General features: G+C 41.2%; 55 protein-coding genes, 2 pseudogenes and 1 riboswitch (1 of these 58 only partly in view). Of the genes and pseudogenes, 29 read left to right on the plus strand and 28 right to left on the minus strand.

Annotated features, from left to right (window positions below; translation table 11 throughout):
* Window positions 1–402 precede the first annotated feature (402 nt).
* Together P20439_RS17285 and P20439_RS17290 are read left to right on the plus strand one after the other, a co-directional pair.
* The gene (locus P20439_RS17285) at window positions 403–1017 is read left to right on the plus strand and encodes a trimeric intracellular cation channel family protein (protein ID WP_036934648.1); all 615 of its coding nucleotides are present in this window, start codon (window positions 403–405) and stop codon (window positions 1015–1017) included.
* Window positions 1018–1315: 298 nt separating this feature from the next.
* Window positions 1316–2827, plus strand: a complete 1512-nt coding sequence (locus P20439_RS17290) for a YifB family Mg chelatase-like AAA ATPase (protein ID WP_008468718.1) — start codon at window positions 1316–1318, stop codon at window positions 2825–2827.
* Between the two features lie 4 nt (window positions 2828–2831).
* Here P20439_RS17290 and P20439_RS17295 read toward each other — a convergent pair whose 3' ends face one another.
* Together P20439_RS17295 and P20439_RS17300 are read right to left on the minus strand one after the other, a co-directional pair.
* Entirely contained in the window at window positions 2832–3536 is a 705-nt protein-coding gene (locus P20439_RS17295) for a response regulator transcription factor (RefSeq protein WP_008108280.1), read from the minus strand.
* Window positions 3537–3701: 165 nt separating this feature from the next.
* Window positions 3702–6194: a S9 family peptidase gene (locus P20439_RS17300; RefSeq protein WP_008468720.1), complete on the minus strand. Its 2493-nt coding sequence runs from the start codon at window positions 6192–6194 to the stop codon at window positions 3702–3704.
* A gap of 84 nt (window positions 6195–6278) precedes the next feature.
* On the opposite strand from P20439_RS17300, the gene P20439_RS17305 reads away from it, so the two are divergent.
* Window positions 6279–7346, plus strand: coding sequence for a hemolysin family protein (locus P20439_RS17305; RefSeq protein WP_008468722.1), 1068 nt, complete (start codon window positions 6279–6281; stop codon window positions 7344–7346).
* Between the two features lie 38 nt (window positions 7347–7384).
* Here the strand turns inward: P20439_RS17305 and P20439_RS17310 are convergent, their stop codons facing one another.
* On the minus strand, window positions 7385–8599 hold the full coding sequence (locus P20439_RS17310; RefSeq protein WP_008468724.1) for an EAL domain-containing protein: 1215 nt from the start codon (window positions 8597–8599) through the stop codon (window positions 7385–7387).
* A 179-nt stretch (window positions 8600–8778) separates the two neighbouring features.
* Between P20439_RS17310 and P20439_RS17315 the strand changes: the two genes are divergently transcribed.
* The gene (locus P20439_RS17315; protein WP_008468726.1) at window positions 8779–9795 is read left to right on the plus strand and encodes a metalloprotease; all 1017 of its coding nucleotides are present in this window, start codon (window positions 8779–8781) and stop codon (window positions 9793–9795) included.
* 39 nt (window positions 9796–9834) lie between these two features.
* On the opposite strand, the gene P20439_RS17320 is transcribed toward P20439_RS17315, so the two are convergent.
* Window positions 9835–11145, minus strand: coding sequence for a short-chain fatty acid transporter (locus P20439_RS17320; RefSeq protein WP_008468727.1), 1311 nt, complete (start codon window positions 11143–11145; stop codon window positions 9835–9837).
* A gap of 178 nt (window positions 11146–11323) precedes the next feature.
* Entirely contained in the window at window positions 11324–12271 is a 948-nt protein-coding gene (locus tag P20439_RS17325) for a chemotaxis protein CheV (protein WP_008468729.1), read from the minus strand.
* 165 nt (window positions 12272–12436) lie between these two features.
* On the opposite strand from P20439_RS17325, the gene P20439_RS17330 reads away from it, so the two are divergent.
* Together P20439_RS17330 and P20439_RS17335 are read left to right on the plus strand one after the other, a co-directional pair.
* Window positions 12437–13504 (plus strand): potassium channel family protein, encoded by a 1068-nt coding sequence (locus P20439_RS17330; RefSeq protein WP_008468731.1) that lies wholly within the window; start codon window positions 12437–12439, stop codon window positions 13502–13504.
* On the plus strand, window positions 13504–13695 hold the full coding sequence (locus P20439_RS17335) for a hypothetical protein (RefSeq protein WP_008108297.1): 192 nt from the start codon (window positions 13504–13506) through the stop codon (window positions 13693–13695). The genes P20439_RS17330 and P20439_RS17335 overlap by 1 nt, the downstream gene beginning before the upstream one ends.
* 30 nt (window positions 13696–13725) lie before the next feature.
* On the opposite strand, the gene P20439_RS17340 is transcribed toward P20439_RS17335, so the two are convergent.
* On the minus strand, window positions 13726–14757 hold the full coding sequence (locus tag P20439_RS17340) for a hypothetical protein (RefSeq protein WP_008468732.1): 1032 nt from the start codon (window positions 14755–14757) through the stop codon (window positions 13726–13728).
* Between the two features lie 100 nt (window positions 14758–14857).
* Complete coding sequence (locus tag P20439_RS17345; RefSeq protein ID WP_008468734.1) at window positions 14858–15316, minus strand: EVE domain-containing protein; 459 nt, start codon at window positions 15314–15316, stop codon at window positions 14858–14860.
* 83 nt (window positions 15317–15399) lie between these two features.
* Between P20439_RS17345 and tesB the strand changes: the two genes are divergently transcribed.
* Window positions 15400–16257, plus strand: coding sequence for an acyl-CoA thioesterase II (gene tesB / locus P20439_RS17350; RefSeq protein WP_008108303.1), 858 nt, complete (start codon window positions 15400–15402; stop codon window positions 16255–16257).
* A 55-nt stretch (window positions 16258–16312) separates the two neighbouring features.
* On the opposite strand, the gene plsB is transcribed toward tesB, so the two are convergent.
* Window positions 16313–18751 (minus strand): glycerol-3-phosphate 1-O-acyltransferase PlsB, encoded by a 2439-nt coding sequence (plsB, locus tag P20439_RS17355; RefSeq protein ID WP_008468736.1) that lies wholly within the window; start codon window positions 18749–18751, stop codon window positions 16313–16315.
* 427 nt (window positions 18752–19178) lie between these two features.
* On the opposite strand from plsB, the gene rpsJ reads away from it, so the two are divergent.
* Genes rpsJ through rpsQ form a run of 11 tightly spaced genes read left to right on the plus strand, consistent with a single transcriptional unit; the run spans window position 19179 to window position 24145 of the window.
* The gene (gene rpsJ / locus P20439_RS17360) at window positions 19179–19490 is read left to right on the plus strand and encodes a 30S ribosomal protein S10 (RefSeq protein ID WP_002957900.1); all 312 of its coding nucleotides are present in this window, start codon (window positions 19179–19181) and stop codon (window positions 19488–19490) included.
* A 27-nt stretch (window positions 19491–19517) separates the two neighbouring features.
* Window positions 19518–20153, plus strand: coding sequence for a 50S ribosomal protein L3 (gene rplC / locus P20439_RS17365; RefSeq protein WP_008108338.1), 636 nt, complete (start codon window positions 19518–19520; stop codon window positions 20151–20153).
* A 17-nt stretch (window positions 20154–20170) separates the two neighbouring features.
* Window positions 20171–20776 carry a 50S ribosomal protein L4 gene (rplD, locus tag P20439_RS17370; protein ID WP_008108340.1) on the plus strand — a complete coding sequence of 202 codons (606 nt, stop codon included), beginning with the start codon at window positions 20171–20173 and terminating at the stop codon, window positions 20774–20776.
* Window positions 20773–21075 (plus strand): 50S ribosomal protein L23, encoded by a 303-nt coding sequence (rplW, locus tag P20439_RS17375; protein ID WP_008108343.1) that lies wholly within the window; start codon window positions 20773–20775, stop codon window positions 21073–21075. The genes rplD and rplW overlap by 4 nt, the downstream gene beginning before the upstream one ends.
* A gap of 17 nt (window positions 21076–21092) precedes the next feature.
* Entirely contained in the window at window positions 21093–21917 is an 825-nt protein-coding gene (gene rplB / locus P20439_RS17380; RefSeq protein ID WP_008108345.1) for a 50S ribosomal protein L2, read from the plus strand.
* Window positions 21918–21932: 15 nt separating this feature from the next.
* Window positions 21933–22211: a 30S ribosomal protein S19 gene (gene rpsS, locus P20439_RS17385; protein ID WP_004588689.1), complete on the plus strand. Its 279-nt coding sequence runs from the start codon at window positions 21933–21935 to the stop codon at window positions 22209–22211.
* A 13-nt stretch (window positions 22212–22224) separates the two neighbouring features.
* Window positions 22225–22557, plus strand: coding sequence for a 50S ribosomal protein L22 (rplV, locus tag P20439_RS17390; RefSeq protein ID WP_004588690.1), 333 nt, complete (start codon window positions 22225–22227; stop codon window positions 22555–22557).
* 12 nt (window positions 22558–22569) lie between these two features.
* Window positions 22570–23271, plus strand: coding sequence for a 30S ribosomal protein S3 (gene rpsC, locus P20439_RS17395; protein ID WP_008108350.1), 702 nt, complete (start codon window positions 22570–22572; stop codon window positions 23269–23271).
* 12 nt (window positions 23272–23283) lie between these two features.
* Complete coding sequence (rplP, locus tag P20439_RS17400) at window positions 23284–23697, plus strand: 50S ribosomal protein L16 (protein ID WP_008108352.1); 414 nt, start codon at window positions 23284–23286, stop codon at window positions 23695–23697.
* Complete coding sequence (gene rpmC / locus P20439_RS17405) at window positions 23697–23888, plus strand: 50S ribosomal protein L29 (RefSeq protein WP_008108355.1); 192 nt, start codon at window positions 23697–23699, stop codon at window positions 23886–23888. Before rplP ends, rpmC begins: the two co-directional genes overlap by 1 nt.
* Window positions 23888–24145 carry a 30S ribosomal protein S17 gene (rpsQ, locus tag P20439_RS17410; RefSeq protein WP_008108356.1) on the plus strand — a complete coding sequence of 86 codons (258 nt, stop codon included), beginning with the start codon at window positions 23888–23890 and terminating at the stop codon, window positions 24143–24145. Before rpmC ends, rpsQ begins: the two co-directional genes overlap by 1 nt.
* A 323-nt stretch (window positions 24146–24468) precedes the next feature.
* Here the strand turns inward: rpsQ and P20439_RS17415 are convergent, their stop codons facing one another.
* Entirely contained in the window at window positions 24469–26079 is a 1611-nt protein-coding gene (locus P20439_RS17415) for an endonuclease (RefSeq protein WP_008468738.1), read from the minus strand.
* A 299-nt stretch (window positions 26080–26378) separates the two neighbouring features.
* On the opposite strand from P20439_RS17415, the gene P20439_RS17420 reads away from it, so the two are divergent.
* The 4 genes from P20439_RS17420 (at window position 26379) to P20439_RS17435 (ending at window position 31406) form a co-directional block, all read left to right on the plus strand.
* Window positions 26379–28193, plus strand: coding sequence for an assimilatory sulfite reductase (NADPH) flavoprotein subunit (locus tag P20439_RS17420; protein WP_008468740.1), 1815 nt, complete (start codon window positions 26379–26381; stop codon window positions 28191–28193).
* 68 nt (window positions 28194–28261) lie between these two features.
* Complete coding sequence (gene cysI, locus P20439_RS17425) at window positions 28262–29959, plus strand: assimilatory sulfite reductase (NADPH) hemoprotein subunit (protein WP_008108365.1); 1698 nt, start codon at window positions 28262–28264, stop codon at window positions 29957–29959.
* Between the two features lie 42 nt (window positions 29960–30001).
* Window positions 30002–30742, plus strand: a complete 741-nt coding sequence (locus P20439_RS17430) for a phosphoadenylyl-sulfate reductase (RefSeq protein WP_008108367.1) — start codon at window positions 30002–30004, stop codon at window positions 30740–30742.
* A gap of 271 nt (window positions 30743–31013) precedes the next feature.
* Complete coding sequence (locus P20439_RS17435; protein WP_008468745.1) at window positions 31014–31406, plus strand: DUF4124 domain-containing protein; 393 nt, start codon at window positions 31014–31016, stop codon at window positions 31404–31406.
* Here the strand turns inward: P20439_RS17435 and P20439_RS17440 are convergent.
* The 4 genes from P20439_RS17440 to P20439_RS17455 all read right to left on the minus strand — a co-directional run bounded on the left by P20439_RS17440 (window position 31393) and on the right by P20439_RS17455 (window position 35645).
* Entirely contained in the window at window positions 31393–31656 is a 264-nt protein-coding gene (locus P20439_RS17440) for a hypothetical protein (RefSeq protein ID WP_036934627.1), read from the minus strand. The genes P20439_RS17435 and P20439_RS17440 overlap by 14 nt on opposite strands.
* A gap of 135 nt (window positions 31657–31791) precedes the next feature.
* Window positions 31792–34536 carry an aconitate hydratase AcnA gene (acnA, locus tag P20439_RS17445; RefSeq protein ID WP_008468747.1) on the minus strand — a complete coding sequence of 915 codons (2745 nt, stop codon included), beginning with the start codon at window positions 34534–34536 and terminating at the stop codon, window positions 31792–31794.
* A gap of 200 nt (window positions 34537–34736) precedes the next feature.
* Window positions 34737–35165, minus strand: a complete 429-nt coding sequence (locus P20439_RS17450; protein WP_008468749.1) for a hypothetical protein — start codon at window positions 35163–35165, stop codon at window positions 34737–34739.
* A 96-nt stretch (window positions 35166–35261) separates the two neighbouring features.
* A complete protein-coding gene (locus P20439_RS17455; RefSeq protein ID WP_008108378.1) occupies window positions 35262–35645 on the minus strand; it encodes an RNA-binding S4 domain-containing protein in 384 nt (127 codons plus the stop codon).
* A gap of 244 nt (window positions 35646–35889) precedes the next feature.
* On the opposite strand from P20439_RS17455, the gene P20439_RS17460 reads away from it, so the two are divergent.
* Window positions 35890–36171 (plus strand): hypothetical protein, encoded by a 282-nt coding sequence (locus P20439_RS17460; protein ID WP_008468752.1) that lies wholly within the window; start codon window positions 35890–35892, stop codon window positions 36169–36171.
* Between the two features lie 70 nt (window positions 36172–36241).
* The gene (locus tag P20439_RS17465; RefSeq protein WP_008468754.1) at window positions 36242–36907 is read left to right on the plus strand and encodes a hypothetical protein; all 666 of its coding nucleotides are present in this window, start codon (window positions 36242–36244) and stop codon (window positions 36905–36907) included.
* A gap of 8 nt (window positions 36908–36915) precedes the next feature.
* Here P20439_RS17465 and P20439_RS17470 read toward each other — a convergent pair whose 3' ends face one another.
* The 5 genes and pseudogenes from P20439_RS17470 to glnA form a co-directional block, all read right to left on the minus strand.
* Window positions 36916–37374 carry a Crp/Fnr family transcriptional regulator gene (locus P20439_RS17470; protein ID WP_008108381.1) on the minus strand — a complete coding sequence of 153 codons (459 nt, stop codon included), beginning with the start codon at window positions 37372–37374 and terminating at the stop codon, window positions 36916–36918.
* A 31-nt stretch (window positions 37375–37405) separates the two neighbouring features.
* Window positions 37406–38792 (minus strand): annotated as a pseudogene (gene ntrC / locus P20439_RS17475) (nitrogen regulation protein NR(I)).
* Window positions 38793–38807: 15 nt separating this feature from the next.
* A complete protein-coding gene (gene glnL / locus P20439_RS17480) occupies window positions 38808–39878 on the minus strand; it encodes a nitrogen regulation protein NR(II) (RefSeq protein ID WP_008108383.1) in 1071 nt (356 codons plus the stop codon).
* 81 nt (window positions 39879–39959) lie between these two features.
* Complete coding sequence (locus tag P20439_RS17485; protein WP_008468758.1) at window positions 39960–40481, minus strand: DUF4124 domain-containing protein; 522 nt, start codon at window positions 40479–40481, stop codon at window positions 39960–39962.
* A 114-nt stretch (window positions 40482–40595) separates the two neighbouring features.
* Complete coding sequence (glnA, locus tag P20439_RS17490; protein ID WP_008468760.1) at window positions 40596–42002, minus strand: glutamate--ammonia ligase; 1407 nt, start codon at window positions 42000–42002, stop codon at window positions 40596–40598.
* Between the two features lie 508 nt (window positions 42003–42510).
* Here glnA and typA point away from each other — a divergent pair.
* A complete protein-coding gene (typA, locus tag P20439_RS17495; protein ID WP_008108389.1) occupies window positions 42511–44334 on the plus strand; it encodes a translational GTPase TypA in 1824 nt (607 codons plus the stop codon).
* Window positions 44335–44720: 386 nt separating this feature from the next.
* Here the strand turns inward: typA and P20439_RS17500 are convergent, their stop codons facing one another.
* The 4 genes from P20439_RS17500 to P20439_RS17515 all read right to left on the minus strand — a co-directional run bounded on the left by P20439_RS17500 (window position 44721) and on the right by P20439_RS17515 (window position 47915).
* Entirely contained in the window at window positions 44721–45458 is a 738-nt protein-coding gene (locus P20439_RS17500; protein WP_008468764.1) for a CBM9 family sugar-binding protein, read from the minus strand.
* Window positions 45459–45535: 77 nt separating this feature from the next.
* On the minus strand, window positions 45536–45961 hold the full coding sequence (locus P20439_RS17505; protein ID WP_008108394.1) for a BLUF domain-containing protein: 426 nt from the start codon (window positions 45959–45961) through the stop codon (window positions 45536–45538).
* Window positions 45962–46034: 73 nt separating this feature from the next.
* Window positions 46035–47126, minus strand: a complete 1092-nt coding sequence (locus tag P20439_RS17510) for an MBL fold metallo-hydrolase (protein ID WP_036934631.1) — start codon at window positions 47124–47126, stop codon at window positions 46035–46037.
* Window positions 47127–47261: 135 nt separating this feature from the next.
* Window positions 47262–47915, minus strand: coding sequence for a DUF2959 domain-containing protein (locus P20439_RS17515; RefSeq protein ID WP_008468766.1), 654 nt, complete (start codon window positions 47913–47915; stop codon window positions 47262–47264).
* An 86-nt stretch (window positions 47916–48001) separates the two neighbouring features.
* Here P20439_RS17515 and P20439_RS17520 point away from each other — a divergent pair.
* Together P20439_RS17520 and dtd are read left to right on the plus strand one after the other, a co-directional pair.
* Window positions 48002–48882 (plus strand): annotated as a pseudogene (locus tag P20439_RS17520) (virulence factor BrkB family protein).
* Window positions 48883–49320 (plus strand): D-aminoacyl-tRNA deacylase, encoded by a 438-nt coding sequence (gene dtd / locus P20439_RS17525; RefSeq protein ID WP_008468772.1) that lies wholly within the window; start codon window positions 48883–48885, stop codon window positions 49318–49320.
* Here dtd and P20439_RS17530 read toward each other — a convergent pair.
* The gene (locus tag P20439_RS17530) at window positions 49317–50063 is read right to left on the minus strand and encodes a spermidine synthase (RefSeq protein ID WP_008468774.1); all 747 of its coding nucleotides are present in this window, start codon (window positions 50061–50063) and stop codon (window positions 49317–49319) included. The genes dtd and P20439_RS17530 overlap by 4 nt on opposite strands.
* Window positions 50064–50185: 122 nt before the next feature.
* Between P20439_RS17530 and P20439_RS17535 the strand changes: the two genes are divergently transcribed.
* Window positions 50186–51079, plus strand: coding sequence for a bifunctional GNAT family N-acetyltransferase/hotdog fold thioesterase (locus tag P20439_RS17535; RefSeq protein WP_008468775.1), 894 nt, complete (start codon window positions 50186–50188; stop codon window positions 51077–51079).
* Between the two features lie 53 nt (window positions 51080–51132).
* Here P20439_RS17535 and P20439_RS17540 read toward each other — a convergent pair whose 3' ends face one another.
* The 5 genes from P20439_RS17540 to dapA form a co-directional block, all read right to left on the minus strand.
* Window positions 51133–52164, minus strand: coding sequence for a phospholipase A (locus P20439_RS17540; RefSeq protein WP_008468777.1), 1032 nt, complete (start codon window positions 52162–52164; stop codon window positions 51133–51135).
* A 185-nt stretch (window positions 52165–52349) separates the two neighbouring features.
* Entirely contained in the window at window positions 52350–53471 is a 1122-nt protein-coding gene (locus P20439_RS17545; protein WP_008108408.1) for a succinylglutamate desuccinylase/aspartoacylase family protein, read from the minus strand.
* A gap of 5 nt (window positions 53472–53476) precedes the next feature.
* Window positions 53477–54682 (minus strand): PLP-dependent decarboxylase, encoded by a 1206-nt coding sequence (locus P20439_RS17550; protein WP_008468780.1) that lies wholly within the window; start codon window positions 54680–54682, stop codon window positions 53477–53479.
* Complete coding sequence (locus P20439_RS17555) at window positions 54682–55422, minus strand: 2,3,4,5-tetrahydropyridine-2,6-dicarboxylate N-succinyltransferase (protein ID WP_008468782.1); 741 nt, start codon at window positions 55420–55422, stop codon at window positions 54682–54684. The genes P20439_RS17550 and P20439_RS17555 overlap by 1 nt, the downstream gene beginning before the upstream one ends.
* Before the next feature lie 15 nt (window positions 55423–55437).
* On the minus strand, window positions 55438–56322 hold the full coding sequence (gene dapA / locus P20439_RS17560; protein ID WP_008468784.1) for a 4-hydroxy-tetrahydrodipicolinate synthase: 885 nt from the start codon (window positions 56320–56322) through the stop codon (window positions 55438–55440).
* Window positions 56323–56449: 127 nt separating this feature from the next.
* Window positions 56450–56629, minus strand: a riboswitch (Lysine riboswitch).
* Between the two features lie 187 nt (window positions 56630–56816).
* Between dapA and P20439_RS17565 the strand changes: the two genes are divergently transcribed.
* Window positions 56817–57435, plus strand: the 5' portion of a protein-coding gene (locus P20439_RS17565) for a DNA-3-methyladenine glycosylase I (RefSeq protein WP_008468786.1). 86 nt of this gene lie beyond the right edge of the window; only the first 619 of its 705 coding nucleotides appear in the window; it begins with the start codon at window positions 56817–56819; its stop codon lies off the right edge, out of view.

Below are 57435 nucleotides of genomic sequence, written 5' to 3' on the forward strand. Positions count from 1 at the left end.
AGGTAGCTCGTCGGTCTCAACTCTCCATTAGCCAGCAAAGGTCGTCTATTAAATTCCGGCTCCCGCAACCACTGAAATAAACAGTTATAGTAAAGCAACACGCCTAAAGCGTATTTTTTTATGTCTGAAATTCAGTGAAGTAAATAGCTCGTCGGTCTCAACTTTCCATTAGCCAGCAAAGGTCGTCTATTAAATTCTGGCTCCCGCAACCACTGAAATAAACAGTTATAGTAAAGCAACACGCCTAAAGCGTGTTTTTTTATGCCTGAGTTTAAATTTATTCACTCTATTTTTAGTATTCTTACTTACTGTTATTTTCTAATTATACTTTTTGAAAGTGTTATTGCTGAATATTTAGTATGCTATGCACTAAACTCTTTAAAACATTTTGTAATCAAAATTATGACTGAACTTTATCACTGGTTTGATTTAATTGGTGTGGCGGTATTTGCTATCTCAGGCACCTTAGTGGCCTATGAAAAGAAAATGGACGGCTTTGGTGTAGTTGTACTTGCAACTGTTACGGCTATTGGCGGCGGTACCGTTCGCGATGTAATACTCGACCAGCCCGTATTTTGGTTACACGACCAAAGCTACTTTTATGCTATTTTGGTGGCGGTTCTGGTTACAACGCGACTGATCAATAAGCAAAAATCAATTCCGTACTATGTGTTACAAACCGCAGATGCGTTTGGTTTAGCCTTTTTTGCGGTAATGGGAGCGCAAAAAGCGCAATTGGCTGGTATGCCAGATATGACGGTTGTGATTATGGCTGTAATAACCCCCTGTTTTGGTGGGCTTATTCGCGACGTGCTTGCCCGCGATATTCCAATGCTGCTTAAAGGTGAGCTGTATGCTATTACCTGTATTGTTGGTGGGATCGTGTATACATTAAGTATCAACCTATCGTTAACGGTGGAAGTGGCGATGATTTTGAGTATGCTAATGACCTTATTGCTACGTTTTTCGGCGATTAAATGGAAGATTATATTACATGTTTTTAAATATCCTGACTAAACTGGGTTAATACAGCTGTTATAGGGCCTGTTGACCTTTGCGGATTAAAATTTGTTCAAACTAGGGGCGACTTAATCGCGGCGCGAGGTTTGTAACCTAGTGGACTAAGTGAAAACCGAGCAACAAAGAGTAAATCGCCCCTAGGCAGAACCCTTCGGGCAGCGCCTGTTTGGCATTAATGCTGCGTTATCGCCTATTTATGGGGAATAACCACACGACATAGGCTCTGCCTTGCCTAAATACCAAACAGACTGCTGCAAATTTAACCTTGAAAGGTCAGCAGACCCTAGGATAAGGAATGTCGTTAGCCCGTATATTTTCTCGCGCGCAGGTGGGGATCAACGCCCCTGAGGTGATGGTTGAAGTACATTTAGGCAATGGTTTACCCGCCTTTCATATTGTCGGTTTACCCGAAACCTCGGTTAAAGAGGCCAAGGATAGAGTGCGTAGCGCTCTTGAAAACTCGCAATTTGGATTTCCCGATCAACGTATTACCGTTAATTTAGCGCCTGCCGATCTTCCTAAAGATGGTGGGCGATTTGACCTTGCGATTGCGGTAGGTATTTTGGTCGCATCGGGGCAAATAGTCTGCCCTGATATTCATAAGTATGAATTTTACGGTGAGCTTGCACTTAATGGTGAAATACGGGCGGTAAATGCCATTTTGCCTTCAGTGCTTGGTGCCAAAGAGCAAAATCGTTGCTGTTTTCTGCCTCTTGAAAATGACAGTTTGGCCAGCCTAGTCAGTGGTGTAAAGCGAAAAGCCGTCAGTTCTATACAGGAGGTGTGGGGAGACTTGCTCAATCAACAACCTTTACCACTCAATATTGTCTACCCTGATTGCACCCAAGCGCCAGATTTTTTACTCGATTTAAGTGATGTAAAAGGCCAACCCGGTGCTAAACGTGTATTAGAAATTGCCGCTGCGGGTGGGCATAACTTATTGTTTTTAGGTCCACCAGGCACCGGAAAATCAATGCTTGCGCAACGAATGGCTACCATAATGCCAACCATGTCTGATGATGAAGCCATTGATACAGCGGCCTTATATTCAATTATTGGTCATTCAATTGATTTAACTAATTGGCGTCAGCGACCGTTTCGTAACCCGCACCACACTTGCTCTGCAGTTGCGCTGGTGGGTGGTTCGTCTAACCCTAAGCCCGGTGAAATATCGTTAGCGCATAATGGTGTGTTGTTTTTAGATGAGCTGCCTGAATTCGAGCGTAAAGTGCTGGATTCATTACGAGAGCCTATGGAAACCGGAACTGTGACTATTTCGCGCGCGGCAAGGCAAATGGAGTTTCCGGCGCAGTTTCAGCTAATTGCTGCACTTAATCCTAGCCCAACTGGGTGTCATCATGATAAGCGGGCGACACCCGATCAGGTAATGCGCTATTTATCGCGAGTATCGGGGCCGTTTATTGACAGAATTGATTTGCAAATTGAACTACCAAGGTTGAGCAGCGTGGAGCTACAAAGTACAACTACAGAAGAAACCAGTGCTGAGGTGAGGGCACGAGTAGAAGCAGCTTATGCAGTTCAGCTTAAACGCCAAGGTAAAGTAAATGCGCGGTTAAATAACAAAGAGATGAACTTGCACTGTGAGTTACCACCTGCAGAGCTGCAGTTTTTAGCCAGAGCCAGTGAAAAGCTGGCGCTATCGCCGCGCTCTTATCATAGAGTAATCAAAGTGGCGCGAACTATTAGTGATTTAAAAGGTGCGCCACAAATCAGTTTAAATGAGCTTAAAGAAGCGCTTAATTATCGGGCATTTGAGCGTTTATTATCGCAGTTAACCCAACACTAAGGCTTTAAATTGAAAGCATATAGCCTTTACCGCGAACAGTGACAATACGTTTTTGATCTTTCTCATCATTCAGCTTTTTACGTAAACGACCCACTAACACGTCTACTGTGCGATCGTTGGGGCTCCAATCGGGCTGGCCAATTTCTTCTGATATTTTTTCACGGGAAGTCGCTTTACCAGCATTACCAATCAAACAAATAAGCACTTTGTGTTCTGCTTCAGTCAGTCGTGATTCAATCCCACTGGCTGTAATAAGGGTGCGATTATCTGGATGAAGCTTAAAATCGGCGTATTCAATAAACTCTTCACTGTCATCGTCGCTGTGATTATTGGCAACTCGTTTGTATAGGGCGCGCATTCTTAGCTCAAGCTCAAGTAAATCTACCGGCTTGCAAATATAGTCATCGGCACCTTGAGCAAGGCCTGCAATTCGATCGGCTTGTGAGTCACGACTCGATAATAAGATAACGCCAATATCGGTGAGCGTATTTAGCTCTTTGGCAAGTTGTAAACCGTCGCGTTTTGGTAGCACAATATCAATTATTGCCAAGGAAATAGTATTGCGCTGACTTACGCGGCTTTTAACAACATTTAACGCATCGGCCCCGGTGGGGTCAACGTCAATAGAAAACTCGGTATTTATAAAATGATTTTGGATGCGCTTTACGAGTAGTTCGTCATCTTCAACCAATAAAACATTAATTGCCATAGTCTGTTATTTTTTTAGTTTCAGCTTTGCATATTAGCATCATTGATGGCCTGTATAACACAGAGATCGTTGTTTTTCGGTAACATTATATTACGAATTGGTCTAATAACATTACTTTTGTAATGCGCACTTTTCACTTGAGCGACAAAGTGCGCATTATGGTTACTAATCTTTATACATTGAATCCCACCATTGTGGTTCATTTTTTAAGTTTTTGTCAAAGTAAGCCAACATGGTGTTCCACCAATTAAATCGCTTATCGCGCGCAAATATTTGGTGATCAGCCCCCTTGTACTCTATCATTTCAACGTCTTTATTAAGCAGTTTTAGTGCGGTATACATAGTTAAGCTTTCGCCCACAGGCACATTGGTATCACTGTCACCATGAATAAGCAGTAATGGTGTGGTTACTTTATCGGCATGAAATACAGGGCTATGCTGGCTGTAAAGTTGAGGATTATTCCACGGAAAGCTATTTTTTGAGGCTTCGCCTGAGTATAAATAACCCCACCATCCTTCACCCCAGTATGACGTTAAGTTTGAAATACCGGCATGCGCAATAGATGCGCTAAACATATCGGTTTTGGTGGCAAGCAGCATAGTCATAAAGCCACCATAAGATGCACCAAGATTACCTACTTTACTACTGTCTACAAAACTGTATTTAGCTAAAAATGCCTCTGTGCCTTGGATAATGTCATCGGCGGTATAGTCGCCCCAAGCATTTACATGTTGTGCTGAAAAAGTTTGCCCAAAACCCGTTGCGCCAGTTGGTTGTACAACATAAACCACATATCCGTTTGCTGCCCATAAGTTAAAAGGATAGCGGCCCGTAAACCCGCGTGTTACTGGTGAGGTGCCACCATAATAATAAACAAGAGCAGGGTACTTCTTGGCTTTATCAAAATTGCTTGGCAGATAAACACGGCCAGAGATTTCTACGCCACGCTTATTGGTAAAGTTAAATTCTTCAAGCGCAGGAATAGTCGTATTGGCATATGCAATCGGGTTTGAATCCCAAATGAGCTCTACCTTGTTTTTACTTACGTCTAAGCGCTTGAGTTGTTGAGCGCTCGACGCATTGCTGCCACTAATTAATAACTGGGCATTGCGCGTATTTGAAAAACTAAGTTGCTGCACAATATCAAAGCCCGTATTTAGCTTTTTAAAGCGCTGCTTACTCAGATCAAATAAATACAGTGGTTGTGTGTCTTTCTCTGTCACTTTGATTAGCGCATCACCATTGCTTAGTACTTCTAATGTGCCAACCGCAGGGTCAAACTGTTTGCTTAACGCCGTTACTTTTTTTGCGTTATCAGTTAGTAAGTACAGCTGCCCATCGTAATTATTAGCTAGCATGTTCTTTGGTAATGTTCTGCCTGCACCATTTTTAAAATCAGGGCCTGCAACTACGTAAATGTCGCTTACGGCATATTTTGCTTGATTAAAGGTTTTAAACTTACCTAGTGATTTTAGGCTATTAGATTTTAATGTAAGTTCAACTAGCTCAGTTTCTGGATGTGTTGAAGCTTGCATTGCCATAACAGGGCGACTAATTAATAGTTTTCCACGGCTACTGTTTGCATCTTCAAGGCGGTGGCTTAATACACCTTCAGTTAGGGCTTTGGTTAAACCACTTTTGGTATCGAGTAAGTATAGTTGGCTAACGGTACGAGCATATGACCAACGATCTTGAAGGCCTTTATGGTGTTTGGTTAGGCTATTATTTTTCTCTGGTGATTTTGACCAGCTAAATAAAATACTGCTGTCGTTATAAAAACTGAAGTTACTTGCGCCTTCAAGGCCAGAGGCTAAGGTTTTAATTGTTAAGTTTTTACGGTTTAGTTGCTTTAATTCATTGTTGAGTAAATAAACTAAAAATTGGTTATCAGGGCTCCAAATGAACTGACTTGGCTGGGCTGCTTCAAATCGGTATAGCGTCTGGTTGTTAGTATCTTTTAGCTCAGTAATGGCATGTGCATCATTGCCAGTTTTATCACTATAGCGCTTAGTTGTACTTAAGTAATGCTTAGCATCTGGAGACAAAGAGAGGGCACTAATAGTAGGTGCATCGAATAACTGCTTTGCTGATAAACGTTTGGTTTTATTGGTGGTTAGGGTGACAACATCAGTGTCTGCTTTTGGCACAAACTCTAAGCTAACATCATTCCAATTAGCAACCTGTTGGGCGATGAGAATAACAGTATGTGAGCCGTTATTTAAAGCAAGCGGGTAGCTTTGGCTTTCACCAGTTTGCTTTTCACCGTTAATAAAAACCTGGCCTTGCTCTATTCCTGTAATGTTTAAAGAGCCTTGTGTAAATCGGTTCGTTTCAATATGAAATTTAAGTGCCTGTAAACCGCCTAAGGTAAGCGCGTTAATTTTATCAAGTGGCTGCCATTTGTGTTTTTTTCCAAATACAACAAAACTTTCTGTATTTGATTCAAGTTGTGTCAATAAATTGCTAATAACCACGTCGCCATGGGGTGTCTGAAATGGCTTGGCTTGCATATCTTCTGCAAGAGGACCAATAAATTGGATTTTTGATTGATCGAGTGGGGCGGCTAAGGTCGTTAAACTCAGACTACTTAATGTTAGTAGGGTTGCTAAGTAAGTAAAACGTTTTGCGTAACGATGCCAAGGTGCGCTTAAATTCATTGTTATGCCTATTATTATTGGGTATTTGGCCAAATATAGCATGTATTGTTATGATGCTCATATATCCAATATAGAGGAAAAAAAGTGACACTATTAATCATTTACATGGTTACAGCGATTGTGATTTCGTTTTTGTGTTCAATAATGGAGGCGGTGCTATTAAGCATTTCGCCTAGTTATGTTGCATTGCTGCGCAAAGAGCGTCCAGTGCTGGCGAAGCAGCTTGAAAAGCTAAAAAGTAATATTGATCAGCCATTAGCGGCTATTTTAACGCTTAATACAGTTGCCCATACTGCTGGTGCCGCAGGGGTAGGTGCACAAGCCGCCGTTGTATTCTCAGATGCTGCAGTGGGGATTGCATCTGCAATTATGACTTTATTGGTACTGGTGTTATCTGAGATTATTCCAAAAACCTTGGGTGCCAATTATTGGCGTGCTTTAACACCGAGTGTGACTTATGGTTTACGTATTTTGGTGTTAGTACTTAAGCCGTTTGTATGGGCTGCACAAAAGCTAACCAATTTGATGGGGCAAAAGCATAATGAGGCCTATTATATTCGCCAAGAAATAGAAGCAATGGCCGATATTGGTAGTGAGTCTGGGGCGCTTCATGCTGATGAATCAGAAATCATTCGTAATTTGCTGCACTTTAGGCATGCAAAACTAACCGATTTAATGACACCGCGTACGGTCATTTTTAAAATCCATAAAGACCTTACCGTTAATCAATACTTGAGTGAACACGGTTCGTCGTCATTCTCTCGAGTGCTAATTTATGACAAAGACGCTGACGATATCATAGGCTTTGTACATAAAAACGATATTATGTTGGCATATCATCGGTTAGGCACAGATTACAAAATTAGTAAGTTAGTTAAACCTATCTATACGGTACCGAGCACCCAAAATGTATCGTCCCTATTACAAACATTACTCACTCAACGTACCCACATTTGCTTAGTGATTGACGAATATGGTGATGTGCAAGGAATTGTAACGCTCGAGGATATGATCGAAGCGTTAATGGGTTTAGAAATTGTTGATGAGCGAGATCAATCTACCAACATGCGTGCCGTGGCTAAACAACGTTGGCATCAACGTTTAGCTGATAGTGAACATATCGTCAGCGCCGACGATAACGAACCTCGTTAGGAGGTCTGTAAATATCAACAGACAAAGGTCAGCAGGCCCTAGTTATTATTTGTTTTAGTGGCTGTTTTTATCCAGTGCTGTGCCCATGAGATAAATTCAGCTTTTGCTTTTGGGCAGCTAAACAAAAATCCTTGTATAGTTAAGTCTGTTTGATAGTGCTTTAGGTAGGCAAGTTCTTCTGGGCGCTCAACACCCTCAGCAACAAGTTGTAGCTGCTCTTGGTTAGTCATATTAATTAATGAGCTGACCACCACTTGCGAAAACTTATCGGTTTCAATATGGCTTATAAACGAGCGGTCTATTTTAACTTCAGTGAAAGGAAGCTGTTTAAGTTGGTTAATATTAGTAAAGCCAGTACCAAAATCATCCAACGAAATACCAAAACCAAATATTCTTAATCTATTTAAAGTTTCTAACTGGGTGTAGCTTGCTAGGGCATGTTGCTCGGTTATTTCAACAACCACATCACTGGGAAGCACGCCGTGCTTTTGTAATAACTGTAATAATTTATTAGGGCAGTTCAAATCATTTAACTGGCATGGCGACATATTAAATGACAATTTTAAGCTTTCTCCTAATTGCTCTTTAAGCTGTTTTAAGTCACTGCAGGCTTTTTCAAATAGCGTAAACGTAATGTCATTGATTAAATCACATTGCTCTGCAAGGCTTATAAAGCGGCTTGGTAAAATAACGCGTTCGTTTTTATTTGAAACAATGCGAGCCAATACTTCAACACTTTGTATTTGGTTATTGTTTATATTTATTTTAGGTTGGTAATACGGTGTTATTTCATTATTTTTTAATGCGCTAATAAGTTTTGCTTTAGTAATTGGGCGCTCTTTTACAAGCGTGTGGCTGTTTAATTGCGCTATTTTGGTAAGTAACATATTTACCTGATTCAGCTGCACAGGCTTGGTAAGGTTACCAACTAAATGCACATTATGTTGCTTGGCTAAGTCAGCTGCTAGGCTGATTATTTTAGGGTCCATTTCAGAAATAATAACAATCGCACCGCAATAGCCCATTTCACCTAAATTACGAATTAACTCCATCCCATCCATTTCTGGCATATTCAGATCGGTAAAAATGGCGTCATAGAAATTTATATCAGGTTTTACTTTCTCTAATGCTGTAACTGCGCTTAAGCAAGTAATGACTTCTGGCATTTCGAGCTCATTAAAAATCGCTTTCATAACAATCAAAATGGCTTGTGAGTCATCAACAACAAGTATGTTTGGTAATTTAGTTCGCATTGTTGTCCCTAGTAGTTGTAACTTACTTCCTGTAATACTAAAAATAGTCGCTTGAATTGTTTTTGTCAGTAGTGTTGAGTTTTTTTACCTTAAATTATCGATGCTAAAATTATGCTAGCTCACTCGTGTTTTTGAGGTGGATAGGTATACTAGCGGCATAATTTATAATGGTTAGAATAATGATAAAAATCGATCTTTCTCTGGCAGAGCAACCGTTTACGCTGATGATAGCAGATCAGCAAGTTGTAAAAATATTTCATGATCAGCAAGTGATAGCATTTGAAAACCCACGTGAAAATTATGTCGAGTTTATGCTTGATGAGCAGTTAATTGGTATTGATAGCAGCGAAGTAAGCCAGCAAAGCTTGGCGCTATATGTAAATAATCAGTTTGCAACTCAGTTAGCTTTACCTGCAGCAGCACAAGGCGAACCTAAAAAAGGGTTTTTAGGGCTCGCGGCGCTTGGCTTTAAATTATTTAAAAGTGCTAAAGTTGTTAAAGTGGCGCTTGCCAGTGCATCGGTAGCGGGTTATGCGTGGCTGTTTACCATTGAGTTTGCGTTAATGCTGATTGCCTGCTTGGTGGTGCACGAGTATGGCCATGTACGTGCGATGAAGTATTTTGGTATTAAAACTAAAGGTATTTATTTAATTCCTTTTGTTGGCGGTTTAGCGGTGAGCGACGACAAAATTACCACGCGCTGGCAAGATGTGGTTATATCACTTATGGGCCCTGCCTTTGGTTTGTTTACTTCAGTGTTAGGCGTGGTGCTTTATTACGCTACGGAAATGGAAATATTTGCAGGTGTTGCAGTGCTTAGTGCACTACTTAATTTATTCAATTTACTGCCTATTTTACCGCTTGATGGCGGGCATGTATTAAAAAGCATTAGCTTTTCAATGCGCTCATGGGTTGGTTTAAGTGTGTGCTTACTTGGCGTGTTATTTGGTTTATGGCTAAGTTACACCTTTGGTTTAATGTTATTAGTGTTCTTTTTGTTTGTTGGGGCGCTGGAAATTGTGTTTGAATGGCGCGGTCGCCATTACTCACATTTACTACCATTAGATAAATACGGCCAAGGCTTCTCGGCAGTAATGTATGCGCTGGTAGTTGTAGGCCACGTAGCAGTGATGATGCATTTTGCAGATTCAGAAAACGCGATATTAAGCTTACCGATGAAGATTTTATCAAGCTAAGTAAGCGCGGGCTGTAATATAAGTTACAGCCCAGTTAGATTAATAAAAGCTCAATATGAGTGAAATAAATACTCCAGTAATAATAAGCTGTACCACGCAAAACCCCATAATATCTTTAGCTTTTAACCCTGCAATGGCTAATACCGGTAAAGCCCAAAAGGGTTGAATTAAATTGGTCCACGCGTCTCCCCACGCCACAGCCATAGCAACCCGCGCCATATCTGCACCAAGCTCTTGCGCTGCTGGTATAACAATAGGTGCTTGTACCGCCCATTGGCCGCCACCTGAGGGCACAAACATATTAACGAGTCCTGCACTTATAAAACTGTAAAATGGCAAGCTATCGGCATCAGCGATTGCAATAAAGCCTTGTGATATCTGCTGTGCTAATCCTGTATCGACCATTACCGCCATAATACCGGCATAAAAAGGGAACTGAATGACAATTCCCGCGCCACTCGGAATCGCTTGTTGTAGGCTATTTAGTAGGTTATGGGGTGTTTGATGTAGTGTGATAGCTAAAAATAAGAAAAGCGCTATCACACTGTTTAGGTTTAAGCCGCCACCTGCGATAAAAAAGTAATAGCCTAAGTAGGCAAGTCCGAGTAAACCAATACCCATACCTAACAGCTTACTTTGCTCTAAATGCTGAGCTGGGCGTGTTATTGTTACTTTATCGGCTAAAGTGTTCTTAAGCAGTAATGGGTCAATATAAACACTGTCTTTTTCATTTGGTAGCATATAGCGGTTAACCAGCGGCATAATAATAAATAAGCCAATCAGAATCGCAATGTTAAAACCTGCGAACAAGGTTTGCTCGGTGCCAATAATCCCCATTGTTGCCTGTGAAAAATGCCCTTCGCTGGCAATGGTTAGAGGTACGGAGCCTGCCAATCCGCCGTGCCACACTACAAAACCTGAGTAAGCACTCGCTACTAATAGCCGGTAATCCACTCGAGTCTGTTTGGCAATCGCTTTAGCAAATAAAGCCCCAATCACTAAACCAAACCCCCAATTAAGCCAGCTTGCTAAAAGCGAAATAAAAGTCACTAAAATAATGGCTTTTGGAGCTGTATTGGCAAGCGTTGCCAACTTTGTCAGTAACTTACTTATTAAAGAGGTACTGGCGAGCATGTAGCCTGTTACTAATACCAATAGCATTTGCATGGCAAAGCTAAGTAAGTTCCAAAACCCGCTACCCCATGATGTGATTACCTCAAGTGTAGTTGCAGGGGTCGCTAAATTCGCAATGACCAAAGTGATAATGGTGAGCAAAATGACAAATATAAACGGATCGGGTAAGTACCGCTCTACAAGCTTGGTAAAAGGGCTGGCAACTTTATTAAGCATAATTAATAACCTAGTAAAAATTTACGTATTAATTAATCATGAAAAGTAGTGATTAGCAAATGGCGCAATAAATAAAATGACAACAAGGTAGGCTATAAGGCAGTGAAATAACTAAATACGTTGTTAGTTATATAACTAGCAAATACTAACTGTAGTCAGTATTTACTAGTGAGCTTAACTAAGTGTTGCTGAGCACCTGTTTTAAGCGATTTTGAACTTCTTGTACTAATAAGTCGGGCTGAAACTTTGATAAAAATGCATTACATCCCACTTTTTCTACCATGGCTTGGTTAAAGCTACCACTGAGAGAGGTGTTAAGCACCACATGTAAGTTTTTTAAGCGGTTGTCGTTGCGTATTTCATAGGTTAAGCGATAACCATCCATAGAAGGCATTTCGGCATCGGTAATCACCATTAGTAGCTCTTTTTCGACGTCTTTGCCTTCATCAGCCCAGCCTTTTAGCATTTGTAGTGCTTCTAAGCCATTACTAGCAGGGATGATTTCGATACCAAGCTGCGATAATGTATCGCTAACTTGCTTGCGGGCTGTTGGCGAGTCATCAGCATGCAGTATTTTACGCCCAGAGAATTCATTGACTATGGTTTGATCTAACACCCCTTCAGAAATATTAACCTCGTACTCAACTATTTCGGCCAGTACTTTTTCAACATCAATAATTTCTACCAAGTGCTCTATCCCGTCACGCTGTACTTTAGTCAGTGCGGTAATGTAATGATTTTTACCCACAGAGCTAGGCGGCGGCATAATATCAGACCAGGTCATATTTAAAATATGATCAACTTTGCCAATTAAAAAACCTTGGGTGGTACGGTTATATTCTGTTACTACGAGATTACAATCGTCGCTATGTTCTTTGTGTGACATAGAAATTGCTTGGCGTAGATCAATCACCGGAATAGATTCACCACGAATATTAGCAACACCCGTCACCTTAGGGTGAGAGTGCGGTATTTTGCTTAGACGGGGAAGCTTCACCACTTCTTTAATTTTAAATACATTGAGTGCGAATAAATGGCGGCTATGTAAATAAAAAAGTAGCAATTCTAAACGATTCTCACCTACAAGCTGAGTACGTTGATCAACTGACGCTAAAACACCTGACATAATAGACTCATTCTTTTCTCATAACTTAATAACTATAGTTTACTCTTATTTTTCTTCATAACGAACCTTGAATATTTCGATTACAGTAAAACGTTGCTTAGGTGTTATCATTTACAGTATCGTGTTACTAAATGATAAAAATAATCAATCGATTAACAAAAAATTATGCATCATATTTTAAAACGTATTGTTGTGCTGTTGCGCAGCCATATTGATCAGGTTAGTTGGCAATCTGTTGTAATAGCAACATCCTTACATATGCTACTTACTTGGAGTTTATTATTAGTGGCAAATGAGCAGGCCTTGCTTTCACCAGGGACTTTTTTTTACTACTACACGGTAACCACTTCAACGGTAGGGTATGGCGATTTAAGTCCATCAACAGATTTAGGTCGATGGATTGTTGCATTAATACAAATACCCTTTGGTTTGGCTTTATTTGGTGTCTTGTTAGGTAAAACAGGACAAACAGTAACTTACTTAATTAGGCGCGCTATGACTGGTGATAAAAACTTTGCTCACAGTAGCAACCACATTATTATTTTTGGTTGGCATAATGCTCGAACAAAAAAAATGATCGACTATATTTTGGCTGATACTAAACGTACAGATCGCCGTATTTTATTGGCGGTTACTGAACAAATAGAGCATCCATTCTTAAGTAATGAGAATGTTGATTTTGCTCGTTTGACTAGTTTTACTGATTTGGATGAGTTAGAGCGTGTAGCAATTCGCCATGCTGATAAAGTGATTATTGATGGTCAAGATGACGACCAAACATTTACTACCGCACTGCGTATTAGTCGTTTAGTTAAAGAAGATTGTCACATTAGCGCACACTTTTTTGATGAAACAAAAGTGGAAATGTTACTAGAGCATTGTCATAACGTAGAATGCAGTAGCACTAAGTCAGCAGAGATTTTGGTGCGCTCAATGCAAGACCCTGGCTCAAGTCGTGTTCAAGAAGAACTATTATCTACTTTGCATGGTGATACACAATTTAGTCTACAAATACCCAGTGATATAAAAACCATGGAGTTTGGTAAATTATTTCATCATTTTAAGTACGATCATGATGCAATATTATTAGGGGTGGCTCATAATTTAAGTGCAAAAAATATGGATTTAAATCCACCTTTAGATTACGCAGTAAATGCGGGTGATATACTGCATTATATCGCGCAAGAGCGAGTGTTGAGTGGTGAAGTTGATTGGCCTAGCTTGGAAAAATAATGACTGAAATTGCTTTTTTAATTATTGTTTTATGTGCTTACATTTTCCCTATTATGATAATTCTTAACAGTAAGCGTAGCCATGGCCATGAGAAAAATGGCTGGTTGGTCGGCGCTATTTTTTTCTCTTGGATAGCGCTTATTTTATATTTTTCAATTGTTCCCAAGCAAGGGCACGCAAAGAAAAAATAGTAGCAAGGGCAACGTTTGAGTTGCCCAGTGTTATTTTAATTGCTTGAGTTTATGCTCAACCAGCGGATCATCTGGCACGAGTTGTTGTGCCACCTCTAATAGCTTAATAGCATCGGTAGGATTTTCGTCTTGATGTTTAATGGCTACGTCTATTAGTGGTTGAATATCAATTTGCGCTTGATGCTCTTTTACATGCGTGGCTTTTTCATCAATTAAAATAGTGTGAGCGGTACTTAATAACGCTTGGCGATGTGGCGACTTAGCGTTGGCTTTATTAAGTTTTTTATAATAATCCTCTTTTAAACGCAGTGTTTTTGTTTGCAGCCTAAATTGCGCAATGTCGATTTGCTGATCACGAATAAAATCAACCGCCACTTGTTTATAAAAGCCAAACTTATTTAAATAAGTGGCATGAGTGCCGTGCCCCATACCAAACACGCGTAAGTGAGTGAGTTGTTTATAGCGTTTAGCATGTTGGCGGTCAATACGATTAGTTGGATCGTAAATAATGTAACCCTCGGCATCCCCTAAATCTAAGTCATGGTAGTCACCTTGCCAGTCATATTGCTGGGCTATCTCAGTACTTGAGCGGTCATCCCAAGGGGCGAGTAGCTTGTTTTTGGTGCTAACAGGGTGGAAAAACAGTACTTTGTCGAGTTTTAGTAATTTAGCAAATGCACCCACAGCAAAGCCGCCACGACTAAGCCCATAACCTAACTTGGTTTTAAATGGAGAAAGTAAGGGAGCTAATTGCTCAATAAAAAAGATTAAATTGCGATTACGAAACCAGTTACTTTTACCCAAATGCTGAAACGCAATAATATTAACGTTTTGCTTTTGTGCTAAATGATAGCCCCATGGGACAAAGTCTTCGTTCAAATCGCGTTCTTGCACATCAGTGCCCGCAGGAGAAAAAGTAAAAAGCAGAGGTTTATTGAGATCAACAAAGTGATATTTTACATACACATCACCGAGTAAATCTCCACCAGAGGTTGGTAGCTTTGCTTGCCTCTCATCATCACTGAGAGTTAACCATTCATCTAACCAATACAGTAATTTCATTTTTCCTCCAGTACACACAAGCCGCAGATCATAACAAATCTGGCTACATAAGAAAATCGAGCGGTGAGATGCTACGCTGATGGATAGTTACCTTGGTGACTTATTTCGCCATATTTAAAATTTCATGCCAGTCATTGTCGGTTACTGGCATGACCGATAAACGGCCACTTTTTTTAAGTGCTATATCAGTTATAGCACTATTTGCTTTGATTGCTTGTAGGCTGACTAAACTACTTAAATGCGCCTGATAGGTTATTTCCACTACAAACCAACGAGGATTTTCAGTGGTTGCTTTAGCATCGTAATAGTCACTACCTAAATCGAATTGAGTTGGATCGGGGTAAGCGGTCTTAGTAACCACTGCAAGTCCTGCAACGCCAACTTGCTTGCAGCTAGAGTGATAAATCATCACCAAATCGCCCTTTTGTACATCATCACGAATAAAGTTACGCGCTTGGTAGTTACGTACACCTTCCCATAGCGTTGTTTGCTCTGGGGCTTGTTTTAAGTCATCAATTGAAAAGGCGTCGGGTTCGGTTTTAAACAGCCAAAAAGCCATATTAGATTTCCTCAATCAGTGAGTTAGTATTTTTCCAGTATTGTATAGTATCATTTAGAAATTAGGGGATTGAGGAAGAAATAATGAGCCAAGTATTAGATGATTTATTGTCGCTATTGTCACTTGAAGAAATTGAGCAAGGTTTATATCGAGGACAAAGCCAAGACTTAGGTTTTAGAGCGGTGTTTGGCGGTCAAGTTATGGGACAAGCGCTTTCCGCAGCTAAAGAAACATTGCCTGCAGGACGTATTGTTCACTCCTTACATTCTTACTTCTTACGCCCAGGCGACGCTGCAAAGCCAATCGTTTATGATGTAGAGACGATTCGCGATGGTAAAAGTTTTAGTACTCGTCGAGTTAGCGCCATTCAGTACGGTAAACCTATTTTTTACATGACGGCGTCGTTTCAAGGTGAAGAGCAAGGATTATCGCATCAAGCTACCATGCCTGATGTTCCCGCACCTGAAGAGCTGCGTTCTTCGTTAGAGTTTTATCAAGAAAATGCGCAGCATATTCCTGAAGCAATCCGTAATAAGTTTATTCGTGAAATGCCGATAGAAATGCGTCCGGTTAATTTTCATAATCCGTTTAAGCCAGAGGCCATAGAGCCAGTAAAACATATTTGGTTTAAAGCCAATGGCGATATGCCGGACGATCAACGTATTCATAACTACTTATTAGCGTATGCGTCTGACTTTGAGTTTTTACCAACCGCACTGCAGCCACATGGTGTCTCGTTTATGCAGCCGAATATGCAAGTAGCGACGATTGATCATGCTATGTGGTTTCATCGTCCATTTAGAATGGATGATTGGATTTTATATACTATTGATAGCCCAAGTGCGAGCTCAGGAAGAGGGTTGGTACGCGGGCAGTTTTTTGACCGCCAAGGAAATTTGGTAGCCTCTACTATTCAAGAAGGGGTAATGCGTCAGCGTTAACACTTCAAAACCCACTATATTGAGTTAATTCAACATAGTGGGTAATTAGAGTCTGTTACTGACATTGAGCGTGAACAATGTCAGTAATTGATTGCCAAATACGTGCTGGCAAGAGTGTTTGCAGTTGCTTGTAGGTCTCGCACAGCTCTTGGCTTCCTTGTAAGCCTGTATCAGATTCACTAATAAGCTTTTGTTCGCGAAGATTGGAAATAAAACTACTAAGTACCTTCTTATCAAAAAACTCCGGCGTTTTAATACCATGTAACGTACCCAAACGCTGTGCCAACACATAGCTTTCACGTTCCAGTTCTGCTTTTGCAATACCTTGGCTGGTTTGAATAAAGCCAATCACAATCGCATAACGTTGCAGAGTAAAGCTTAATGCACGACCAAGCATTTCGAGTTTGGCAAAGCTATCGTTATTTTGAGTCACTTTAATGTTATCACCATCAAGCTCAATTAAGCCTTGATCGCTAAAGTTAGTTAAAATGCGGGTTACATAGCTTTCATCAAGCTCTTGTAAATACCACTCTTTGGCGAATAACGGATAAAAAGATTTTACCAATTGATGGCAGCGAGTAACGGTACTTTGATGCTGCTTGAATAAATGCAGGGCAACTAAACTCGGCACTGCAAAAATATGCAAAATGTTATTACGGTAATAGTTAAATAAGGTTTTTTCTTTATCGTTTATCGCAATAATTTCACCAAACTCATCACTGATCACATCAAACTTATTCAACTTTAAGGCGTGTTCTAGCAGTTGCTCTGGCGTTTCATCGGGTGCGGTTATTTTATTGCTGTAGCTAGCTTCACGTTGTAATCGCAAATAAAACTCAAGCTGAGCTAGCAATTTAGGTTTACTCAATGCCTGCTTATCGTTTACTAGCAGAATCATCGCGAGTAAGTTAACTGAGTTAAGTGCGGCTGCATTGTTAATTTTAACCATAACCTGATCAGCAAGATTAGCCACCTGCGGCCCTAACCATTGTGGCTTTTGCACGTCGGTAGCATGAATTGACTCGCGCCAGTCTGGCTGGTTGTCATTTAGGTATTGGTTAATAGATATAGGGTCACCAAAATTTAAATAACCACGACCATAGTTTTTTAAGTTTTTAATCGCTTTAAAAATACCTAATATCGACTCGCCCTTTTTATCATTACCCGCGAGCTCTTTTAAGTAGGTGTTTATTTCCATTACGTGTTCGTAGCCTATGTATACAGGCACAATGGATACTGGGCGATCAATACCGCGCAGCATTGCTTGTAATGTCATGGCGAGCATGCCGGTTTTTGGGGGTAGTAAACGTCCGGTTCTGCTGCGGCCACCTTCGGTATAAAACTTAACCGAATAACCTTTTATAAATAACTGGCTCAAGTACTCTTTAAATACCGCTGAGTAGAGTTTGTTACCAGCAAATGAGCGACGAATAAAAAATGCACCACTGCGGCGGAATATGCCACCTGCAGGGAAAAAGTTGAGGTTGATCCCAGCTGCAATATGCGGTGGTACAAGGCCTTGATGATAAATAGAGTAGGTTAGCAGTAAGTAATCCATATGACTTCGATGACAAGGCATGTAGATTATTTCATGGCCTTTATTGGTTAGGTCATGAATTTGCTCGGTGTACTTTATATCAATGCCATTATAAAGCTTATTCCAAAGCCACGTTAATATACGATCCGCAACGCGGATGGTGGCATCACTATAATTAGCGGCAATTTCATCCAGCAACTTCAAGGCGTTTTGTCGCGCTTGAGCTTGGCTGATGTTTTTTTCAGTGGCCTCGGTTTGAATTGCTTTTTTTATTGTTGGTGATGCCAGCAGTGAGCTAAATAGCTGATCACGAGATGGTATTTTAGGCCCTGTAGCAGCCAGCTTTTGACGCTTAAAGTGAACTCGAGCTACACGCAACAGCTTATGAGGAAGTTCATTAACGTCGGCTTTTTCATTGACCAATAAAGATAGGTCGAGTGGCTGGCTAAATCGAATAAAGTTATCTCTTCCTGAAAAAAGTACCACAAAGATTTTTCTAAACCAGCTGGGCGTAAGTGAGTGCGAAAGTAAAGTGCTTAATCCTGGCTTTTCTTTACCCGGCGCTCTGCCCCATAAAATAGTCACAGGCACAACCTGGACATTTTTTTGGCCACTATTTAATAAATGCTCAACAATGTGTTTGCCTTGCGCTAATGCATTGGTAGGTTTTTCTTTATCACCAAATAGCGGGGGAGGGTTTTTAATGCCGATAAAGCGATCTAACGCCTCGTCACCTAATACTTGCTGCTCTGTTGGGTCTGGTAAACCATTTCGTTTGCAAACACGTGCCAGTGCCGCTAAATCAAAGCGTGAATTTAAACGCACTATATAAAATGTCGGGTTTTTAGGGTTTAACTCAAATTGCTCTAAAGGTTTTTCAGGCAGTACTTTGCTTTTAACAAACAAGCGGCTAATACCACCAGAGATAAGATTTAAACCATAATTTAAAATACGCATTGACTCACCATAAGAGAGTAGTTACCCAAACCAATATGGGTATATAACAGCAAAATTAGCGCATAGGATAACATAATATCTAAAAAATCCCCTGCAGATTAATCGACAAGCTATGACATTATAAAGACATCATCACTTCCATTGCGTTCACTATTAATAAACTTAGCTATTTTTTAAACGACAATATCAAAGTAATAATGTCTAAATAGTTGTTGCATTTATCGCCAGTATCATTATAATACGCAGGCTTTCAAAATTCTCTCGGGAACAAGAAAGAATAAATTAAGCTTGGATTTCAAGCTAATAAACAGGAGTTCCGATTTGGAACTCAACGTAGATATAATCAAACAACCGGCATCTTAATTATTAAGATTGTTTCGGTCGTTTTTTTATGCTCTTTAAATGCTCTTTATATTGAGGTTTAAGAATGTCAAATCAACGCATTCGTATTCGCCTAAAAGCTTTTGACCACCGTTTGATTGACCAATCAACGGCGGAAATCGTGGAAACTGCGAAACGCACTGGCGCACAAGTACGTGGTCCAATTCCACTACCTACACGCTTTGAACGTTTTACTGTACTTACATCACCGCACGTTAATAAAGACGCGCGTGATCAGTACGAGATCCGCACCCATAAACGTCTGATCGACATCGTAGAACCAACTGACAAGACTGTAGACGCACTTATGCGTTTAGACCTTGCTGCTGGTGTTGATGTTCAAATCAGCCTGGGTTAATCGGAAGATTAGAGAGGTTTTAGGAAAATGGCATTAGGTCTAGTCGGTCGTAAAGTGGGTATGACACGTATCTTCACTGAAGATGGTGTATCTATCCCTGTGACAGTTATTGAAGCGACTCCTAACCGCATTGCTCAGATCAAATCTGACGCAACAGACGGTTATAACGCGCTTCAAGTAACCGCAGGCACTAAAAAAGCAAGCCGTGTAAACAAAGCAACAGCGGGTCACTTCGCTAAAGCTGGTGTTGAAGCGGGTCGCGGTCTGTGGGAATTCCGCCTAAATGGTGGTGAAGGCGATTTTGAAGTAGGCGCAGAGCTTACGGTTGAATTATTCAACGAAATCAACAAAGTTGACGTAACCGGTACTTCTAAAGGTAAAGGTTTCCAAGGTGGTGTTAAGCGCTGGAATTTCAGCATGCAAGACGCTACACATGGTAACTCTCTATCTCACCGTGCTCCTGGTTCAATCGGTCAAAACCAATCACCTGGTAAGGTGTTTAAAGGTAAGAAAATGGCCGGTCAAATGGGTAATGAGCAAGTAACAACTCAGAACCTTGAACTAGTTCGCGTTGACGCTGAGCGTAACCTGCTTTTAGTTAAAGGTGCAGTACCTGGCGCTATCGGCGGTGACGTTATCGTTAAACCAGCTGTTAAAGCATAAGTCCTGGAGATTTAGTGATGGAATTAGCAATTAAAGACGCTTCTGGCGCTCTTGAAGTTTCTGAAGCTACTTTTGGACGTGAGTTTAACGAAGCATTAGTACACCAAGTAGTTGTTGCATACGCAGCAGGTGCTCGTCAAGGTACTCGTGCTCAGAAGACACGTTCTGAAGTAAGCGGTGGTGGTAAAAAACCATGGGCTCAAAAAGGTACTGGCCGTGCACGTGCTGGTACAATCCGTAGTCCAATTTGGCGTTCAGGTGGCGTTAGCTTCGCAGCTAAACCACAAGACCACAGCCAAAAAGTAAACCGTAAAATGTACCGTGGTGCGATCAAAAGCATCTTATCTGAATTAGTTCGTCAAGAGCGTTTAATCGTTGTTGAAAGTTTTGGTCTTGAAGCACCAAAAACTAAAGAACTAGTTGCTAAGCTTAAAGAACTTGAGCTTAAAGATGTTCTTATCGTGACTGAAGAAGTAGATGAAAATCTTTTCTTATCGGCACGTAACCTGTACAAGGTTGACACACGTGATGTAGCTGGTATCGATCCTGTAAGCTTAATTGCTTTCGACAAGGTACTAATTACAGCTGCTGCTGTTAAGCAACTTGAGGAGGCGCTAGCATGATCCGTGAAGAACGTCTTTTAAAAGTGATCCTTGCTCCACACATCTCTGAAAAAAGCACAATCGCTGCTGAAGAAAACAATACTATTGTTTTTAAAGTAGCAAATGACGCAACTAAAGCTGAAGTTAAAGCGGCAGTTGAGAAGCTTTTTGAAGTAGAAGTAACTGGTGTTCGCACACTTAACGTTAAGGGTAAAACAAAACGTACTGGCATGCGTTTCGGTCGTCGTAGCGACTGGAAGAAAGCTTACGTTACTCTTAAAGAAGGTAGCGAGCTGGACTTTGTCGGCGGCGCCGAGTAATAAGGGGAGTTAGAATTATGGCACTTCAAAAGTGTAAGCCAACTTCTGCGGGTCGTCGTCACCTAGTTAAAGTGGTTAACCCAGATTTACATAAGGGTAAACCTTACGCACCACTATTAGAGAAAAACTCTAAATCAGGTGGTCGTAATAACAATGGTCGTATTACGGTTCGTCATATCGGTGGTGGTCATAAGCAGCATTACCGTTTAATCGATTTTAAACGTACTAAAGATGGCATTCCAGCCACTGTTGAGCGTTTAGAATATGATCCAAATCGTAGCGCAAACATCGCTCTTGTATTATATGCAGACGGTGAGCGTCGTTACATTATCGCACCTAAAGGCTTAAAAGCTGGCGATGCAATCCAGTCTGGTGTTGATGCACCAATCAAACCTGGTAATGCATTACCTATGCGTAATATGCCTGTAGGTTCGACTGTTCACAACGTAGAATTAAAACCAGGTAAAGGTGCTCAAATTGCACGTTCTGCTGGTGCATACGTTCAAATCCTTGCTCGTGATGGTCAATATGTAACATTACGTCTTCGTTCAGGCGAAGTTCGTAAAGTTGAAGCTGACTGTCGTGCTACGCTAGGTGAAGTAGGCAATGCTGAGCATATGCTTCGTTCACTTGGTAAAGCAGGTGCAAATCGCTGGCGTGGTATTCGTCCGACAGTTCGTGGTGTTGCCATGAACCCGGTTGATCACCCACACGGTGGTGGTGAAGGTCGTACATCTGGTGGTCGTCATCCTGTGTCTCCATGGGGTAAACCGACTAAAGGTGCTAAGACGCGTAAGAACAAGCGTACGGATAAATTTATAGTACGTCGTCGTACTAAGTAATATTGAGGAATAGCCATGCCACGCTCTCTCAAGAAGGGTCCTTTTATAGACCTACACTTGCTGAAGAAGGTAGAGAAAGCTTTGGAAAGCGGTGAAAAGAAGCCAATTAAAACTTGGAGCCGTCGTTCAATGATCATACCTAACATGATCGGATTGACCATTGCTGTCCATAATGGTCGCCAGCATGTACCAGTTTTCGTTTCTGACGAAATGATCGGTCACAAACTAGGTGAATTTGCACCAACTCGCACTTACCGTGGCCATGCTGCGGATAAGAAAGCGAAGAAACGTTAAGAGGGGAAGATAAATGCAAGCATTAGCTAAACATAAATTCGCCTCTGGTTCGGCGCAAAAAGCACGTCTAGTTGCAGATCAGATCCGCGGGTTACCTGTCGATCGCGCACTAGAAATCCTGGCGTACAGCCCGAAAAAAGCGGCTGTATTAGTTAAGAAAGTACTTGAGTCTGCTATTGCTAACGCAGAGCATAACGAAGGTGCTGACATTGATGAGCTACGTGTAACAACGATCTTTGTGGACGATGGTCCAACAATGAAACGTATTATGCCACGTGCTAAAGGACGCGCAGACCGCATCCTTAAGCGTACAAGCCACATCACTGTTGTGGTTTCAGATAGCTAGGAGATATAAGTAATGGGACAAAAAGTTCATCCTACTGGTATTCGCCTAGGTATATCTAAACCTTGGGTTTCTACCTGGTACGCGAATTCAAAAGATTTCTCTGCACAGCTTTTTGGCGATCACAAAGTACGTACATTCCTTACTAAGGAATTGAAAGCGGCTTCTGTGTCTAAAATCGTTATTGAGCGTCCAGCAAAATCTATCCGAGTAACTATTCACACGGCTCGTCCGGGTGTTGTTATCGGTAAAAAAGGCGAAGACGTAGAAAAATTACGTCAAGCGGTAACTAAAATCGCTGGTGTACCTGCTCAGATTAATATTTCTGAAGTACGTAAACCAGAACTAGATGCACAACTAGTAGCAGACGGCATTGCCTCTCAGCTAGAGCGTCGTGTTATGTTCCGTCGCGCTATGAAGCGTTCGGTACAAAATGCAATGCGCATCGGTTCTAAAGGGATTAAAGTTGAAGTTAGCGGTCGTCTTGGCGGCGCAGAAATCGCACGTTCAGAATGGTATCGTGAAGGTCGTGTACCTCTACATACTCTTCGTGCTGATATCGACTACGCAACTTCTGAAGCCTTAACCACTTACGGTATCATTGGTGTTAAAGTTTGGATCTTCAAAGGCGAAGTTATTGGTGGTTTACCACTAGTACAAGAGCAAGAGAAGCCAGCTAAACGCGCACCAAAGAAAGCCAAAAAAAGTGCTAAGTAGAGGTAGCGAGTAATGTTACAGCCAAAACGTACAAAATTCCGTAAAATGCATAAAGGCCGCAACCGTGGTCTAGCGCAAAACGGTAACAAAGTAAGCTTCGGTACTTTCGGTTTGAAAGCTACTGGTCGTGGCCGCATGACTGCTCGTCAAATCGAAGCAGCTCGTCGTGCTATGACACGTCACGTGAAACGTCAAGGTAAAATCTGGATCCGTGTCTTCCCTGACAAGCCGATCACAGAAAAACCTCTTGAAGTTCGTATGGGTAAAGGTAAAGGTTCTGTTGAATATTGGGTTGCTGAAATTCAGCCTGGTAAAGTACTTTACGAAATGGAAGGTGTTTCAGAAGAGCTTGCTCGTGAAGCGTTTAACCTTGCTGCTCGTAAGCTGCCATTCAAAACAACTTTCGTAACTCGGACGGTAATGTGATGAAAGCAAACGAACTAAAAGATAAAAGCGTAGAAGAGCTTAATGCTGAACTTCTAGGTCTTCTTCGTGAGCAGTTTAACCTGCGCATGCAAGCAAGCACTGGTCAGCTAGCTCAGACACACACGCTAAGAACAGTACGTCGCGATATCGCGCGTGTAAAAACAATTATTAACCAGAAGGCAGGTCAATAATGAGCGATAAAATTCGTACTCTTCAAGGCCGTGTAATCAGCGACAAGATGGAAAAATCTTTCACTGTTGCTATCGCACGTTACGTGAAGCACCCAATCTATGGGAAATTCATCAAACGTACGACTAAGTTACACGTACATGACGAAAATAACACTGCAAAAGCGGGTGACACTGTCACTATCCGTGAATGCGCTCCAATCTCTAAGAACAAATCTTGGACTTTGGTAGATGTTGTTGAACGTCCAAAACAAGCTTAATTTTTAATTAAGTCTGTTTTATAAGAAACCCCAGCTTTTGCTGGGGTTTTTTTTGCGTTTAAAAAAAGCGATAAGTTTGAAGCTTTCAGCCTTCAGAAGTAAGTAAATTATAGCGCCGAAGTTTGGGTTGAGTGTTACGAACCTAAGTGCAAAAAATAATATTATAAAATAGGTGTAAGAAAAGCCTTTGCAAATGCAAAGGCTTATGCTTTTCTGCAAAGCCCGAAGCCCGAAGCCCGAAGCCCGAAGCCCGAAGCCCGAAGCCCGAAGCCCGAAGCCCGAAGCCCGAAGCCCGAAGCCCGAAGCCCGAAGCCCGAAGCCTTTTACCAAATCATCTCTACAAACTCAGGATGATCGATATACGGGTTACGGTTTCCCTGAAATTCAAACGCTGCTTGGTTGCGGTCTAATTCCATTTGGCTAACAGGATCGTTGTTATGCCACTTTAACAGCATGGCCACAACCCAGCTTTCAAATACTTGGGTACTGGTGCCATTAAGCACGTCATTACTAGCTGCGGTGTTATTTTGCCAAGCACCAATTACGTTTTGATAACGGGTTGCCATGTAAAAATAAGCACGTGCAAAGTCACCTTTAAATTCATCAATAGGTTCAAACACAGTACCGTTGTAATTAATCGTATTACTTGCAGAGCCTAATTTACTGCCGTTGGTTGAGGTAAACGAAGCGCTTGCTACTTCACCGAATGGGAAGTTGCTTCGTTTTGAATTTACATAACCGTCAGTGGCGTAAATATGATGAACATCAGAGTTCATCGGTTCAACTTTTCCACCAAACCAACTTTTAGGGAACGAATGCTCTCGGTTGTAGCAATCTGCCTCACCACTGTAGGTGCCACATTGATCGCTAACGGCTGTGTATGTGTAGCTATCAGAGCCATTGGGCTTCTCGCTGTACATATCTAAAATACTATTATCGTTTTCATAGTATTTATCACGCGCCGATGCGTCGTAAAAATTCCAAATAGCGGAATACCCTTGAGCATTATGATTATTAATAATGTTATAAAGCTCAGTTTTTAGCGTGTAACCAGACAAGCCTTGAGTTGTCACATAGTAGCCGGTTGGCGTCGGTGTTGGCTCAGTGCTTCCTAATGAGAAAGCGGTAGCTTCGGTTGTTTGAAAACTAGCTCCACTGGCGAGCAATGTGCTTTCATTATTCAAGGCGTAGCTACCACTGCCATATGAACAGCAAATACCATCGCCATAGCTGTCATTAATAGTAAATGTATACTCACCATCGGCTACGCATAATTGTTCGGTATATTGGGTGTTTGCAGCATACTCACTTCCGCTTGCAACGACACCGGTTTGGTTGTGCGCTATTTGCCAGCTGGTTTCTTCGCCGTAGTTATCTGTGGTTAGGCTAAAAGTAAGGCCGTTATCTGCGCAGCTTGGAGAGCCACTGCTGTCATTACTAGGCAAGAAGTTATCAACATAAACTAACTCGCTACCATCAAATCCCGTTGTATCATAAAAGCGTAAGCCGACATCAATGGTTTTATTACTATCGGCTGTGTAGCTGTAAGTAATGGTTTGCCATTGGTTGGTTTGTGCTGGATTTGAATAGCCTTGATAACCATCTATCAACAAACGCGCCTTAAGATGGCCTTCGGTATGATACACATCAACTGAGAACTCATAAGTTTTACCCATTTCAACAGCGACTTGCTGCAAAAAATCAGTATTGCTTTGTGTGCCTGTATTAACGCTAATCGCTGCTGCTTGTGAGCCTTTACTTACGACTGTGCTGTTGGCAGATACGTTAATACCGCTATCAATCACTGTCCATGCATCTGGGGTGTTGCCACTGTATTGTTCAAAGTTGCCATTAACCACATTAGCCATCGCGGGTAATGAGGATAATAACAAGGTGCTCAAAAGTAATTTGTTTTTATATATACCGTGTAACATAGGTGTTCCTATTTTATAGTTTTGCGTAATATACCTTAGATCATAAAAGTTACAAAATTGTTAAATTAAAATTTCATAAAAGACAATAAAACCTTTTTAGGTCTATTTCGCAGGTTTTTATGTAACTTAATAACTAAATGGAATATCAAAGCAGATTCTATTCTTTTTTTATCTATGCTTAGACGGCTATCCTGCATACTCAATTAACCTCAACAGAACTTTCTGAGTGAGGTGGCACTCATTTTTAAACAATGTGAACAGGCATTGTGTTTAACGTTCAGGGTTATGAGGAAAAATTCATGTTGTTAGGTCAACTCAATGCGCTAGCAAGTCCGCTTTCGCAAGAGCAAGTACAAAAGCTACAAGGTTTAGTGGCTGAGCTTAATCCAATTCAGCAAGCCTGGGTTAGCGGCTACTTAGCTGCTAATGCTAATTCTGCAGCGCTAGGCGCGCCAGCTTCAGGTGCACCTGCAACCTCGGAGGCGGCAGCGTTGACCATTTTATATGGTTCGCAAACAGGTAATGCTAAAGCGGTGGCGACTAAACTTAAAGAGCAAGCTGAGTCTCGCGGCTTAGCAACTAAACTGGTTAGTATGTCAGATTACAAACCGACAGCCCTGAAAAAAGAAAAGTTTTTAACCGTTGTTGTATCGACTTACGGCGAGGGTGAGCCACCAGAAGACGCCGAAACACTGTATGAATTTTTAATTACTAAAAAAGCGCCAAAGCTTGATGGTGTCAAAGTTGCAGTATTAGGCTTAGGTGATTCTAGCTATGAATTTTTCTGTCAAACCGCTAAAGACTTTGAAGAGCGTTTAACTAAATTAGGTGCAGAGGTTATTCATCAACGTGCCGACCTAGACGTTGATTACGATGACGAAGCAGCCACTTGGATTGAAGGCGCACTAAATGCGTTTGAGCCAGATTTAAAAGCTCAGCAAGATGCCACAGGCGGTCAAGTTGTATCAATGCCATTTGGCTCGCCTACAGCAGCTGCTAGTCAGTACACAAAGCAAAATCCGTTTGCGGCAGAGCTAAGCTTAGTGCAAAAAATTACCGGTCGTGATTCAACCAAAGATGTACGCCATGTTGAAATTTCACTTGAAGGGTCAGATATTAGTTACACCCCAGGTGATTCATTAGGCATTTACTTCTTAAATGATGAAGTACGTGTAGATGAGCTACTAGCGCAAACGCAAATTGATCCTACTAGCCGCGTTAAACTTGGCGATGAAGAACTCAGCGTACGTGATGCCTTAATTGAAAAACTAGAGCTAACACAATCCTACCCTGGCTTTGTTGAAAAGTATGCCACCGCTACAGGCACGCCTGAGCTGCTTAAACTAGTAGAAGATAAAGGCGCAATGCGCGAATACATTGAGCCTTGCCAAATCTTTGATGTGGTTGCACAAAACCCAGCTAAATTAGAAGCGCAAACACTAGTTGATTGCCTGCGTAAATTACAAGCACGTTTATATTCAATTGCTTCTAGCCAAGCAGAGGTTGAAGATGAGGTGCATTTAACTATTGCATTAGTTGAGTTTGAAGCGTTTGGTACAGAGCATTTAGGTGGTTGTTCAGGGTACTTAGCACGCCGCGCTGAAGAAGGCTGTAAAGTAAAAGTGTTCAGTGAACATAATGATAACTTCCGCTTACCAGTAAACGATGACACACCGATTATTATGGTTGGACCAGGTACTGGTATTGCGCCATTTCGCGCCTTTTTACAAGAGCGTGATGCACGAGAAGCAACAGGTAAAAACTGGCTATTTTTTGGTAACCCACACTTTACTCAAGACTTCTTGTACCAAGTAGAAATTCAAGGGTACTTAAAGTCAGGTTTACTAAGTAAGGTTGATGTGGCGTTTAGTCGTGACCAAGCAGAAAAAGTTTATGTACAAGATAAGTTACGTAAAAACTCAAAAGAAGTGTTTGATTGGTTAGAAGCGGGTGCTCATTTTTATGTGTGTGGCGATGCAAACCGCATGGCAAAGGATGTACATAATGCCTTAGTTGATATCATTAGCGAAAACACTGGTAAAAGCTATGAAGACGCAGAGCTTTATTTAAAAGACTTACGAAGCGCAAATCGCTATCAGAAAGATGTGTACTAAGTACACATTGCTTACTTTATAACAAAGCAACGCTAACAGCCGTCACTGTAACAAATTTAGGATTAAACATGAGCGAACAAGATAAAAACGTAAAGCTTTCTGATAACGAGCGTTTGAAAAGAGAAAGCAACTTTTTACGTGGCACCATAGAGCAAGATTTAAAAGACGAGATCACCGGTGGTTTTACCGCTGATAATTTTCAGTTAATTCGTTTTCACGGCATGTATCAACAAGATGATCGCGATATACGTCCTGAACGTGCTAAACAAAAGCTAGAACCACTGCATAATGTGATGCTACGCGCACGTATGCCTGGCGGTATCATTAAGCCAGAGCAATGGCTAGCAATTGATAAGTTTGCTGGTGATAAAACCAGTTATGGCAGTATTCGTTTAACTACTCGCCAGACATTTCAGTTTCATGGTGTATTAAAACCCGAAATTAAAGGTATGCACCAATTACTTAATAGCGTGGGTATTGATTCAATTGCCACCGCCGGTGACGTGAATCGTAATGTGTTATGTACTACCAATCCGGTTGAGTCTGAGTTACATCAAGAGGCCTATGAGTGGGCGGCAAAAATCTCTGAGCACTTATTACCTAAAACGAAGGCATACGCTGAAATTTGGCTTAATGGCGAAAAGTCTGAAACCACAGAAGAGCCTATTTTAGGTTCAACGTATTTACCGCGTAAGTTTAAAACCACAGTGACGATTCCACCTAATAATGAGGTGGACGTACATGCTAACGATTTAAACTTTGTGGCGATTGCTGAGGGTGGCAAACTCGTTGGTTTTAACGTACTTGTGGGTGGTGGTTTGGCTATGACCCATGGCGATACAGCAACCTATCCACGTAAAGCGGACGACTTTGGCTTTATTAGCCTAGAAGACACGTTAAAAATTGCTGAGCACGTGGTATCTGTTCAGCGTGATTGGGGTAACCGCTCAAATCGTAAAAATGCAAAAACTAAATACACTCTCGATCGTGTTGGCACTGAAGTATTTAAGGCCGAAGTTGAAAAACGCGCAGGCGTGAGCTTTGCACCAAGCCGCCCTTATGAGTTTACTCACCGAGGGGATCGTATTGGTTGGGTCGAGGGCATTGATGGTAAGCACCACTTAACCCTGTTTATTCAAAGTGGTCGTATTTTAGACTACCCTGATAAGCCGCTTAAAACAGGGTGTCGCAAAATTGCAGAAATTCATCAAGGTGATTTTCGCATGACGGCAAATCAAAACTTAATTATTGCCGGTGTACCGGCCGATCAAAAAGCAGTCATTGAAGAAATAGCCCGTAACCATGGTTTGATTGACGATAAAGACACTGAACAACGCAAAAATTCAATGGCGTGTGTGGCATTACCAACCTGCCCATTAGCCATGGCCGAAGCTGAGCGTTACTTACCGAGTTTAATTGAAAAAATAGAAGGCTTATTAACCAAGCATGGGGTGCCAAATGACAGCATTATTATGCGTGTGGTTGGTTGCCCGAATGGCTGTGGTCGTGCCATGCTAGCAGAAGCTGGATTGGTCGGCAAAGGCCCTGGTAAGTATAACGTTTATCTAGGGGGTAACACTGAGGGCACGCGTATTCCTAAGCTTTACCTTGAAAACGTTGGCGAAGAGGTTTACTTAGAAGCATTCGATAAACTCATTGGGCAATGGGTTAGTGAACGTAATGGTGGCGAGTGTTTTGGTGATTTTGTTATTCGCAAAGGTATTGTTGCAGAAGTAAAAGTATCTGTTACCGATTTTTACGCATAATTTAAAAGCAGCGCAAAGCGCTGGTGAGGTTTAAAGTTGACCATGAGTGAATTTAAAAACATATTACAGCTAGATAAGCAAAGCCAACAGGCGATGTTAGCTGATGCGAACGGTTTGCTGGCTGACATGAGCGCAGAGCAGCGCGTTGCATGGGCGCTAGAGCACTTGCCTGACACCGCGTTTTTATCATCGAGTTTTGGTATTCAAGCCGCAGTAATGTTGCATTTAATGACATCACAGCGCCCCGATATACCTGTGGTATTAACAGATACTGGCTACTTATTTCCAGAAACCTATCAGTTTATAGAGCAAATGACTTCGCAGTTATCACTTAACTTAAAAGTGTATAAAGCGCAGCTCAGCCCTGCATGGCAAGAAGCTAAATTTGGAAAATTATGGGAGCTAGGTGAGGCAGGCATTAAGCAATACAATCAGCTTAATAAAGTAGAGCCCATGACACGCGCTTTAAAGGAGCTGAATGCGAGCACTTGGTTTAGTGGTCTACGTCGAGATCAATCCTCAAGCCGTGCTGAAAAGCAAGTACTAGAAATAAGTCGAGGTACGGTAAAAGTGTACCCCATTATTGAATGGAATAATCGCGATGTATATCAATACCTAACAAAGCATAATTTGCCATACCACCCATTATGGGAGCAAGGCTATGTGTCGATGGGGGATGTACATACTACGCGCAAGTTAGAGCCGGGTATGAGTGAAGAGGAAACCCGCTTTTTTGGTTTGAACCGTGAGTGTGGCTTACATATTGATGGTGATGGAATTTAATTACTTTATTATTCAAAGCTATAAAATAAAAAAACGACAGCCTTTGCTGCGTTTTTTATTGTTTAATATTTGCTGAATTGATTCTTTTTTATTATATTGGTTGTGATGATGGATTAAACACACAGCAGGAACGCTATGAAATACTTCACCTATTTAGCAATGTCAGTGATGATAATTGCTGTTACCTTATTGTTTTTATTAAAAAACCAATGGCCAGCCTTGGCTAAGTACCTCTGTTATTTACAGTGAATCAATAGAGATTAAAGATGAAATGGTAGCGCTTTCATCTGGTGCGTTAGATAGCATTACCTTAGCAATTACCACCGCGAGTGAAAAAATCACTGGTGCTACTTTTGAGCTAGAAAATCCTAAGCCAATTTATAAATGGCAAGACGGGCAAGGACAGTGGCATTTCTCAGATGTACCAAACAAAAATGGTAAAAGCGAAGTGGTAAAGCTTAATCCCGCCGATATCAATGTTGTGGTTGCAGAAGATACCGCCATTTTGAGTGGCAGTGCTAAATCAGCAGTAAAGCCTTTTCCTCAGCGAGCGCCTGAGATATATAACAGTGAATCAATTAATAAACTGTTTGAAGATGCTGAAAAAGCCAAAAAGAGAATAGAGCAACGCAGTAAAGAGGTCGAAAGTTTTAGCGGCTTTTAGTTTTGGGGTGTTTTTGCTGTGTCTTCAAATAACGCTTTTCTGCTTCCATTAATAATATGGTTAAGTAGATTTTAGTAGGCAATGATAAAAGCACGCCAATTGCAATACAGGCAGCTGCAGTAATAATACCTTTAATGCCGTACTGGTTGGTAAAGTAGCTCGATACAATTAAACCATGGCCTGTCACTATTAAGCATAACCCAAGCAAAATCGATGTTTTAAGTAGTCTAATTATTACAATTGAAGACATAACGGCCTCTGCGCAGCGTGTCTTCTTAGTGTATGGAGTCTTTATAAAGCGATATTGATTTAGCGCAAGCATCCATTAATAATATAAAAAAGCCCAGCTCATTACTGAGCCGGGCTGCATTTTCGTTTTAAGTTGTTAGTCGAGCATATTGCGCAGTACGTACTGTAAAATACCGCCATGTTTGTAGTAATCCCACTCTTTCGGAGTATCAATACGCACATCGGCACTAAAGCTAACTTGTTTACCTTCACTGTTAGTCGCAATCACACTGACTTCGTCGGTTTTATCGTATAACCCTTGAATATCAAATTGCTCTTGCCCAGTTAAGCCTAGTGATTCATGGCTTTCACCTTCTTTAAATTGTAAAGGAAGTACGCCCATACCAATTAAATTAGAGCGGTGAATACGCTCATAGCTTTGTGCTATCACAGCTTTAATACCGAGTAATAATGACCCTTTTGCAGCCCAATCTCGCGAAGAGCCAGTTCCATACTCTTTACCTGCTAGAACCACTAGTGGTGTTCCATTTTCTTGATATGCCATTGCCGCGTCATAAATATTTTCTAGCTTATCATCAGGTTGAGTGCGGGTAACACCGCCCTCGGTACCAGGGGCTAGTAAGTTTTTAAGGCGCACATTAGCGAATGTACCGCGCATCATTACTTCGTGATTACCACGTCGTGAACCATAAGAGTTAAATTGTGCTTTTTCAACCCCATTTTCTTGTAGGTAAAGCCCTGCGGGTGCCTCTGCCTTAATTGCACCTGCTGGTGAAATATGATCGGTAGTCACCGAATCACCCAGTTTAGCTAAACAACGCGCACCCTCAATAGTTGGAATACCTGGTGGTTCAACACTCATACCATCAAAGAAGGGGGCTTTTTTGATATAAGTCGAAGCACCGTCCCAATCGTAAAGTTTACCATCAGGTATTTGAATTTTTTGCCAGCGACTGTCGCCATCGTAAACATTGGCGTAGCTTTTTTCGAACATCTCTTTAGTTACCGTACTTTTTACTAGTTCACTTACTTCTTTAACGCTCGGCCAAATATTTTTAAGGTAAATATCGTTACCATGCTTATCTTGCGCGAGTGGCTCGTTGTAAACATCAATATCGGTTCTACCCGCTATGGCATAGGCAACCACTAAAGGAGGCGACGCTAAAAAGTTCATTTTAACATCTTGATGTATGCGCCCTTCAAAGTTACGGTTACCCGATAAAATTGAGCTTACAACTAATTTGTGTTTTTGAATCGCCTCACTAATTTCATCGGCAAGTGGGCCTGAATTACCAATACATGTGGTACAGCCATAACCAACTAAATTAAAGCCAAGCGCATCCAAGTCATCCATCAACCCTGCTTTTTCAAGGTAATCGGTCACCACCTGTGAACCTGGCGCGAGTGACGTTTTAACCCAAGGCTTTACATTAATACCTAACTGACGTGCTTTTTGAGCTACTAAACCGGCAGCTAAAATAACACTTGGGTTAGATGTGTTTGTACAGCTAGTAATTGCAGCAATAACACAGGCACCATCATTTAACTCAAATTCTTCTCCATTAAAGTTTACTTTTGCTGCGCCCATAAACTGCGCTTCATCGGTAGGATCATCAGGGTTGGTAGTAGGGCCTTCGCTTTCAATACGCGCTTGCTCTTCATCGCTTTTATCACGACGTGCCATACGCTCGTCTTGAAAATCTTTTAAGTGCTGACCAATAACCTTGCCGGCTTTATCCAAAGTAATTCTATCTTGCGGGCGTTTGGGGCCTGCTAGGCTTGGCACAACATCATCTAAAGTCAGTTCAAGCTTATCGGTATAATGTGCTTCGTCGCCATCGTTACGCCATAAGCCTTGGTGTTTAGCGTAATCTTCAATCAGTTTAAGCTGCTTCTCATCGCGATTAGTTAAGCGTAAGTAATTAATCGTTTCATCATCAATAGGGAAAATACCACAGGTTGCGCCATACTCTGGCGCCATATTAGCGATAGTTGCTCTATCGGCAAGTGGTAAGTCGGCAAGGCCGTCACCATAAAACTCAACAAACTTACCTACCACACCGTGGTTACGCAGCATTTCAGTAACAGTAAGTACTAAATCGGTTGCTGTAGTGCCCTCAGGTAAGCGACCATTTAATTTAACACCCACAACCTGTGGAATAAGCAAGCTAATAGGTTGGCCAAGCATGGCGGCTTCGGCTTCAATGCCGCCTACACCCCAGCCAAGTACGCCTAAACCATTAATCATCGTTGTATGAGAATCTGTACCGACTAGTGTATCTGGATAGGCTAACGATTTGCCGTTTTTTGTATCATTAAATACTACGCGGGCTAAATACTCTAAATTCACTTGGTGAACTATACCGGTTGCAGGTGGTACAACTTTTAAGTTATCAAATGCGGTTTGTCCCCAACGTAAAAATTCGTAACGCTCTTTGTTACGCTCATATTCTAATTTTGAGTTTAAGTCGAATGAACCATCTTTACCGTAACCATCCACTTGCACCGAGTGATCGATTACCAGCTCAGCAGGAGAAAGTGGGTTTATTTTTGCAGGATCACCACCGAGTTTTTCCATCGCATCACGCATGGCAGCTAAATCAACAATTGCAGGGACACCAGTGAAATCTTGCATTACTACGCGGGCTGGAGTGAAAGCTACCTCGGCAGAGGGCTTCGCTTTTGGATCCCAATCTAATAAGGCCTGAATATCTTGTTCTTTAATATTCACACCATCTTCGTTACGTAGTAAGTTTTCTAGCAATACTTTTAACGAGAAAGGCAGGCGTTTGGCTTTATCGCCAAGTCCCATGAGCGAGTTGATATGATACTGCTCGCCATTGATAGTGAGCTGTTGTTGGGTGTCGAAACTATTTTTCATTATTTGTCCCTTCAATAAATTAGATTAATATTCTTGTAAAAGTGACCTCTGTAGTGATTTGCAAAGTGTGTACCATGATAAAAAATACCATATTGTATAATTTATTTTGGTCGTTATTTAAATAGAGATGAAGGCCAAAAGTTAAAATTCAAGGGATACTCTGAGTAATAATTGGCCACAAAACTAAACTCAAAAAAGTGCTATTTAAAGTAGTCTTGTTGTTTTAAATGAAAACTTAAATACACCAATGCAATCGCAATTATGGTGACTGCAATAGGCATAAAAATAGCGCTAATACCAAACAAGTTGATGCTATTAATAATCATAAAATTATAGTATTGCTGAGCTAAAATCGCTGCCAAAGAGATTATTAATGTTAATCTGGCTAGAGACTTTTTGAATAACAAAAGTACGCATCCTAATGCGCCGCCAAATACCGCAATAGCAAACGCTAAAGTAGCCCATAGAGGTTGGCTGTTATAAGCAAGTTGTTGTTCTTCAGGTAGTTTACTTATCATCTCTGGAGAGAGAAACAGCTGCATGACAAATGCAAGAATACCTAATATGTTCCATAATAAGGCGGTAATAAGTACGGGTTTTATCCAGCGGTTTGAGGTGTTTTCTGACATGTAAGCATCTATTTTTTATTATTGATATTCTATTAAAGAATAAAAAAGCCAGTGATGCAAACTGGCTTTTAATAACACATATAACTTAAGCAAATGTTAGCCAAATGAAATAGGGCGACGACCCGTTTTTTCATCAACTTTAGGCTTTTTAGTGCGTTTGCGTTTATTTTTAGCCGGCTCTGTTGTTGCTACTGGCGCGGCTTTTTCTGCTGTAACTGTTTCATCAATAACTGGACGTTCTGCTGGAGTGGCATCTTCACTTAACGTTAATTGAAACAACTCGCCATCAAATGCAAGTACATCACCGCTGTATAATTTTTTCCGTTTGATTGTACAAATTTCATGGTTAACACCGACATAGCCTTCGCTAATTAGGTTTTTTGCTTGACCACCACCTTCAACAAGATCTAATACCTTTAATAATTTGCACAGCTCTATAGGCTCTTCTTCTAACTCAACTTCTATATATTCTTCGTTCATCATGTTTCTCAGTGGGGGTGGTATTAGCTGTAGTATAAAGGCTCAGTGGCTATTTTGCACCAAAGTGAGCTTGTTAGGTGAGTTGATTATGTGATTTTTTATGAAACTTTTTATCTCTTTTTATAGTCTTTAAAAAAACTGAAGTAATTCAGGGTTAAGCTTCACGCGAAAAAAATTACACATTGGCGCGCTAATTGCCAATATCGGCCGTAAAAGAGATTGAATATAAATAATGGAGTAAAAAATGGGCATAAGATTAGCGATGAAAAAAGAGCTAATGGGCTTAGAGCATTCAGATCTGTTAACCGCTGATGATGTAAGAGCGCATCTAGCACAACAGGTAAAAGAAGACACTGAACGTGGCTTTTCAGTTATCTCTAAGTTTAACGATACCCATAGCCAGCTAACTAGCGGGCTAAATACCAAGCAAAGTGAGCTAGTATTTGAGCGTCATCGGTTATTTAATGAAGTGCTGTACAAACGTCAGAGTGTCGATGCATGGCTAAATAACCAGACTTCAGGTTAAACAGCCAAATAAATTAAGTTGCGATTTTAAATCACTCCTTTAGACTACACTTGTAATCAGCGGGGTGATAATGAAAAATGGAATTTTAGCGTGTGCACTCATGCTATTGTTGAGTGCATGCCAACAGCCTACAGTGTATATATTTAGTAAAGGTTTATCGGACTCACAGCACCAGCAGTTAGAGGCCGCACTCAAAACACAATCCCTACCTTACGAATATGTTGAACACGACATCCCTCGGGAATTTGGCGTAGCTACTTTACTATTATCAAATGATAGAATTTTACGCCAAGAAACAGAGCAGCTAGCTACTATTATGCAGGGGTTAGGCTATCAACCCGAAATTAGCTACACCACACGCGCAAATCACTTTTATGGTGATGGTAATATTGGTTTTTATCTAAAAAATACTGATGCGGACGACGCTTTTACCATGCCTTCTCGGTTGCGAACAACCCAGTGCGAAAAAGATGAGTTTAATGACCAAGTCGTAACCTTTACTGATCAACATGCTGAGTTCACATTAATCAGCGGCGCAAAAGTCACATTGAAATGGGAATATTTATACGGCTATTTGGTTATTTACTACAGCAATTATTCACAAACCTACACTCACTCACAGCCATTGGTTGAGACTCCTTTTGGCGACAAACCATCAGGCACATATACCATAACAGCTCATGTAAATAAGCCAGGCTGGCTTAATTGCTCAATGCAGGTTGTTTATATGGATTAAGTTAACTGTTAACCGTGCTCTTCTATATGCTCCGAGAGTTTTGCAATGCGCAGGCTCATACCTTCAATAATACGGTCTTTAATTTTTTCGCGTATGACATTAGGTAGGCGGGTGAGAGCATCGGCAGTAATAGCCAGTACTATGGCGCTTTCTTTGGCGCGTGCATTAATACTGCGCTCTCGGTTATTAATAAATGCACCTTCACCAATAAATTCGCCAGGCTCTATACTACCCAGTTCCAGCAGGTGATTGTGTTTAAACACCATTAAAGATCCACTGAGCACAATAAACAGTCGCTTGTCATTATCAAATTCTTTAAATAAAAACTGATTTTTATTTATTAAATAAAGTAAACCAAATGACTCAAGCAAAATCTGGCGCTCATTGAGTGTGAATTCTTTAAAAAAATCTAAGCGATTTATAATTTCCATTTGCTTAAACAAAGGGATGTTTTCAATTAACTTCATTAATAACCTAGGACGCTAGTCTTATAAAATATCAGCTAATATTGCGCTCTTTTAATTTTCGGGTCAACGTATTGCGACCCCAACCAATTTTTTACTGCGGCTTCTTGTTTATGGCCAGAACAATTAGCGAGGGCTGTTTTGATTAAGCGGGTTTCTAGCTGGGCTTGAATATCCGGCCAAATATTTTCTTTACCTTGTTTAAATTCTTGATTAAGCCACTGCTGAAATGAATCTAGCCAATCGCCTTCTTGGGTTGCGGCGGCATTATCAATAATTTCAGGAGGTAAATCTTGCTCGCCAATCAGCTCTCCAGGCGCCATAACGGTTAACCAGCGGCAGGTGTTTTCAAGTTGACGAACATTCCCAGGCCAATTAAATAAACACAGTTGCTTAATTGCTTTAGGGCTTAATACTTTACTATCTACTTGCAGGTCTTTTGCACTTTTATGTAAAAAGTGTAGCGCTAAGCGCTCTATATCTTCAGGGCGCTCGCGTAAGGCAGGTAAACGTAGGCGAACCACGTTTAAACGATGAAATAAATCATCTCTAAACTTACCTTGTTTTACCAGCTCTTCTAAATTTTGATGGGTGGCAGCAATAATGCGTACATCTACTTTTATACTTTGATGACCCCCCACGCGATAAAATTCGCCATCGGCTAATACGCGCAATAAGCGGGTTTGTACATCCAGTGGCATATCACCGATTTCATCCAAAAATAAGGTACCGCCATTGGCTTGTTCAAAGCGACCTTTACGCACGCTATCTGCCCCTGTAAAAGCGCCTTTTTCGTGGCCAAACAGTTCAGATTCAACTAATTCTTTAGGGATAGCGGCCATATTAAGGGCTATAAATTGGTTTTCTTTCCGCGGGCTATGGTTATGCAGAGCGCTGGCAACCAACTCTTTACCTGTTCCTGACTCACCGTTGATGAGTACGCTCATACTTGATGCTGACAGCTTACCTATAGCACGAAACACTTCCTGCATAGCCGGGGCTTCACCAATAATATGGGCACTTTTTGGCGGGGCGGTTTTTCGTTTGGTTTTTTTGGTCGAATTAGCTCGATACGCACTTTCCACCAGTGCAACCGCTTCATTTAAATCAAACGGCTTGGCCAAATACTCAAATGCGCCTTTTTGGAATGCATTAACGGCTGAATCAAGGTCTGAGTGGGCGGTCATAATGATCACAGGTAGCCCTGGCGTTTGCTCTGCTATTAGCTCAAGTAATGCCATACCGTCCATACCAGGCATTCGCACATCGGAAATCAACACGCTAGGTTGACTAAATTTTAGCGCGTTAAGTACGTTTTGTGCATCTGCAAAACTTTCTACTTCAAACCCTGCGCGAGTCAGTGCTTTTTCTAGTACAAAGCGAATTGAGGCATCATCATCTACAAGCCAAGCTGTTTTCATGCAAACTCCAAAGTATTAATCTGTAAACGGCAGATAAATATTAAATTCAGTATGTCCCGGCCAACTATCACATTCGATATAGCCATCATGTTGATCAATCAAGGTTTGCGCTATAGATAATCCAAGTCCCGAGCCACCTTCTTTATTGGTGGTCATAGGGTAAAATAAGGTGTCGCGTAAATTGGCATCAATACCCGGGCCGTTATCCATGACTTGAATAAGCAGTGCCTTTTTAGGGGCTTTGCCAGGACGACGATGCTGGTAATTAATCCGCGTTTTTATTTTTATTTCACCACCATCTACCAATGCTTGTTGTGCATTACGCACAATGTTTAGCACTACCTGTTGAACTTTGCTCTGATCAATATAAACATCAGGAATACTCGGATCGTAGTCTTTAACTAACCGAATATCGCGGTTGTTATCTAAGGTACTGAGTTTTACAACCGACTCTAATGTTTGATGTATATTGCCATACGATTTTTGCGGCAGCTGATTAGGCCCAAGGAGCCTATCAACTAATTCACGCAATCGATCGGCTTGTTCAATTATCAGTTCTGCACATTGATCTCTTTCTTGCTGATCACCTTCATACTGCAATAATTGCGCCGCCCCGCGAATTCCACCCAGCGGGTTTTTAATTTCATGGGCTAAACCGCGAATTAAGTTGCGTGCAGCTTGGTATTGATGCATTTGGTTTGAAACTTGATCGTGCTTAATTTCGTCATCGGTTTGTCGACATTCAAATAAAATATAAAAGGTATCGTTATGCTTTATTCGTCGCGTGCTGACCGCTAATTTTGCATGGCGAGAATCGATAAACACCACGTCAGCTCTATGCTGGTGGCAGTCTACACCATCAACTAACGAATACTGTGCAATACGTTTTAAGTCGATAGAGTGGTAATTGAATAAGTCGTCGAACGCTTGCCCGAGTAGGCGCTTTTCGCCTAAACCAAGTAATTCACTAGCACTGGTGTTGGCGTAAATAAGCGTAAAGCTTTCATCAAGTAACATCAGGGCGGTGGTTTGGTTTTGCCAAATTATATTTAGTAGCTCTGGGCTAAAATGTGTCTTATTAATCATTATTGCACCATTTTAGTGCGCCTGGGGAGGTAGGCAAGGTTTTTAGTAAAATATACGCTAATTATACGTATTTAACTGCAATTACCGACCTATATTAAGGCCTTTACGATGCATAAAAAATACACTGTCAGGGCTAGTTGCAATTATTTGATTTTGTTTATTATAAAGTTTAACTTGCAGTGTATGTTGGCCGCGTTCTACATCTCTTAACGCCAGGGTGGTGGTATCACTGGGTTCACCAATAGCAATGCCATTTAAAAACAAGCCAATAGTAAATCCAGCTTCAAAGCGAGGAGCGATCTGAGTTGAAACGTACACTGAACCGGTGTTTTCTCTTATAGTTTGGTTGGGCTCTGGTGATGTAATACTAATTTTAAACTTGACCGCTGTTTTAGTCGGTGAAGTATCAAGAATGTCAGTATTTGTTGCAGGCATGTTTAAGTGTTGGCTGGTGAGCTTAACCTCCTTGGCGCCAGGTTGAGGGGTATCTGAAAAAACCAGCACACCATTTTTGTCTTTCCATGCATAAATTTTTTTATTGCTTGCATGGCTATTAACACTTAACACTAAAGCTATTAATAGCAACAAAACCTTACCTACCATCCTGCCACCCTGCATTGTTTAAACTTACTTCACTTTAGTGTAGAACCGTTAAATTTGCCATAAAAAAAGCCCGCAAAGCGGGCTTAAAACACACATTATTTATCGGTTAATAAATTAACAGCTGTAGTACATTTCAAACTCAACTGGGTGAGTCGTCATGTTAAGTTTTTCAACTTCTTTTGACTTAAGTGCAATGTAAGCATCAATGAGGTCATTAGTGAATACGCCACCTTGGTTTAAGAACTCACGGTCTGCATCTAATGCCGCTAGTGCTTCATCTAGTGATGATGCCACAGTTGGAATTTCTGCTGCTTCTTCTGCTGGTAAGTCATATAAATCCTTATCCATGGCATCGCCAGGGTGGATTTTGTTTTTAATTCCGTCAAGGCCTGCCATAAGCATTGCAGAGAAAGCAAGGTATGGGTTAGCAGTTGGATCTGGGAAGCGTACTTCAATACGGCGACCTTTTGCAGATGGAACCACTGGAATACGGATTGACGCTGAACGGTTACGTGCAGAGTATGCAAGCATTACTGGTGCTTCAAAACCTGGCACTAAACGTTTGTACGAGTTAGTTGACGCGTTAGCAAAAGCGTTGATTGCTTTAGCATGTTTGATGATACCGCCAATGTAGTAAAGCGCGTCTTCAGAAAGGCCGCCGTACTTATCACCTGCGAATAAGTTTACGCCGTCTTTAGCTAAAGATTGGTGACAGTGCATACCAGAACCGTTATCACCAACAACAGGCTTAGGCATAAACGTTGCTGTCTTTCCGTATAAATGAGCCATGTTATGGATAACATATTTCATTTCTTGGATTTCATCTGCTTTTAAAACCATAGTGTTAAAGCGAGTTGCGATCTCGTTTTGACCGGCAGTCGCCACTTCGTGGTGATGCGCTTCAACAACTTGGCCCATTTCTTCTAACACTAAACATGTTGCAGAGCGCCAATCTTGGAAGTCATCTACTGGTGCAACTGGGAAGTAACCGCCTTTAACACCTGGACGGTGGCCTGTGTTGCCATCTGCATATTCTTTATCTGAGTTCCAAGCTGCTTGCTTAGAATCAATTTTATACATTGAACCTGACATGTCAGATTTGTATTTAACGTCGTCAAATACGAAAAATTCTGGTTCTGGACCGAATAAAACTGTGTCAGCAATACCGGTAGAACGCATGTACTCTTCAGCGCGTTTAGCTACTGAACGAGGGTCGCGCTCATAACCTTGTAATGTAGAAGGCTCAACCACGTCACAACGAACGATAAGTGTTGTTTCTTCTGTGAAAGGGTCAAGCTTGATTGAATCTGCATCAGGTAGTAGCACCATGTCTGATTCATTAATGCCTTTCCAGCCAGCAATTGAAGAACCGTCGAACATCTTTCCATCTTCAAAAAAGTCTTCATCAACTTGATGATGAGGAATAGAAACATGTTGCTCTTTACCTTTTGTGTCAGTAAAGCGTAAATCAATGAACTTAACGTCATTTTCTTTAATAAAATCTAAAACCGATTGTGACATGTGTCCTCCAACTATTGGGTTTTATTATTGCTGCTTAGATACTTTAAATACCTATAAGCTGATTTTGTGCCACTATTATAATTTGTTGTTTTTTATGTGAAAATATATAAACAGTATAAAGGCGGCATAGATTAAGCACTGTTTTGGTGCGTAATAATTCCAAAACGGTGCAACATTTACAGGGTTATAATTGCTTGCAAATTAATCACCTTAGACTAACACAAAGAAAATGCAAAATACGCAGTAAAGTCGCTTTAAATTAATCCAAAACCACCTTTTGAGATTAATTTATAAAAATTAATCATCAAAATTAATTATTTTAAAACAAAGAGTTAATTATTTTATTGCGAAAGTTTGAAATTTTATTTTGGATAAACTTTCATCCATTCCATTTATAGGGGATAATATGCGCCCTTTTAAATCCTATGCTGGGACATCTCGTGAAAGCGCAGGTGAGAACGTATAGCCCCTGCAGGATCAATGAGATTCAATTTCTCTGAGTGAACATATGAGTATCGAAAAGTTAAGAAATATAGCAATTATCGCCCACGTTGACCACGGTAAAACAACACTGGTTGATAAACTACTTGAGCAATCAGGTACATTAGAAACACGCGGCGGTAATGAAGAGCGCGTGATGGATTCAAACGACATTGAAAAAGAACGTGGTATTACCATTTTAGCGAAAAACACCGCTATCTCTTGGAATGATTACCATATCAATATCGTAGATACTCCTGGACACGCCGACTTCGGTGGTGAAGTTGAACGCGTACTTTCGATGGCTGACTCAGTACTACTACTTGTTGACGCTCAAGAAGGCCCAATGCCACAAACGCGTTTCGTAACGCAAAAGGCATTCGCGCAAGGCTTAAAGCCAATCGTTGTTATCAATAAAATTGATAAGCCAGGTGCTCGCCCTGATTGGGTTATGGATCAAATCTTTGATTTATTCGACAACCTAGGCGCAACTGATGAACAGTTAGACTTTAAAGTAATCTACGCATCAGCAATCAATGGTTGGGCTACATTAGATTTAGACGAAGCATCAGATAACATGGAACCTATGTTCAAGATGATCGTTGACGAAGTATCACCACCGGATGCAGATCCTGAAGGTGACTTCCAAATGCAGATTTCACAGCTTGATTACAACTCTTATAAAGGTGTAATTGGCATTGGTCGTATCAAACGCGGTTCAGTTGTACCTAACCAACAAGTTACGATTATTAGCGCTGACGGGTCTAAACGTAACGGTAAAATTGGTTCAGTACAAAGCTACTTAGGTCTTGAACGTATTGAAACTGATAAAGCTTACGCTGGTAACATCGTAACGGTAACGGGTCTTGGCGAGCTTAAGATTTCAGATACGCTTTGTTGTCCTAACAACGTTGAAGCATTACCTCCATTAAGTGTTGATGAGCCAACAGTAACGATGACGTTCTCTGTAAATAACTCACCTTTCTGTGGTAAAGAAGGTAAGTTTGTAACATCACGTAACATTCGTGAGCGTTTAGACAAAGAATTAGTACACAACGTTGCACTTCGCGTTGCAGATACAGATAACCCAGATAGCTTCCGTGTATCGGGTCGTGGTGAATTACACCTAGGTATCTTAATCGAGAACATGCGTCGTGAAGGTTATGAGTTAGCTGTATCTCGTCCAGAAGTTATCTTACGTACTGTTGATGGTGTGTTAGAAGAACCGTATGAAACACTAACTATTGACTGTGAAGAAGCGCACCAGGGTTCTATCATGGAGCAAATTGGTCTTCGTAAAGGTGAACTTACTGACATGGCCCCAGATGGTAAAGGCCGTATGCGTTTGGACTTTATGATCCCAAGCCGTGGCTTAATCGGTTTCCAAACTGAGTTCATGACATTAACGTCGGGTTCTGGTTTACTTTACCATACGTTCGATCACTACGGTCCGCACAAAGGTGGCGAGCTAGGTGTTCGTAAGAACGGCGTAATGATTGCAAACGCAACAGGTAAAGCACTTACTAACGCATTATTTAACTTACAAGAGCGCGGCCGTTTATTTATCGGTCACGGTGTTGAAGTTTATGAAGGTATGGTTATCGGTATTCATAGCCGTGATAACGACCTTACAGTTAACGCGCTTAAAGGTAAGCAACTTACTAACGTTCGTGCATCTGGTACAGATGAAGCACAAACACTTACACCAGCACTTAACTATTCACTTGAGCAAGCGCTTGAGTTTATTGCTGATGATGAGTTAGTAGAAGTTACACCTGAGAACATTCGTATTCGTAAGCGTCATTTAACTGAAAATGAGCGTAAACGTGCGGGTCGTGCTCCTAAGTCATAATCTATTAATTTAGAACAATGATTTTAAAAGCCGCTGTATTGCAAAATACAGCGGCTTTTTTGTGTTTGGAAACAAGCGCTGTTAGCTATAAGTCGTCAGCTGTCAGATTAGAACAGTGTTATTGGGTAGCTTGGTTGTTAATATGGCTATTGGGTGAAAGCCGCTAGACTTTATAAACCATGCAATACAATCTTTTCCTCTAAAAGCGCAGCGCCTCTATCCGCTTTGTAAATAATTTACTTAAAAAATCTTTTCACAAAGAGGAGAAAATGAGAAGTCAATGAGGAAGGGGCGAAACAATTGAAATGTAAGGCTGCTGAGTTTATTGGTAGGGTATTTTTTGTTGGGTTTCGCTTCGCTCAACCCAACCTACGTTTTCAATTACCTTATTGGAAATTACTTTTTGGCAGTAGAGTAATTTTGCCAAATACGCTGGCGTCTATAAATCCTCGGTTGCGGTCACCGTTCACTGGCTCTACTTCGTGTGAGCCCATGAAGTGTTCACGCACTTTGCTGCCGTCGTTATCGCAATATGCGAGCATAAAGCCGACTACTTGCTTTGGCGTTAATTTAAGCGGAGTGTTTTGTGCGCCTTGTTGATAATCATTCGGGTAGAGTTTTATTGCCACTTCCCACGTGATGTTATAGGGCGCGGTGGTATTGCGTTTCCAGTTACTAACTAAATGGTCGGTATATAAATGCGCTTTTTTATCAGGGCCATAATCGGCTGCTTGGTTATCAAGGCCAATATGATAGGCAAACGCGGTATGATTAAACTGATGATTACCACCCGATGCGTCACTATCTATAAACACTTCTAAGGCATCATCGTCCCAGTATTTATCCGTTGGATCTGGGTGAGTATCAATAAGCACATCATCACTAATGTCTGCTTGTAAATACAAGTAATTTTCATCCCACAAAAGACGATAGCGACCTTTAAAGTCAACCTCTGATGAGGGAAGTGTACCATCCATTAGGTGTGGCATAGGGTGCCATGTGGCGCTATTCCATGCACTTTCAGAAACACCATCAATAGTTATAGCTGTTGGTGTATGACTAACGTCAATAGCCATGAGTGGCTGGGTAAAAAGTAAACTAAAAGCGAGTAGTGTTTTTTTCATTAATCATCTCATCAATTAAGGATGATTTAGCTTGGCTTAAATAGCAATCAAAAACAATCTCGTAGTCTATTTTTATACTAACTGATTGTGCCTGCTATGCTGTCTTTTAATGCCAGCATTAATAAATGCGCACTTTCTCCAGACATTTTAAAAGGATTAAAATCAATGGAGCCTGAAAACTTGAGATTCAGTGATTCGGTTAGCTTAGATTGCGGTACATAGCCCATTGACCATTTTTCAAACTCTCTTTCAGGAATTTGGGTATAGTTGAGCATAATTACATTGTGGTGACGCTTATCGTTTAATATTTGTTGGTAGGTATTATTTACAGCCGTTCTAGAGCCTTCAAGGCATTGTAAAAAGTAATCATTGCTAAAACATAACATGCCGGTGACGTTTGTTTTTACATTGTAGGTTCGGGCACTTTGTAAGATACTTTCTATATCTTCAGGCCCAAAACCACTACTTATTTTACTGGCGTAAATGAGTCGCACAAGAAACATAAAACCTCCTCACTATTTAGTTAATTAAAGATAGTTCAGCAGAGAAGTTATTGCTAATTATGTAAATGACTGATTAAAGTTTAATACTTTCACCTTCATTTAAAATATACAGGGGTATTTTCGAGTCCATTTTTTTATGCATATGCAATAAACGCAGTAAAGCGGAGTGACTCGTGCGATCGCCCATTTTCCATGTTGAGTTACCATATCCCCAAGGTATCATTATTTTGCAGTTGAGCTCCTGTGCTGCTGTTAGAGCATCTTCTGGGGTTGTATGAACGTAACGATACCAGTTAGGGTTATCTTCGCTGTAGTAAGACGCTATCGGCATTAAGCACACATCAATATCGCCATATTTTTGCTGTATATCGCTAAAGTGTTTTGAGTAGCCGGTGTCGCCTGCAAAAAATAAGGTGCTGCCATTTTGTTCAAGTAACCAGCCATTCCACAGGTCTTTATCGTTGTCTTCATAAATAAAGGGCACTAACACACGGCTGCTAAAGTGGTGTGCAGGTAGCGCATGAATAGTTAAATCATCAATTTTAGTACTTGCATACCATGCCATTTCGCTAATATTAAAGCCATCACTAGGAAAATTATCAGCCATGCCAAGAGGTGTTAAATAACGCGGTTGGCGGCCTATTTCCTCAATATCTGCTTTATTAAAATGATCGTAATGAAGGTGAGAGTAAATAACCGCATCTAAATGGGTAAGCTCGTCAGATGTTAGCCAATCGCCAGGTTGTCGATAAATACCACCTGCGAGCTTAAAGCCCAGTGCTACAGGTGAATCGAATTGCGCTTTTACAGGATCAAAGACCACTTGCTGCCCGTTAGGGGTGCTGATCATAAACCCCGCATGGCCTAGCCAACGAACGGTGTAATTTGTGTCTAGTTTTGGGTTTGGCTGTTTCTCTTGATACTGGCATTGTTCACCCTCGGTTTCGCAGAGAACGTTGATGTGTGCAGGATAACAATCATTTTCACAGCTGATAGGGTAGCTTTTTTTACCAGGATAAAGGTTATGATAGCGACCCCTATGCTCACCGTGTTGATTTAGTGGAACAAGGGTATCTGGACCTGCAATAACATTAACATTATTCGCTGTGCTACAGGCCACCAGAAGGCTGTAGACAAAGGTTAAACAGAGCGTATATGGTTTCATGGTTTTTAATTGTTATTTTTAACTTGCTGAAAGTGTAACAAAAGCGGGACATTAAAAAAGTATAAAAAGTAACAAAAATGTGTATAAAAAAGCCCGCTATTTTTAGCGGGCTTAGAGTAAATGGTAATACGCTTCTTAGGCTTTATTCATTTGCTCAATAAACTTATTTGAGTCTTCAATCGATTTATTCATATCATTCATGAGTAACTGAATATCACGTTTTAAGTTAGTAAATTCCCCTTTAATAGCGGAAACTGCCTGTGCATTTAAGTTGTGTTTTAAATACAGTACATTATCTTTTAGTGATGACAGCACGGGTTCCATTTTACTTTCAGCACTGCGCATTGAGCGAAGTAACTGACTAAACTGGCGCTCAGTCGTCTGTAGCTTTTTATTACTCTCACGTTTTAATGAAGCGCTTTTGTATTGCTCTAGTTCATCACGCCATTCCTCAAACAACGCATCAGCAACATCCTCTACTTTATTGATATTGGTTGATACATCATTTGCAGCTTGCAGGCTGGATTCGTAATCATCATTGAGTTGATTGTAAGCATCTTGTAATTCGCCACCATCAAAATTAATTAAGGTAGTTAGGCGTTCGAGTGCTGATTGAAATTCTTCTTGCGACTCTTGTTGTGAGTCTTTTGTTTCTTCAACGCGGTCAATTAAAATGTCACGTTTATGAACACCTACTTTTTCCATTGCCGAATAATAAGCAGACTGACAACCAGACAGTATCAGCATTAACGAGAGTATGGCTGTCCCTAATAATGTTTGTTTTTTCATCTGAATTCCTATTTACGAGTGTTAATGCTGTAAATTATGGCCTTGATTGTTATTATAATCAAAAGCTCACCAACAAAGTTAATTGTATGAATGATAAGCTCTCCCATTATAAACAGCAAGTTAAGGTGTTTCTAAAACAGCAACCAGGCTGGTGGATGCAATATTTAAATCGCTGTATAGACGATCAAATAACCATTAATGCAGGGTATTTAGCATACGTTACCTTGTTGTCGCTAGTTCCGTTGATAGCGGTTGGTGTAGCAATATTCTCTGCTTTTCCAGGGTTTGAATCCACCCGTTTAGCCATTGAAAGTTTTTTATTTACTAATTTTGTGCCGACCTCTTCTGATGTTATTAAAGAGCATATTAGCTCGTTTGCTGGTAATGCTAATCAAATGACGGCGGTAGGTATTGGCTTTTTAGCCGCTATTGCGTTGCTATTGATCCGCAATGTGGATGCGACTCTCAATCGTATTTGGCGAGTAAAGAAAAAACGCCCAATGATGATATCGTTTGCTGTGTATTGGATGGTACTGAGTTTGGGGCCTGTACTACTGGGTGCGAGTATTGGTGTCACCTCTTATATTGTGTCACTAGTGTCGTTTGCCGATCAGGGGATCCCAGGGTTTAGTGGTTTCTTATTAAAGCTTCTACCGTATGCTATCTCTATGGCTGGTTTTATTATGTTGTATACCTTAGTACCGAATACGCGTGTTTCATTTAGGGCGGCTATTCCTGGTGCATTGTTTGCTGCATTGTTATTTGAGCTAACCAAAAAGGCTTTGCTTTATATATTAGCCATTTTCCATCATATGAAGTGATTTATGGTGCGGTAGCGACCATTCCTATTTTGTTTGTATGGGTGTACTTGTCGTGGGTAGTGGTGCTACTAGGTGCTGAATTTACCGTGTGTATTAACATGCAACATTATAATAAAAAAGAGCAACAAGCAGAGGATAGTGAGTAAATGCAGGGGCTAATTCAACGGGTAACACACGCCAGTGTGGCAATAGAGCAACAGGTCGTTGGTGAAATAAAACAAGGTATTGTATTACTGCTAGGTATTGAAAAAGAAGACGATGAGCGTGTTGCTGATAAACTACTACACAAAGTCAGCAATTATCGAATTTTTAGTGATGAACACGATAAAATGAACCTCAGCCTGAAGGATATACAAGGCGAGCTATTAGTCATATCGCAATTCACACTTGCAGCTGATACCAAAAAAGGCATGCGTCCTAGTTTTTCATCGGCAGCCACACCAGATCAAGCGCAAACCCTATATAATTACTTTGTCGAGCAAGCCAAATTACTCGGAATTAAGGTAGCGACAGGTGAATTTGCAGCCGACATGCAGGTTAGCTTATGTAACGATGGGCCGGTTACCTTCAACTTAACCGCTTAAAGTGTTTTTTCTACAATCACAATGTGATTTACAAATCCGGTGATTTTATGAATGCTAACAGTCTCCCCAAATACGCGCTTCAGTACATGTTGTAGCTGTGTAAGTTGGGAGGCATGTTGCGATAAAAAGTTAATAAATAAGATGCCCCGCTGAGCAAGCGCATCATAAATTGTTTGATAAAAATATAGATCAAATAAGAATCTAGGGGCGTCTAGTTCACTAAATAAATCTAAAATAATCCAATCTATATTCACCGCTGACTTTAAAACTGTTTGTGCGTCTTTACAGTAAATTTGGCCCTGTTCATTAAGGGCGAAAAAATCTTGATAACAGTCAATTATATGAGGGTTTTTTTCTACTGAAGTCAGCTGCGCTTGAGGGAACTGTTCTAATAAGTAATTACGTATAGCACCGCCACCTAAACCAAGCTCAAGTATTTTTTTAGGCGCTGGCCGTTGCTGCCAAACTGTTGCCAAATAAGTAAGGTGAGGAAATAGTAATGTGTGCGGGTTCTCCATTAAAATCACCGATTGCAAGGTGTTGTTAATGAGTAGCCAACGCAGTTGTTGATGCTCTCGAACTTGTATATTTATGCCATGTTGATTATGCCAATAAAGTAACTGGCCTAGCGATGAACTATGCTCAATAAAGTGCCTGCTGATCAGGCCACTGCTATCATGGATATATTTATTCATGGTATTGAGCATAAACCAGCAGCGGTAAAGCGCAATCGGTTTTGTCATTAATTTTTTACAATAATTTATGAGAAACCAAAGTCGTATTTGCAGTTTTATCCAGATCGAGTATGGTGTTTTTCACAAAATGCACAGCGTAATATCTTTAATTTTTAATTTATGGAGTCCGTATGTTTCAAGTGAGCACCCCTCAAAGTAGTGAAGACTGGCAAGCCTATTATCAATTACGCTGGCAAGTTTTACGTGCACCATGGGGCGAGCCTCGTGGCTCTGAGCAAGATGATTTAGAGCAAGAAGCTGAACATCGCTTTATTAAAAATAAAGCGGGTGAAGTATTGGGTGTAGCGCGTTTGCACTTTAATAACCAGCAACAAGCTCAAGTACGTTATATGGCGGTTGCAGAAGGTAACCGCAATCAACATATTGGTAGCCGCTTGTTACATGAACTCGAAAAAATAGCGTGGAATCAAGATGCTGATGAGTTGGTGCTGTTTGCTCGCGAACGTGCTCTGGAATTTTATCAGCGCCATGGCTACGAAAATAAAGAAAAAGCGCATTTAGCCTATGGTGATGTTCAGCATTATAAAATGGTTAAGCTTAAGCCGAGTGAACCAGGTTGGTTTCGTCACCCTAATTGGACTCAAGTACTGCAAAATACATGGCGCGAATCAATCCCTATTAGTGATGCAATGGGGATAAAAGTAGAAAGCTACACTGATTGGCAATTTACTACTCGGGCAGATTTAAATGCTAACCTAAACTTACACAACACCATGTTTGCGGGCTCTATTTATAGCCTAGCTACATTAACGGGTTGGGGTGCAACGTATTTAGCATTAAAAGAAGCCGGGCTTGAGGGGAATATAGTGTTAGCCGATGCTAATATTAAATATTTAAAGCCACTGAATACCGACCCTAAAGGCTGTGTTGATATTCAAACCTGTAAAGGTAACTTAATGGAGTTACAAGAGGCGGGTAAGGCGAGCTATTTAGTACCAGTAACCATTTTTGATGGTGAGCAAGTAGTTGCTCAGTTTGAAGGGCAGTTTGTGGTTAAAAAGTGATAAAATAAACGAAAAAGCCAAGCGAGTTGCTTGGCTTTTTTTATAAGCATTTTTTACAGCAGGTCAGTTAGTAATATACCGACACCAAAGCGTTCAATATCGGCGTTATAGTCTATTAAACTCTCACCATAGCCATTAAAGTACTGCGCATAGCCGCGTACTCTTCCCCATAGCGGGAATGACCAATCAAGCTGAATTGCCCCGCGGTTATCTGAATTTAAATTATTACGAGTCATAAAACTAAATTCATGATCGTGAAAGCGATACGCGCCACCAAATTCAAAGTAACCCATGTATTTATAGATATCAGGGTTATCGTCACCTCGTGCATCTAACGGCGCGGGCTTTTTGTTTTCAGGAATGCGATACCAAGGTTTAAAGCTAAATACAAAGCCGTCTTTTTCCCAAATGAAATCGGCATAAATGCGATTCCAAGAACGCGAATTTGGCTGACTACGACCATTAGATTGGTGCGAAATACCAATGGCTATTGCCATTTCATCGCCCCATAAAACGTTTTCAGGGTCTAAGTAATTAATCCAAAATACTTCTGGTTCGTAATTTGTCTCACGAAAAGGGGAGGAAATATCGTCGTTATATACTTGCCAGTATGACTGCAGCGTAAAGCCAAAAAATATGGCTTGGTCTGAGTCGGCAAACTCATCATATAAAGGCACTTTAATTGATAGCTGATATTTAGCTTCGAGGTTATCGAGAGGGTCACCATCTTTTTTATCAGTTAATTCTGCAAATCCATCAAACGGGCGAGTGTTTGGGTTCGACATATAAGAAACCGGTAAAATATAATTACGTTTATGCGGTGTAATTACATTACGATTTTTTTTACCAACCGCTTCACGGGCTTGGCGTTTGTCGATAGCCGTTAGCTGCTTGTTTTCCTCAACGGCAGAGCATTTTTCGCGTAATTGATCGAGAGTTTGTTTACCGTCTCCACCTATCACTTCATTTAAAATACATTGCTTAACCAGCTCAAGTTCATTGTTTTGCTCGTTTTTTGCTGTTTCTTCAGCAATAACAGCAGTGCTTAGTAATGTTGAGAGTAGTATCCAGTGGCGCCAACTCATTATAATTCCTTTGTAAGTGAGGGAAGTAATAGATTTGTAGTAATTATAACGCCTTTTTAACACATATACGGTGAACTTGTCCTGAACTTTAATATGGCAAAAAAGAAAAGCGACCTAGGTCGCTTTTACTGGATAACTAGCTAATAACGCGCTAGTTAGACTCTCACGCAATGAGAAGGGGTGAGCTATAGCTCAAAGACGTTTGTAAAAAACTTATAAAGCTCAGTACCTTGGTTCACACTGGCTGAGGCAAAGTGCAATATCGCAATCGCATCAAGATCAAAGCTTAATGTTTGCAGTGGTTGCTCGCTTAAGTAGCGTTCCATTCGCAGTATTTTTGCTATCGGTTCGCCCGCTTTAATGTGACCACCAAGCGGTGCTAGGTATTCAACCATGCCACCCATAGGCGCATAGTAAGCAATATAATCATTTAGTTGGCAGCCATATCTTGTCATCACTTTTGGCTTGTAGGGCGCATCAGCAAATACCTGTTTGTGATTAAGATAACTTAAAATACTTTGAGCATCGTCAAGTGCCGCGCTTAAATCTATTTTCTCTTGGCTGCCAAGCTCTACCGTAAAGGCTTCAACTTGCACGTTAAATTCACGGCCTTGCTGAGCAAGTTGCTCGCTAAGTTGCCACCATGGACAAAAGCTCGCTTCATCCATTGCGCCATCAAAGTCATTAGGGATCACTAGCACATGGGGAATATTAAAGTAACGCGCACTTTCAGTGGCATATTCAGGGCAATATAAGTGCTGACTAGAAATAGGGCCGGTGTGTAAATCTAAAACAATATCAGCTTGATGCGCTAGTCTTTGTAAGTTTAGCGCTATGCGTTTACCCGTTGTTAAACGATAGTCTGGGCCATTAAGTTGTTGCTCAACGTCACTAATTAGCGCTGCTTTAAACGCTGTTTTTAGAATCTGATCATCGGCATCGCAATACTGCTTTGCAAAATGTGATGCAAGCTGATTATTACAGTGATACATACGATTCCAATTTGTGCCGGTAATAGGATCGAATCGGCCAAGCGTAAATTCGCCTGACTTTTGATTACAGCCAATGGGGTTAGCGTAGGGAACTAAGGTAATATCACCTTTTAAATTAAGGTTTTTTAGCTGTTCAAGTAGCTGATAAATAACCGCGTTACCTTGCACTTCGGCGCCATGCATATTAGCTTGTATATACACACTTGGGCCTGTGCCATCGCCTTTTAAACGATACACAGGAATAGTCAGTGGTAGGCCATTTGCCACTTCACCAACTACAATGTTTTCTTGGCTTATAGCTGTGGTGTTATTCATCTTTTTTACCTCAAGTAGTGGCTTGCACCTTCTGCTTGGCGAATACAGTTGATTTCGCCATGGTGTATAACATATTCACCGGCCAGTTCATGACATAAAAAGTACGGCATGCTTTCGGTAAAACCATACGCACCGCATTGACTAAACACCAGCCAGTCATGTTCATTTAAATCGCCCGGCAATTGGTGCTCCCCTAAGCAATCCAGCGCAGTACATAATGGCCCATATAGGCTCATTGCTTGGTTTACTGCGTTTGAATCTCGTAATAAACGCGCAGGGAAATCTTGACTGGTGACCGCTGGGCGCAATAAATGATTAATACCGCCACTCATAATCACCTGTTGTTGGCCGTAGTTTAATTTGCGCTCAACCACAGGTGTGGCGTAGTGGCCGCATTCGCCGACAGCATAGCGACCTAGTTCCATCCACAGCTCTTTAACACCCGCATCGCGTTTAATTTTTGCAAGGGCTGCTATTAATGCATCCCAGCTTAAAGTCGGATCATTAAGGGTGTAAGGAATACCTAAACCGCCACCTAAATCTAGAATATTAAGGTTAATACTTAAATGCTCAGCAAGTTGCCTTAACGGTGTAATCATTTGCGACCACAGATCGGCAAGTTTGTCGCTGCTGAGCATGTTACCCCACTGAAAAATATGTAGGCCATCAAAGCTCAGTGCTGTGTAGTCATTAGTATTTAGCGATTGCCATTCATCGCAGCCAAGCCCAAATGGGGTGAGGCTGTCGCCACCTAGTGGGTTTTTATCACCCTCGGGCCAGCGTAATTGAACACGCAGCAAAACCTGTAACTGACACTGCTGGGCAATCGCTTGCTCGTTGAGCCAACGTACCTGATTGAGACTTTCGGCCACAAAGATACGTACGCCACTCGCAATAAAGTGCTTAATTTGTTTAGGGCTTTTTGCAGGCCCCGTGTTGAGCACGCGTTCACTGTTAATTCCTTGGGCAAGTACTTGCTCAAGCTCGCCTTTACTGGCGACATCAAAGTTAAAACCAGCGTTATCTAAGCGATGGATCACGCTAGATAACGGGTTCGCTTTAACTGCATACCAGAGTTTTACCTCGGTTTGTGCCACTAAACGGGTTAAATGTGTGTTCAATGAATCAAGATCATAAACAAAAAAAGGCGTATCAAGTTGGCTTGCTAGCTTATCAATAGCGCTTTTAACGGGCGTGCTCAAAAAGGTCATTAACGTAAAACCTCTTCCAGAAGTAATGATGCGTCACTTTGCTCGTCACGGTATTTAACAATTAAGGCACACGACATACTTAAGCCTTGAGCACGTGCCCAGTCGTTTGACGCAGGGCGAGAACCCGGGATCACAATCGCGTATTCAGGGATTGCTTCTCCTTTATCAAGCTGGCGCTCATTAACGCAGTCAAAAACAGGAATGGTTGCAGATAAGCGAACACCCGGGGCAAGTACCGCGCCTTTTTTAACCACCACGCCTTCAACAATCACACAGCCTGCACCGATGAATGCATCGTCTTCTATGACCACAGGGCTGGCGCCAATAGGCTCAAGTACCCCGCCTAATTGTACCGCAGCGCTCAAATGAACATTTTTACCCACTTGCGCACATGAGCCAACCAATGCGTGGCTATCTACCATAGTGCCCTCGTCAATGAAGGCGCCAATATTTACGTACGCAGGTGGCATAATAATAGTGCCTTTGGCAACATGTGCACCACGGCGCACACTTGAACCACCTGGCACCATGCGAACGCCAGCTGTGGCTTCAAAGCTTTGCGGCGCTAGATTATGTTTATCAACAAAGCCACCAGGAAACTCCATGTTAGTGCCGTTTTTAAACGCCTCTAAAATGCCTTGTTTTACTTCTACGTTAGCGTGCCATTGGCCGTTTTCGTCTTGTGTTGCTGCGCGAACTGCGCCCGTTTCTAAATTATTTAATAGTTCTAACCAGCTCATTATAAAAACCTGTATTTAATGCCAAGATAAAATGGTGTTGTTTGCCGATGAAATGTCATCTGTGTGTGTCTGCTCAAGGTGTGTTAAAGGTGGACGTAAGTGCGGACTGCTAATACGCCCTTGTAAATGCATTAACACTTTGACTGGGATAGGGTTTGCTACTGAAAATAAGCTATTGATAGCGCTAGACCACTGGGCAAAAAGATTAGGGTGTTGGCCGCTTAAACTGCGCTTTACAAACTCATTAGTTTGCACTGGCCATGCATTGGCTGCAACCGACACTAAACCTTTTGCACCTGCTTGGGCAAAATAAGGCATGAGGGCATCGTCACCACTAAAAATGGCTAATTCAGGCGCTGCTTGTCGATAGGCTTCAAATTGAGAAATACAGCCACTGGCCTCTTTAAGTGCCCATAAATTTTTATGTTGTTTGAGGTTTTCAATGGTTGCAATAGGAATGCTAACCGCGCTACGTCCTGGCACATTATAAAGCATACAAGGGTGAGAACTGGCATTGAGCAGGCTTTCAAACCAATGCGTTTGCCCCAGTGCGCCTGGTTTGGCGTACAAAGGTGATCCAAGTAAAAAACCATGAATAGGCAGTTGGTTGCAGTAGTTAACCCATTCAAGCTGCTGCTTTAAGTTACTACCACCGACTGCAACCATAAGCGGGACGCTCGGCTGTAATTGGCAGACATGCTCTACGATGGCTTGCTGCTCTTTTAGGGTAAGGGCTAACCCTTCGCCAGTGCTACCAAGTAATAAAATGCCATTGTTAGCGGCTTCTTGCTCGGCCACCAAGGTATTTAAGGTTGCGTAATCAACTAGGCCATTTTGATCAAATGGGGTGATCAGTGCAGTCCATAAATGGAAATTGTTAATATTGAAGTTGTTGATCATCTCTCACGAACTTATAGGGCATTCGTCGAGTTATTGGCGGGTATTTAGGGTGCCGGACTCTTTGAATGTATTTATAATTCGAAGAGCGAATGGGCTTAAATAATAAAGCGCACGGCCTTATTATACTAAGACCAGAAGCTCTCCACCAAATATGTTATTGGTGACAGTCGCTAGGATTCAACCTAGTCGCCCGAAGTAACCTTTCACAAAAAAGTATTACCTCTCGGCGTTAATTCCCCTCACGTATGCTCAATGGAGTTTGCGCTCCTAACATACGCTACCTGAATAACGCACCTCTTCCAGCCCTTTGCACTTGCTATTGAAAAATCAATCAGCAAATACAATGTAATAGGGTAAGTGTGGCGATTAAACCACTTTAGCCGTCTAGGTGTCAAGTGACTAAATACAGATAGATTCATCCCAATTGACAGTTATTACGTATTGGCTGCTTTTCTCGTACACTAGCCTCATAGCAGGAGTAAGGTATTAAGCAGATGGAAAAATTTAGCGATATTTATAAGCGTGCAGTAGAGCGAAAGGGCTCTGAAAAAATGCTTAAATTATTACTCGCAAAACCTTTATCAACAAAGCAACTTGTCACATTAAGTGATGATGATTGGCTAGAAGAATTTACGCGGAAGGTTTTTCAAAGTGGTTTTTATTGGTCGGTGATCAACAGTAAATGGGCCGGATTTAGAGAGGTTTTTTGGGATTTCAGTGTTGAAAAACTATTGATGATGTCACCAGACATGTTAGAGCAAAAAGCCAGTGATGAGCGGATTGTACGCAATTATAAAAAAGTAAAAACCATTACTGAAAATGCGTATATGATCCACGAGGTTGCAGCGCAACACGGCAGCTTTAGTCAGTTTATTGCTAACTGGCCAAGTGAGGATATTATTGGCTTGTGGGCCTATTTAAAAAAGCATGGTGCGAGGCTTGGTGGTAATACCGGTCCTTATGCGTTGCGTGCCTTAGGAAAAGATACTTTTTTACTTTCAAGGGATGTAGAGAGCTATTTGCGTGCCCATAAAATTATAGACGGTGGCTTACAAACTAAAAAGTCACTGATTGCAGCGCAGGCATTCTTCAATGAGCTACACCAGCAAAGCG

This window comes from Pseudoalteromonas sp. BSi20439, assembly GCF_000241165.1.
Classification (GTDB): domain Bacteria; phylum Pseudomonadota; class Gammaproteobacteria; order Enterobacterales; family Alteromonadaceae; genus Pseudoalteromonas.

Bases quoted from the DNA above. Each gene is read 5' to 3' on its own strand.
- P20439_RS17285 (WP_036934648.1), top strand. From the start codon at position 403: ATGACTGAACTTTATCACTGGTTTGATTTAATTGGTGTGGCGGTATTT.
- P20439_RS17290 (WP_008468718.1), top strand. From the start codon at position 1,316: ATGTCGTTAGCCCGTATATTTTCTCGCGCGCAGGTGGGGATCAACGCC.
- P20439_RS17295 (WP_008108280.1), bottom strand. From the start codon at position 3,536: ATGGCAATTAATGTTTTATTGGTTGAAGATGACGAACTACTCGTAAAG.
- P20439_RS17300 (WP_008468720.1), bottom strand. From the start codon at position 6,194: ATGAATTTAAGCGCACCTTGGCATCGTTACGCAAAACGTTTTACTTAC.
- P20439_RS17310 (WP_008468724.1), bottom strand. From the start codon at position 8,599: ATGCGAACTAAATTACCAAACATACTTGTTGTTGATGACTCACAAGCC.
- P20439_RS17315 (WP_008468726.1), top strand. From the start codon at position 8,779: ATGATAAAAATCGATCTTTCTCTGGCAGAGCAACCGTTTACGCTGATG.
- P20439_RS17320 (WP_008468727.1), bottom strand. From the start codon at position 11,145: ATGCTTAATAAAGTTGCCAGCCCTTTTACCAAGCTTGTAGAGCGGTAC.
- P20439_RS17325 (WP_008468729.1), bottom strand. From the start codon at position 12,271: ATGTCAGGTGTTTTAGCGTCAGTTGATCAACGTACTCAGCTTGTAGGT.
- P20439_RS17330 (WP_008468731.1), top strand. From the start codon at position 12,437: ATGCATCATATTTTAAAACGTATTGTTGTGCTGTTGCGCAGCCATATT.
- P20439_RS17335 (WP_008108297.1), top strand. From the start codon at position 13,504: ATGACTGAAATTGCTTTTTTAATTATTGTTTTATGTGCTTACATTTTC.
- P20439_RS17340 (WP_008468732.1), bottom strand. From the start codon at position 14,757: ATGAAATTACTGTATTGGTTAGATGAATGGTTAACTCTCAGTGATGAT.
- P20439_RS17345 (WP_008468734.1), bottom strand. From the start codon at position 15,316: ATGGCTTTTTGGCTGTTTAAAACCGAACCCGACGCCTTTTCAATTGAT.
- tesB (WP_008108303.1), top strand. From the start codon at position 15,400: ATGAGCCAAGTATTAGATGATTTATTGTCGCTATTGTCACTTGAAGAA.
- plsB (WP_008468736.1), bottom strand. From the start codon at position 18,751: ATGCGTATTTTAAATTATGGTTTAAATCTTATCTCTGGTGGTATTAGC.
- rpsJ (WP_002957900.1), top strand. From the start codon at position 19,179: ATGTCAAATCAACGCATTCGTATTCGCCTAAAAGCTTTTGACCACCGT.
- rplC (WP_008108338.1), top strand. From the start codon at position 19,518: ATGGCATTAGGTCTAGTCGGTCGTAAAGTGGGTATGACACGTATCTTC.
- rplD (WP_008108340.1), top strand. From the start codon at position 20,171: ATGGAATTAGCAATTAAAGACGCTTCTGGCGCTCTTGAAGTTTCTGAA.
- rplW (WP_008108343.1), top strand. From the start codon at position 20,773: ATGATCCGTGAAGAACGTCTTTTAAAAGTGATCCTTGCTCCACACATC.
- rplB (WP_008108345.1), top strand. From the start codon at position 21,093: ATGGCACTTCAAAAGTGTAAGCCAACTTCTGCGGGTCGTCGTCACCTA.
- rpsS (WP_004588689.1), top strand. From the start codon at position 21,933: ATGCCACGCTCTCTCAAGAAGGGTCCTTTTATAGACCTACACTTGCTG.
- rplV (WP_004588690.1), top strand. From the start codon at position 22,225: ATGCAAGCATTAGCTAAACATAAATTCGCCTCTGGTTCGGCGCAAAAA.
- rpsC (WP_008108350.1), top strand. From the start codon at position 22,570: ATGGGACAAAAAGTTCATCCTACTGGTATTCGCCTAGGTATATCTAAA.
- rplP (WP_008108352.1), top strand. From the start codon at position 23,284: ATGTTACAGCCAAAACGTACAAAATTCCGTAAAATGCATAAAGGCCGC.
- rpmC (WP_008108355.1), top strand. From the start codon at position 23,697: ATGAAAGCAAACGAACTAAAAGATAAAAGCGTAGAAGAGCTTAATGCT.
- rpsQ (WP_008108356.1), top strand. From the start codon at position 23,888: ATGAGCGATAAAATTCGTACTCTTCAAGGCCGTGTAATCAGCGACAAG.
- P20439_RS17415 (WP_008468738.1), bottom strand. From the start codon at position 26,079: ATGTTACACGGTATATATAAAAACAAATTACTTTTGAGCACCTTGTTA.
- P20439_RS17420 (WP_008468740.1), top strand. From the start codon at position 26,379: ATGTTGTTAGGTCAACTCAATGCGCTAGCAAGTCCGCTTTCGCAAGAG.
- cysI (WP_008108365.1), top strand. From the start codon at position 28,262: ATGAGCGAACAAGATAAAAACGTAAAGCTTTCTGATAACGAGCGTTTG.
- P20439_RS17430 (WP_008108367.1), top strand. From the start codon at position 30,002: ATGAGTGAATTTAAAAACATATTACAGCTAGATAAGCAAAGCCAACAG.
- P20439_RS17435 (WP_008468745.1), top strand. From the start codon at position 31,014: ATGGTAGCGCTTTCATCTGGTGCGTTAGATAGCATTACCTTAGCAATT.
- P20439_RS17440 (WP_036934627.1), bottom strand. From the start codon at position 31,656: ATGTCTTCAATTGTAATAATTAGACTACTTAAAACATCGATTTTGCTT.
- acnA (WP_008468747.1), bottom strand. From the start codon at position 34,536: ATGAAAAATAGTTTCGACACCCAACAACAGCTCACTATCAATGGCGAG.
- P20439_RS17450 (WP_008468749.1), bottom strand. From the start codon at position 35,165: ATGTCAGAAAACACCTCAAACCGCTGGATAAAACCCGTACTTATTACC.
- P20439_RS17455 (WP_008108378.1), bottom strand. From the start codon at position 35,645: ATGAACGAAGAATATATAGAAGTTGAGTTAGAAGAAGAGCCTATAGAG.
- P20439_RS17460 (WP_008468752.1), top strand. From the start codon at position 35,890: ATGGGCATAAGATTAGCGATGAAAAAAGAGCTAATGGGCTTAGAGCAT.
- P20439_RS17465 (WP_008468754.1), top strand. From the start codon at position 36,242: ATGAAAAATGGAATTTTAGCGTGTGCACTCATGCTATTGTTGAGTGCA.
- P20439_RS17470 (WP_008108381.1), bottom strand. From the start codon at position 37,374: ATGAAGTTAATTGAAAACATCCCTTTGTTTAAGCAAATGGAAATTATA.
- glnL (WP_008108383.1), bottom strand. From the start codon at position 39,878: ATGATTAATAAGACACATTTTAGCCCAGAGCTACTAAATATAATTTGG.
- P20439_RS17485 (WP_008468758.1), bottom strand. From the start codon at position 40,481: ATGGTAGGTAAGGTTTTGTTGCTATTAATAGCTTTAGTGTTAAGTGTT.
- glnA (WP_008468760.1), bottom strand. From the start codon at position 42,002: ATGTCACAATCGGTTTTAGATTTTATTAAAGAAAATGACGTTAAGTTC.
- typA (WP_008108389.1), top strand. From the start codon at position 42,511: ATGAGTATCGAAAAGTTAAGAAATATAGCAATTATCGCCCACGTTGAC.
- P20439_RS17500 (WP_008468764.1), bottom strand. From the start codon at position 45,458: ATGAAAAAAACACTACTCGCTTTTAGTTTACTTTTTACCCAGCCACTC.
- P20439_RS17505 (WP_008108394.1), bottom strand. From the start codon at position 45,961: ATGTTTCTTGTGCGACTCATTTACGCCAGTAAAATAAGTAGTGGTTTT.
- P20439_RS17510 (WP_036934631.1), bottom strand. From the start codon at position 47,126: ATGAAACCATATACGCTCTGTTTAACCTTTGTCTACAGCCTTCTGGTG.
- P20439_RS17515 (WP_008468766.1), bottom strand. From the start codon at position 47,915: ATGAAAAAACAAACATTATTAGGGACAGCCATACTCTCGTTAATGCTG.
- dtd (WP_008468772.1), top strand. From the start codon at position 48,883: ATGCAGGGGCTAATTCAACGGGTAACACACGCCAGTGTGGCAATAGAG.
- P20439_RS17530 (WP_008468774.1), bottom strand. From the start codon at position 50,063: ATGACAAAACCGATTGCGCTTTACCGCTGCTGGTTTATGCTCAATACC.
- P20439_RS17535 (WP_008468775.1), top strand. From the start codon at position 50,186: ATGTTTCAAGTGAGCACCCCTCAAAGTAGTGAAGACTGGCAAGCCTAT.
- P20439_RS17540 (WP_008468777.1), bottom strand. From the start codon at position 52,164: ATGAGTTGGCGCCACTGGATACTACTCTCAACATTACTAAGCACTGCT.
- P20439_RS17545 (WP_008108408.1), bottom strand. From the start codon at position 53,471: ATGAATAACACCACAGCTATAAGCCAAGAAAACATTGTAGTTGGTGAA.
- P20439_RS17550 (WP_008468780.1), bottom strand. From the start codon at position 54,682: ATGACCTTTTTGAGCACGCCCGTTAAAAGCGCTATTGATAAGCTAGCA.
- P20439_RS17555 (WP_008468782.1), bottom strand. From the start codon at position 55,422: ATGAGCTGGTTAGAACTATTAAATAATTTAGAAACGGGCGCAGTTCGC.
- dapA (WP_008468784.1), bottom strand. From the start codon at position 56,322: ATGATCAACAACTTCAATATTAACAATTTCCATTTATGGACTGCACTG.